This is a genomic window from Pseudomonas sp. S3(2024), from assembly GCF_036861315.1.
GTDB classification, from domain to species: domain Bacteria; phylum Pseudomonadota; class Gammaproteobacteria; order Pseudomonadales; family Pseudomonadaceae; genus Aquipseudomonas; species Aquipseudomonas putida_A.
This window is the reverse complement of the sequence record NZ_JAZAQQ010000001.1, coordinates 282,333-340,003: the sequence shown is the minus strand read 5'-3', so window position 1 is coordinate 340,003 and position 57,671 is coordinate 282,333. Positions and strand designations below refer to the sequence as shown.

Here is a 57,671-nt window from a genome sequence, read left to right as displayed (position 1 = left end):
CCGCAGTGGTTTCGCGCGCGCGCTCCAGCATCTTTTCCGAGACATCCAGCCCCAGCACATTGGCGGCGCCGTGCTCACTGGCCCAGCGGCTGAACCAGCCATAGCCGCAGCCGAGGTCGACCACGTTCAAGTCGTGCATCGATGGCAGCAACGCCTTGAGCGCCGGCCACTCCGGCGCGGCATCGAGGCCACCGATGGAGCGGTTCATCTGGCTGTAGCCCTGGAAAAACTCCGGGTCGTCGTAAATATTTTGCGTCATGGGGGAAGTGCTCTTTTGAGTTCGGTCATCAGCGGCACAGAGGCCGCGCCATGGAGTCCCTCGAAAGTCAAAACGCGTATTCGTCGATGGCCGCGCAGGGGGAGGGTTGTGGATGATGGGTGATGGGGAAATCCTGGCGGAGAGCCGGGTTTGCATTCAACCTTGCTGCAAGACCTTCAACGCTGCCGAAGCCAGAAACCCCGAACGACTTTTCTCTTCCGGGTGATGAAGCACATATTCATCAATGCGGTTGAGCAGATGGCCGGGCAGCGTGATGTTGAGTTTCTGCGCCTTGCCCAGGTATTTGGTAACGTCGATATCAACCACAGCCCAGGCACAACCGGCATATTGCGGGTTCACTACGTGCACGCCAAGCTTGCTGGCTGGCGGGATCGGCGAACCGTCCTCTGCCAGAATTTCGAAATGACCCTCAATGGCTTCGCGAGCCATCGCGACGGCATCATCCAGATCATCGCCGGCAGAAAAACAGCCGGGAATATCCGGCACTTCCACTCCCCAGGCGTGTTCTTCATCACCTATTGAAATTGCGATCGGGTAAAGCATGTTCGTGGTCCTCCTGGGCGCTGTTGGCGGAGTAAGTCAGAGCAGCGCCTGTTTCATAATGCTGATGGCCGTTTTCTTTAGCAGGTCTTTCTTCGGGTGCGGCACCGTCACCAGTCCAGGCTTGACGGGATGTTTAAAGTGATGATGACTGCCTTTGGCCCGCACCAGATACCAGCCGTCTGCGACGAGTTGACCGATTAAAAAGCGGCTATTCACAACACCTCCTTGTGGTGTGCTTGGTGGGTACTATAACTACTGATTTTTTTTTATCAACACCATAACCACCGAGCGGTCATCGACTTTTAATTGGCTCGCTGGCAAGGTCCAGTCTAGGCTGGGGCTTCGCGTTGGGATGATGGGTGTGTTGCAGGCCTTTACGGGGCAATGCGGACAAATCCCGGACACAAAAAAACCGGCCCTGTAGGCCGGTTTTTCTGTTCCTGCATCCCCCGTCATAATACGACGTGAGACCTGAGTGAGTGGAGCGGGTAGAGGGAATCGAACCCTTATTGGGCATTTGAGGCCTAAAGCGTGTATCCGTGTAGTAGTCTTCTTCCGCTAAGACCCGGTTTTACGGGTGAATAGCTCCGTTCTTGATTGTGCACCATGGTGCACCCTGATATCCATGCCCCCACAGACAGGTGACCAATCACCTATCGTTCAATCCTGAGGCCTTCAGAGCAGCGCATGGCAACGTAGACAAGGTAGTCCGGTCGCGAGTCCAGCGGAGTTCGGGCGGAAGGTGTATTAGTCGGCAAGGTGGCCAGCATGTTCACTTCCACCGACACCGGTGTCGGTCAGCAGATCCGTCGCTTCGACTCGACGACCTTCACATCGCACCATGATCATCGTGCCGATCGGCTACGGCAATGGTGCGCTGTTCGACATCTCGAAAATGGATGGTAGAACTCCTTACGGGGACAGTATGCAAATGGTCAGTAGCCTTGAGTCATCATTCCTCATTAAGTGGGCGCATCCCTGTACAGCTAGCTCATTCGTACAGCAGAAGCATGCATTATCCCCCCATTAGCATTTACTTTCGCGTCATCCATGGGCTGGTCAAGGGCCATCGGGTGCTGACGCTCTGCATAACACAAAAAGTATCTATTTTTTGAGGAAATGGTGCATTCTGGGCAGCCATTTTGACGAACAGCTTTTGTGACCTAAATTTGATTAACTGCCGTTGAAGTGATGCTGCTAATTGCTAAAATTCTAGCCTAAATTTTGTCAAAGGATGAGCCATGGAAGATGAGAAGGTCACTGTGTTCAAGGTGAATGTTGGAGTCGGGCTTATGGGTATGACCTCTGTCAGCACATCAATAGATGAAAATTCAAAGAAAACATTGATAGAGCGCCATGGCTCTATGGTTAGTAATCTTATCCCCTCCGTGATCGTCATTTGTGAAGATGATTTAGCCAAAACTATTCTCGGGATGGTCGCCCATGAGGCGAATGGGTCGTACAAAGTCATCACAGCGGGTGCATGGGATAACATGCCAACGCTCATGTATGGTATCTATGTATATCGCGAGCAGCTAAAGGCGTCTGGGGATAATAGATTCCTTGAGGTAGTGTGCGTGACTGATGGCGATATTCATAACGACAAGCTTAACAAAGTGCTCGAAAAGGTACATAGCGGCATCAATGTACCCGAAGATATGAAACAAGCTTTGGCTTTAGCTAAGTGCAGTCTACATGATTTTCATTTGCAAAATTTGAAGCGTATTGGCGGCCTTCCTGAATATCATCATCAGTTATGGCTCAATGATGTCTCTGAAGAAGTTGTTAATGACTATCACCGAGAAAAAGTTCAAATGCTTGAATCTGCTCTTGAGCGGGCAGAAGAGAGGATTAGGCCTAGTATCGAGATGGAGTTGATTTGCCTTTATAAAGACATGGAGGAGGTTAACCGAATAGCAAATGCCTCAAGGTCAATACCCTACCATACTATGAAAGATGGCAAAGGTAGAGTTGATTGTCATGAGTTCTATAATCTGCTGAGGGAGAAACTTTCTGATGGGGATACCTTGATGAATTACTCTTTGCATCACTTGGAGTTTTCAGTCCTGTCCATCATCAGGCAATACAATCATGAATCTTGGCAGGCCTATATTTCCCCTGTCAAGGATGCGATGGAGAAGGCGTTCGCTCATCACGTGAAGATGTTCACACCTGATCGGTTCAATCTCACTGAAATTGGCAGAGGAGAGTGAATGCTCTAACTGGCTATCCACGCTGCCCTGTTTTTCTCGTTGCAGAGGTATCTGGGAGAGATCAACGTCCCAATACCGCCTTTCTCGCGTTCAACCAGATCAGTCGACCTTAGTACCCGCGGCGTGGGGTAAATGATTCGACCATTGTGAGTACGAAGGTGGCACATTGAGTTCCCGTTCGAGGGGAGGACGGCCTAAAGGGCTTTCGGGTGTTGCTAATGGAGCACGCTATCCTTGGCGACGACCCTGTGGGCGTCGCGGCCACCTGCAAGAGATGGAACAAACTGTCAGGGAATGCTCTGATCTATCACAATTAATCGTTGATGATGATATCCAATCGGACGAACATGGGCAGCTCAAGCTCAAGCTCAAGCTCAAGCTCAAGCTCAACGGCGACTGTGAGGTAAACAAGGATGGTGGACTTTAACAAACTCAGGTCGCAGTCCCAGCGGCCAGCGCCAATAGATCCCCTGGAAATCTTCAGGCGCATGCCTAAGCCTCAGGGCATCAATGATCTTTACACCAGTCAAGCTGAGGTGCTGGAGGCCTGGTTCAAGCGTAAGGACGAGCGTGACACGGTGGTCAAGCTCCATACCGGGGGAGGAAAGACTCTAGTAGGTCTGCTGATTGCTCAGTCGACCTTGAATGATCTGAAAGAGCCTGTGCTGTATCTGGCTCCGACCACGCAGTTGGTCAAGCAGACCCTGGAGAAAGCAAAATCACTTGGGATTCTCGCTGTCCCATATACCCGAGGGCAGCCGCTGCACGATGACTTTGTAAATGGCAAAGCGGTGATGGTCGCGTCCTACAAAGCCTTATTCAACGGCCATAGCAAGTTTGGGGTTCGTGGGGGGCGGATGCCCATTAAAGTGGGTGCAGTAATCCTAGATGACGCCCATGTAGCATTCTCTGTTGTGCGCGAGTCGTTCACTCTTGAGGTCTCCTCTGAGGCTGACAAGGAAACGTACAACGCGCTGTGCACCTTATTCCGTAATGCCTTTCGAGAAATTGATCGACTGGGAACCTTTGACGATACCGTTTCGGGGCTCAACAACGGTGTCGTGGAAGTACCTTATTGGGCCTGGAATGAGCAGTTGGACACTGTAAGGGGAATGTTGCGTGGCAACGGCGAGGACGTTCCGTTTGCTTGGCCATTACTGCGGGACAATCTGCACCTGTGCCATGCGCTGATCAGTAGCAAAGCATTCACTGTTACGACTGTCCTGCCCCAGGTGAACAATTTCCCCACATTCGCTGATGCTCCCCGGCGAATCTATATGTCGGCGACCATCGCTGACGATAGCGAGATTGTCCGTACGTTCGACGCCGATCCTCAGCATGTGAACAACGCGTTGGCCTCCAGATCTCTCGCAGGGATCAGTGAGCGGATGATCCTGATTCCAAGCTTGATGCAGTTCGATTTCGATGCGCAAAGCGTCGCTAAATCCATTCTCAAGCAAGTCGCTGCGATGAACCTTGGGGCTGTGGTATTGGTGCATGCCAATTATGCTGCAAAGGCCTGGGATGGCACTGCTCAATTCGCCGAAGGCTCAGACCAAGTTGAAAATGCAATTGAGGCACTGCAATCTCGCAGAACGAGTGGGCCAGTCGTATTTGCCAACCGTTACGATGGAATCGATTTACCAGGCGATTCATGCAGAATCCTGGTGATGGAAGGGCTTCCCTCCGGGACGTCTGATTATGAGCTCCTGCGTGCTGCCACCTTATACGGTGGGGCTACCATCAGCCGCATGCTAGCGCAGCGCATAGAGCAGGGTATCGGACGCGGAGCGCGTGGATCGGGTGACCATTGCGTAGTGCTGCTTCTTGGTTCTGATTTAGCGGGTTGGATTGCCAAGGACGCGAATTTTAAGCTGCTCACGAGTGCGACCCGAGCACAGCTCGAAATGGGATCGACGGTCAGCAAAGAAGTCAGTGACGTTAACGATTTGGGGAATACAATCGGGCTCAGCATCAACCGGAACACTGAATGGGTTGAATACCATGCCGCCACGCTCGCGGAAAACGTGGGGCCGGAAGCGCCAGATCCGAAGCGGTTCGATACGGCGTCGACGGAGCGCAAAGCTTTCAACCTCTGGGCGGATGGTTGTTATGACAAAGCCATCGCTCGCTTGGATCAGGTAGCAGGTGCTCAGGACGCGGTTGATGACCAAACACGCGGTTGGCTGTACCAGTTGGCAGGCCGTATAGCGAACAACTGGGGACAAGCCGAGCGTAGTGACGAGCTCCAACGATCGGCATTTTCGGCGAACCGTAACCTTTTACGTCCGCGCACCTCATCACCCTACCGACCCCTCCCTACTCCCGGTGCGCAGGGCGCAGCGATTGCATCTCAGCTGCGTGGATATCGGATGAGACGTGGTTTGCTTCAACGCTTCGAGCAGGTGGTATCCAGGTTGAACAGCAACGCTTCTGCCAACCAGTTTGAGCAGGCGCTTGCAGACCTCGGTGGCTTGATAGGTCTTTCTACCGAACGCCATGACGTCGGTGGGGAGGGGCCTGATGTTCTTTGGCTTCTACCCAACAAGGCTGCTCTGATCTTGGAGGCAAAAAGTCGCAAGTTGGACAGAAACCCTTTAACCAAGGAGGAGCATGGTCAGCTCCTGGTCGCAGAACAGTGGTTCGTTCAAAACTACCCCGGATACTCAAGTCTGCGTGTAGTTGTGCACCCTACGAACAAGGCAACCGCAGCAGCGTCAGCATACGAGAGCTATGCCCTCACACTTGATCGGCTGAATCAGCTGGTTGCAAATTCCCGGGTCTTGCTGAGAGAGCTCTGCGAGTCTCAGTTGACCGACATTGAGCTTGAAGCGCATTGCCAGCATTTAATCGAGCACTCGCTGATACGTGCGGACAGATTGGCCAACTACTTAGTGCCTTTTGTGGAAGGGTAGTGGATATCCACGCAAGGTACGTCTGGAGTCCCTGGACGGCGGGCGCATGGTGCGTCAGCCGGTCGCCCAAGTCGAAGGTTCAGTAGGCTGGTGGCCCTGACCAGCAACCGCATTATTAATCAAGACGTCGATCCGCTTGCGAGTCTCCGAGGGGGAATCAGTACAGTTCCCCCCCAGCCCCGCAAGCTGGTCATATCTAGCGGGGCAGAGCTTGGTAAACGGGGAATCGGATGTCGCGTCGGCGTTAATATGCAGCGACCAAAAGGCACCAAGGGCACCTTTTGATTTTGAGAACTGGTGGGCACTTATTAGTGTCACTCAATCCATCATCAAGATGACTTCTAGTCATTCATCTTCAACAGCCGTGTCTCAATGGCGGCTCTTGCATTTTCCAGAAGCGCACGATGGTGGCCATACAAGTCTGCCGCGTCCTCGTCATGGAGATAGTCTTTAGCTCGCTGTTTGGAGCGCTCCGTGGTAGAGAGCTCAAACACATCGATGGTCTTCTTGCCTTTAGGCGAGCCGTTACGCTCTTGAATTAAAACCTTAACATCTTCCGATGTATATGTGATGTGCTCATCGGCGTCATCAAAGTAAGGATGTACGAATGAAAATTTCGATCGTCGATAGCTGCTTCCCTTGACCAGTATTGGGTCAAAAGTTTTCTTAAGATCGGTGTTGCACGTATAGCATGATAAAACTAAATTGGTAGGCCAAAACATCCACTCCGCATACGATTCCTTAGGAGCTATATGGTCTCTGTGAGGCCGTTTTTCGAACAGTCGGCAGCCACAGTAAGCGCAGCGCCTCTTCTGCTCGATAAGCATGAGTCTCGTCATTTCTTGTTTGAAATTTTTAGTCGCCTGTTTTCCATGGCCCCAGGGGTCTTTGGCCTTGGTTGTAATTGCATAACGTTTTAATTCTTTGACCAGCTTCCATCCATAGGAGGGGACTGTGAATTTTTTCAATTTATACGCTCCATGTAAGATTGGACTTCCTTAACTACTAGGGCCAGAGGTTCAATGTCATTGTAGTTAATGCGAGAGATCTTGGTCATGAAGCCGTTGAGAAAATCTTTATCTTTGCCCCCGTCTTGGATGTGCTTAAGTACGGCGCTCAGCTCTCTGGTCAGGTGGTAATTTGACGCAGACGGGATTTGCAGAACGTTATACAAGACAGATTCGGAACCCCAACCCTCAAATACGCCATCTTGAACCTCGACGACTATCTGATCCGATTTGCGTCCCAGCGTGACAATACTGGCAAGTCCATGCGCTACGCTTGACAGCATATGGGGCGAGTGGGTGGCGATGATAACGTGGCTCCGAGGGGCTCCTGCTAGAGACTTTTGTAACAATTCCACGTAACGCTGTTGCCAAACTACATTGAGGCTCACCTCAGGTTCATCAATCACGACTAGGCTTCCAGGGGTCGCGTAGGCAATGACTTTCGCGCCGACTGACAGCAAATTTTGCTGCCCTGAACTTAACTCCTCAAAGCCCAACCACGAACTGGCCTCAAATAAAAGGCTTGGCCACACAGAAATGCCAGCGCGACTTGCAGCTGAAAAGCCAATCACAAGTCTACTCAGATTAGATTTGTCCTGCTCTGGAAGTGTAGCCAGTCTCAATACGGCTCTCTCGACTTTAGAGCTGAGTTGAGTATGAATATGATTGTCCAGTAGAGTGAATAGCTCCCCAATATGGCCTGCCATGGCTGACAGCTCCTCATGGCTGATCATGTCAGCCCTTCTTGAGCCCAAGCGACGCTCTAGCCGCTCTTGTACATATGCGACCTTGTCAGGGTGTTTGTGGAACTTCCGTATTTCCTGAAGCTTACGTCTGTTGAACCCAAATGCGATCTCCCTGCCATTGCCGAAGACCATATCAATCCATGACCCAAATGCTTCCAGACGCGTGCTATCGGCAAGCATTCGTATAACCGATTCAGCCACCGCTCTATCGGTCGATCCCGTCGTGGTCAGATTGCTCGCTTGTCTGACTCCTAGGTAATGATAGAATTGATCTTCGTCGATGCTATCTTGACGATAAGGGAACTTGTCGATCACTAGGTTGGAAATGGCTAGGATTCTTGATGGGAAATGTGGTGTAGATAGTTTTTTTTCTTTGGAGTGTTGGGGCGGCGTCTCATCTGAGACACCATTTGCCCTCGCCACTATTTCAAGGCATGGCAGGTTGTGTAAGCCTGATAGTTGGCGATGATATTTTTCTTCAATTGAATTTTGTGAATGTCGCTCATTAAAAGCTTCTACTAGACTAGCCAGCATACGGCTTTTGCCAGTGCCATTAGCTCCAACGATAAAGGTGATGTGCGTTTTCTTTGGGTTGGCGTTCTCGCCAATAAACTTAACATATCCGTCAGAGCCGTCTCCGAAGTCAAAACGAGCGCTTTCTAGCAAATATGATGGTGTTTTCACTTGCAGACATCCTTGTATATAAGTAGTGGAAAATGCTACCTGTGTTTCACGACCTAGCGCTACTGCGGCGTCTGCCAGTCAAGTGAGCTTTGGGGGCATTCAAAACATGATGCATGGGTTACGGACTTAAAGGTAACCGATGTTGCAGTTGATACTATTTTCTCATGACCCCAGAGGGAGGATATGTGCCCGCAGCCGTTCGAAATTGAGCGCCATATCCGCCTCCTAGTAGATCCTTTAAACCAGCCTCAAAGGTGGCTCAGGTGGTGTAAGCATGTAGCGGCTTTCAACCATCTCACGGGTAAGCCCACAGGCCTTGAGAGCCTTTCTCCAGCTAGCGTGATCCAGCAAATCCAGTGCGCGCTGCACCAGTCGAGGTGATTCCATCTCGATCTGATCATCGAGATCTTCCCGCCGTGTGAAGCCCTTGCGATTCAGATAGGTGAAGCCTGACTTGGCCTGTTCTTGGCTGATGAGATCCAGGGCCTGAGCCCGATAGATCAGCGCCTTGAAACTAACCTTCCACCTCAGTTTGAGCTCACCCAAGGCTTGCCAGTTGAGATACCTGCCTCGCATTGCAGGGAATTCTCCTGCAAAGCTTGCCCTGGGCATCAAAAGGGCACTTGCGAATTGGTTGGCCTGATCTTCCGTGTGCCGGCAGCCCGTTTCCACACCTTGGTGCATCACCAGGTGACCGAGCTCATGAGCGATGTCGAAACGTTGTCTGCACGCGTTCTGCTTCGCGGTATTGCGAACAATCAGTGGGCGCTTGTTGTGTAGGGAAAACGCGTCGATGCGGTCATCCGCTTCAGCGATATTGACGACCAGCACTCCAATCTTCTCGACCAGTCTGGTGACATTCGAGAGAGGCCCAAGCCCCAACGATTGCTCTCTACGAAAACGCTCTGCAATCTGTTCGATAGTATCGACGCTTGTCACTGGTTCATCGTGTGTCCGAAAGCTGATATCCGGGAGCGCGACTTCTTTGTCGAGCTCATCGATCAGCAGTTCGAAAAGCTCAACCTGAGCTGCAATCGATTTCTTCAACGTCACTGTTGAGGCGCGCACGCTTCGGAAATGGCATTGCTCAAGTTCAACGGAGCTGCGTCTAGGCGCAAAGAAAAACTCCTGAGTGACGCCCAGAGCCGTGCTCAGCATTTCCAACTGTACGGCGGAGGGAAATCCATTCACCTCCAGTTTGTGAGCATACTGCCGGGTAACCCCAAGCAGGTCACCGATGTCTGCAAGCGACCAACCGGACGCGCAGCGCGCAAGACGCAGCTTGTCCGGAGAGAATTCGTCGCCTAATGCCAGTTGCTGTGTTCTATCGTCCATCTACGCTGCCAAGTTCGTCGGGTTTTTTCGTGTCGGCGTCTTTGTTTCTGCGAACCACCAAAGGTTCCTCGATCTCGACTTGAGCAGGGAGATCGCTGGTTCTGACCGGCACGCTGGCCTTGTATTCATGTGCCCAGTGGCAAAGGATATTTTGGTTGATATCGAAGCCCACGATCGTGGCTTTGAGCTCAGGGAATTCGAGGTCGTTGTTCCCATCGACAAACAGTCTCCAGGTGGAAACCTCGGGGGTGGCCTCGAAGAGACTCAGTTGGTGCAGCTCGACCAGATTGGCCTTGAGCCGATGCAGCTTCTTAGGAGCATCAGGGTCGTCGGTGACGATCTGTAGCAAAACACCGTTGATGCTGATCGTGAAGTCCATGGTGCCGTTTCGCAGCTCAAGCCATGGCAGGGTCACATCGGCACCCAACGCCTTACAGAGCCCTTGAAGACGCCCATAGAGCAGGGTCGCGCGGGTGTATGCGGTATCGTTTGGTGTGGATGCATCAGCCAGCGCCTGATACGCAACTGAGATCACTTCCTGGCAGACCAGATCCAGGTATTCGGGGAGCAACTCGGGTGCGAAATGACTTGGGTGCTGGGTTTCGTGCATCGATACGACCTCGAAAACTGTGCAAATAAGAGATACTGTCAACCAGTATTTTTGTGCAGAAATATTGGTTTGTCAACTGGATGATCTGCAGGCTCTTCGCACCCGAAAGCGTCTCAGCCAGCGGATACCGAGCCAAAGCGTTTATTGATCGGTCGCGTCTATGCGAGCTCTGTGAGCAGCCGGCACAACGCATGGTTGGAGTAATGCTCAGCAGTTCCTGACATCACTCAACCAGCGGCACAATCCGCTGCAAAGTCCCAGGACTCGCAAGCCTCGGAAAGCCCTCGATCTCATACGCGCAGTGCTCAATCACGCGAACTCCTTGCGCCTGCAGGTTCCTGACGAAGGCAGCCCCCGACCTTTCCCCACCAGCACCGCCTTGAGCGGAGGTGAACACCAGTACCGGAGGGAGTTCGACCCCCAGTGCTTCGTTCGGGCTCAGTGCAAATCCTGCATCCCAAGAGTACCCCGCGAACTCGTCCGCTTTAATCATCCGATACGTCTGTGACTGAGACACGAAAAGCTCATTCGACTTGACGTTCACAATGCGAATCAGGGCGTCATCTTTACGTCGAAGACCACGTGGTGAGAGCCGAATTATGTCGCCCTTTTTAGGCACCTTCGTATCTGCTGGAACTGAGCTGTATCGCCGATTGAGCAACTGGTTAAGATCAGGGCAATCACAGATCACCGCGATGCGCTGAACGTCCTCTGCATCGATCCGTGCCTCGATCTCGGAGAGGTTCCGAAGGCATTGATGGATCGGCAAAGCACCTTGCTGGTGAATGCGGACATCCACGGTGGGGAAGTAGCGAGACATCTGGTCAACAGCTGCATTGGCCGGCAGGGTGGCATCGACCAGTGCAACCAAATTCACCACATTCTCCAGCTCTGCCAGCAGCTGAAAAATCTCGAACAAGGGCAACTGATTGAACTTATTTACGACGATTGCCTGGGCATGCGCGCCATCTGTAATTTGGTAGAACGGGACAGGGGCATGACCTAACTCATTTTCATAGGCCGCGCACCTGGCCTTCGCGATCGTCACCGAGGTCGGAACGGTATTCGTCAAGAGCTCCAAAACCGCACAGTACTGCCGGGTGAATTCGACGGCTGCTTTGACATCGTCATATCGAACGAGCAGCACGCGTGAATTCAGTGCCAAAGTCACTTCGTCGAGCATGTCGAAAGCGAACATGTCCGGGGTGAATGCGCTCAAGCGGCTGAAGGCGTGTTCAATCTCACGCTCGCTATAGACTGGGTGAAAGGGCGTGCAGATCCTAGTCAGATGATGGCGTACCGCGCTCTGCAGGATATGGTTCGACTGGAGCTGAACGTGGCCTTCCGTCGCCACAATCCAGCTGTGGCCCACACACTCGCGAATCGCCTCAAGCACATCGTCCGAGCCAGCGATGACGCTGTCGGCTAAACCGCCACCGCCATCTGCCTCAGCCACATCTGCCACACACCCATAAACAGAAGCGACCTCAACAAGGGTGTTCCCCGCCGTTGACTGGGCTTCCAGATGCCTTAGCAGTGCCCAAGCTTTCCTCAATCCAGGCGTCTGATCGAAGCCTGGATGATTCAGAACTGAGTCGTCATTGGTCTCAAGAAACGGCAGTGCCAGTGGGGGATGAATAAGGAGGAAGCAGCCGTTTACTGGCAGACAAATCACCATCTGCTCCGCACTGGCTTGATCGAATCCCTGAACCATGAGTCCAGACACCGATTCCTGGAAGTCCATGTACTCCTGCCATGCGAACTGCAACTGGGCCGTCTGAGCATCGCCAAGATGCTTCCCAAGAATGAACCGACTCTCATGGTCAAGCAGCTGCCGCACACTGCGCTGCTCCAGCAAAGCAGCTTGTTCCAAAACGCTCGCGAGTCCGGAGGGGGGTGAGTATTGAGGGAGCGCTTTCTGTGTACTAACGAAGCCCGCCAGTGCCCTGCATTCGTCATATTCCACGCAAAGAGCGGGGTACAGGTGGGTAATGACCAGCCCCCTCCCGCACTTGCTAATGGACGCGCGATAGGTCATGCCTGGGAATATGTGTTTCGACCCTAGCTCCGGATCCAGCCGCGCCTTGAAGGATGTCCCGGTGGCCAGCGATAGGAGATGGAATCGCCGCTCGCCACACAGCGTGAGAGTGAATTTCCGGACGAAGTAGTACTTTGCCATTGGCCTGATGCACCGTTGGGTAGAAAGACAGGGAAATGAAGCTGGACGGAATCTGCTGTAGAGCCGCGAAGCGGGGCCTGCCAAGGGCCCAGTCAGAACGTGAGGATCTTTCCTGACCGAATGATCTCTTCCCGGAAAGCCGCACGCTGCAAACCACGCTCGGCATCTCGCAGCTGGGTTCTGAGCAGCTGGATCTCGGTTCGTAAGCTGGCCAGCGATTTGTCGTACTGCGAATGGGCCTTGGTGGAGGGTTGAGATCGCACATGCTCCAGCAGCAGCTCAGCAATCTGGTGCAGCTCGTGCCCGCCGCGCCCTTCATAGAAGACTTGCCTGGTAAGCCCCACCGTCCCAGCCAGCCATGCAAGATTTATCTTGCCGGCCCGCATCGGCACGCTTTTACCTGACTCGATGATCTCCAGGGCTACCTGGCGCAGCCTCTTCGCCGACTCCAGTTCCGGTTTCATGGCGCGTAGCACCTCATGCGGCGAACCGCCTCCAGAAGCACTCCGGGCTGACCTAGCCCCAACTCCCAACCCAACTTCAGCCTCAGCCTCAGCCTCAGCACTGGAGATACGATCATTGAGTTCGCGCACGGGCATTCTTCCATTCGACATAGGGGGCAGTGAGTGTTGAGTCGGCTATCGGTTTCGGGATGCCGCTGACATCTGAGAGGTCGGTCAGGGTGTCGTTTATGATCCGAATGGCCCGCTTGTGATCGAGGATCCTGTCGACCAACTGGCAGGTCACTTCAAACTCGCGCTGGTACTCAGGTACTCTGCTGGGCTTGGTAGTAGCGTCCTGAGACCGGGCAGCCTGCACGGGGCGTTTCGACAAATCGTCCACGATGTTGCGAAGCTTGACGTTCTCCTCTTCCAGCTGTGAATTCCGGATCATGACCGGATGCAGTGGATCTATGTCCGTGTTGTATGGGGTGGGTGGGGTACTTCCATCGCCAAGGAGCCCTGGGTAGGCGTCGAGGCACTTCCTGTATGACTTTCCGCGCTTTAAGAGCAGGCTGCGGTCGACGCCGCAGATACGAGCGACTTCATCAGCCAGCTGACTGATGTTTTTGAAGGGCTCAGCCTGTTGTTGAAGCACCTGCAAAGCGGCATGGATTCGAGCGATCGTTGCCTTGAGTTGTCCTGCACCTCTTCGCTCTTGAGGCGTTGGGGTAGACGGAGCATTGGTGGGTTTTCTTTTCATGTTCAGTTCTGCGCAGTCCCACGAGCTCGTCTGGCCAATTCACCTACCTTGGACACACGAGCTCGCCTGGTCATCTCAACTCGCCCCTGCCATCGAGGCTTGATGATTGAGAAGGAGGGTAGAGGGCTTGCTCAGCGCATACGCGGAGATTTCTTCGAATGAAAGGCCTGTACCGCCCATGATCGACAAGATCTGCCCAATGTAGATTTCCCTTTCCTCGAACGGTTGGTTGGCAACCTGGAGGAATTCCGGATTACGTGCCAACTCATCAAGAATCAGGGGGTAATGTTCTGATGCGAAAGCTGGGAACTGGGAGGCGTCTATCAGCATCGAAATTACGCGCTGTTTGGGATCTGCCATATCAACACTATGACGAACAGCGTTCGCAAGGTCGCGATGACGAGCGATGTACCCGTTCGGAAATTTTTCTTCTCGCCAATTTTTCTCCAAGATCTGGATGACTTGGCGATAACCAGCCAGCTCTAGGGTGCAAAGCGAAAGTTCCTCGTAAATTATCTCTGTGCTGGACGATTTTGGTTGGTGTTTAAGGGTTTGCTGAAGTTTTGGTCTGAGTTGCTCCACACGACAGGCAAGATCACGGACTTTTGCATTCAGGGCAGGTAGATGATCGATCCCGAATACTGCGTAAGGGCAAATACCACAGGTGCGAGCCTTTCGCGTGAAAGTCATCAGCTTTTTCGGGCAGTCACCATCAAGAGCACAAATGCAACAGTCTAAGAACTTTACGCGCTGGGTTTTAGTGCTGGCAATCAAGTCCAGGCCTGTCTCGTCGGCGTCCAAGATATCGGGGATCACGGAGACGAGATGCTGGTCGCGCACGGTCTCTTTGCGGTTCTGTTCCCAGCCTTTAACCAGCGCCGAATTAGGCGATGATGGGCTGGGAGGACTTCCAGTCAGAGCTGCAAACGCATGCTCGGAGACCGCTCTGTTGGCGGAATCAATCAGGGCCAGAGCTTCTTGATGAGTCGGCACTACATAATGCGCGCTTGTATACTTCTGAGCATGACCGACTTGCCCTCCGATAATGGCGTAATCAAGGCTCGCATAGATACGGCGATGGGTAATCCATGTGGCCCGCAGAGCATGTGGGGTATGTACTGCCGACCAATCTCCAGCGGCAGTGCGTTCCACGAACTCATGACGACGCTCTGGAGGTACGAATTCGTTGTATATCTCCTGAAATCCGCGAAGAACCAATGTCCATTTTAGGGTGTAAGAAGTGTCAGAAAACGGAGCGCCGCTATTGAGCCAAGGGCTACGGAAAAGAGGGTGGATCTTACTGTATTTTTTAGTGCTCTTAGGGTCATTTTGATAATGCACGCCTGTGTATTTTTTTCCGTACTCCCTGGTTTGGAAATGGCGTTCCTGGATCAGCACATCCATGATTTTATAAGGGAGTGTGATGGGGCGGCTTTTTCCGCTTTTGTCCGTATTGACATAGAGGATGCAGCTGCTCAGGCTTCCCCTCATAGAGTGGTCGTAATATTTATCAAAGCTGCGGATATCCAACCATTGGCAATTTTGCAGGCGCAGCCCTGAGAAAAGAGCCGTTGTGAGCATCCTCACCTGTGACAGCCATGGAACGTATATTTCGCTGCTAGATGATTTGTATTTTTCACTTTTCCACGAGTAAGCATTGATGATTTTTTTGAGCGGTACCTCCAATTCATGCGAGGTGTCATTCGGGTTCCACAACTTGATGGAATAAGAGATTCCGTATTTTTCGAGGTCGATCCAGCTGCTGTTTTTTAGATCCAAAGTGTCTTGGAAGCTATAGATACCTTTGAGGCATTTGTTTTGAAGCTCGACCCCGATAGCGTCGAGTGCGAGCATATAGGCTTCCACCATCAACATTGAGTCGATGGGGAGGGGGATTTTGTCACTTTTACCTGCCGAGCCACTTCCTGTGGAGTCCAAATCTGGATGGATCGGATTTTTATAGAGGCTACTGACTAGAGGTTCACCATTAGGCATTACTACGTTGCCGTTCGCTATCGCGACTTCGAAATATCGCCATATCGAAAAAATGAACCTAGCTTTGGTTTTGATGCTGCGCTTCAGGTCGTAAAACTGCATCAGTGTGAGCGGCAAATCGATTTTTGAATTGTCCTTTGGATTGCTTAGGTTGCTATTTTTGGACGTACGATGCCAAAAAATGGAGCGGTGAAAATTCTCAATGTTGGTCGGGATCTCGATGCCGCTGTTGGGGTGTTTGCTAAGCCAAGCAGGCAGATACCTACCTAGGTAATCCATCAGAATATGTATGTATCCAACTTCTTGCTTTCTGCTGTTAATGCTTATGAGTTCTTCGATGTGTTCAAGGTGCAGCTCGCCAGCCTTAATCCAACAGGACAAGTTCTTTTCAATGTCTAGGTTGTCCTGGGTATTGTAGTAGCCATTCACCCAGTCATAGTTATAAATAGTTGGTCGGCGACGACCAGGCAAAAGAGCATACTCCTCGGGGGGGAGTAAGTCTTGTGCCTCCTTTTTGGTTTCCTCGGCTCGCGTCTTTTTTTCTTCGGTTCGTTGTTTGTCCTTGTGTTTTCGGCCATCTATTCCCGAGGCGTAGCGGGCTCTTCTGGATTGGAGATTCTCATTTTTTGAGTAGTTGTTACCCATCGAGCCCCAGTGTTTGACGAACTGCGCATAAGATTTCCTGTTCTCGGTGCTCGAAATTTCGAACGTGGTGGCACTTAGGTGAGCATGATAGCCTTCAAGAAGCCGTGCTTGATCCGGGCTTACAATTTCCGGATGCTCTCTGGCAAATAGATGCAGCCATGTTAGGTAGGAAAAATCAGTGCATTTGCTACCCTTCTTAGATTTGCTTTTTATTTCACGTTGCTTGTCGACTACTACAGGCGCTGCTTCCCACAACTCTTCAAATACAATGTCTTCGGGCCGCTGCCAGTTGACTCGGTATTGAAAATTTCGAGTGCAGCGATGCAGATGTGATGTTTTGACTCCCGCGAGCTTGTGGATAAAGCCCTGCGATCCATCAATCAGCTCCGGATACTTAGCCCATACGCCACTGATGTTGAAGTCATGAGGGAGCGTGGCATTCCCCTTAGTCCACAAGAGAACAAACATTGTCCGAATGGGGATGCGAATGCCGCTAACATCTTTAGGATGCGGGGCAGCCTCGCCAGTAAGTGCCGTATACAAAGGTAGGGCAAGATCGAGCTGTTTGTCGGGAACCAGGCAGAGATTGTAGAGTGTCGTGAGCTCCGGGTAGGTCAACGCACGACCCTTGCGAATCCTCAGGAAGATGGATAACGCCAGCCGGTGCCTGGCTTGCCTATCCGTCAGGAGCTCAGGATTGGCTTTCCCAGACGCGCTCTCGGCATCCATGGCTTTCTGAGCCAGTTCTTGCAAGATGGCCGCAGCATTTTGTAGGACATCATTGCCGTGCAGGGTAAGGCTGTCGGTGGTGTTGATCACGCTCCTGGGCCCCGCTCAAGCAATTCTTCGCTCAAACGCCCGTAGGCCAAGCCACGGTAGTGGTCAATGCTTTCACCCTTGCCTTGGTGGTACACGAGCTCGTTGGCAGCATCGACGTCCACAAGGGTGTTGATGCCCAGATCTGCGGCGTAGACCTCGGTACTCCGGAGATCTGCGTGCCCCATCAGCAACTGAATTTCAGGTAGGTCGAGGCCCGGCTTGGGTCGGCCCGGCACCATTACGTAGTTGCGCGCCCAAACCCCGAAGAGGTGTCGGAAGTCGTGGGACGAGTAGTTTCCCTGGGGGGCGACGAACTTCAGTTTTTTCTGAGTGGCTTGAATGCGGCGGTTGATCGCCTTGTTGACGCTGTTTGAATTGAGTTCGCAGAGAGGTACACCGTAGGTGTATTCATCAAGCGACAGCAGCAGCCAGCGGCTGTCGGAGCAGGGGCGCACAGCCATGTAATCAGCCAGCTTCTGCCAGAAAATGGATTTGAATGGCTCGAACATCGTCACGACCGCAGTCTTGCGACCTTTGAACCCAAAGCGTTCCTTGTTCGTGGTGTCACGAAGGCCATCAGGATCTTCGACGCGAATGATCCTCTTGTGAACGTCAACGTCCTCCAGGCGAACCCCAACCGCTTCCGAGAGTCTCAGGCTGCCAAGTCCCAAGCTCCAGATCAAACCGTCCAATGGCGTTGGGGCGTTCTCAAGCATGGGTAGGATATGTGGAAGGTCAATGTGCTTGGCCTTCCGGTCTTTCTTGACCTTAGGGGCGCGCAGGCCGCCTCGGGCTTTCTTCGCGCCGGCACCAAGAGTGGGTTTGACCTGCAGCGTATAGGCATGGATTCGAGCTAATTCCTGAGGGCTGCGCAGCCTGGGGTTGAGTTCCGGCAACGCATTGGTTTGAGTCTGGGGAGGCAGGCCGGTTAGCACGGAGGTCAGTTGTGCCTGCTCGAACGAGATCGCGCTGCAGGCGGTCAGCAGAACATTGGCTGCTGCGATGTACGCTCCGGCTGACTTCGCGGAGATTGTTTTTCGGCCAGTTCGAATGAAGGCTTGGCGCACGATTGGGTCTTTGGCTTCTGCTCCCTCGATCAGATAAGACGAGAAAAGATGCATGGTTTTCGACGCAGTCTCAGGGTCGAGTCGGCCAGAGAGGGCGCCGGTTTCATAGAGGAACTCGGTGAAAACCCGCCCACCTCGTTCGATCGCAATAACCGAGTTGCGCGAGTAGCTGATGCCGATCTCGCCCCAGAGGTACTCGGTGAACTCGTTGTAGAAATCCAATGGTGCACCTGTGGCTGTCTCGTAGAGCCTGGGTGGTTCGCACTTGACTCGCGTGAGGCTATTCATCGCCTCGATGCTATTACCGGCGGGTGGCTGCTTTTGCGAGGCCATGGTGGGTGGATTCGAACCCTGGCCAACCAAGGCAATCTTCGATTTATGCATATATTGACAACGCCTTTGATTCGTGATGTAATCTAGGAAGCAGAATGGTATTTACTGTAAAGCACAATTTGAAATGACAAAAAGTTCTTAACTTTAAGATTTTTATGTCTTTATTTGTGTTTTTGTCGCCGTATTGTGCTAAATCAGGACGACCTTGAACCCATCTCGTATTCCCGCAAGGCCGCGTTGTTCAAGGCCTTGCCGTATCTCTACCCCCCCATAGCACGCCAAACCCAGATCGTTGAGCAACCAGTGCGCTCCCGCCCTCAATTTCATGATTTTTTGTCCACTTTAGCTACGCGCTATGGATGAATTGGCTGCTGCCAACCCGACGAACAGCCTTATCGGGAGAGATGTCAAGATGGTCGGCCTCAGCGTTTTGCGGTAATTTTTGCTGGCATGAGGCCATAACCACAGCAGGACGCACCTTTGCGGCTAGGGCTTTAGATCCCTGGTCGCTATCGTTCCTGCACACTTATTTCGTGTCAGGAACGACCATGTCAGGGGGGGCGAAACCGAAAAAATTGCGAGGCTCGCGGAGCTCGTTTCCAACGAGATCTTCAGCTTCTTCCGCTGGAAGAAAGAGGGGACGGCGAACCTCAACTTCGGCTGTGTGAAGAAGGAAACACACGCGCACTTGAAGAAGTCTGAGCACACGCATCCGACTGACGTGGTGTTCAAGTACGCAGACCCTTATCTGAACAAAGCCGTCTACCTTCATACCGATTTGAAGAGCTACGCGGTGGGCTCAATCACGCTGGACTCGATCAAGAAGGCCTTGGAGTCCTTGGGCAAGGCCATCGGCTGCGCCCGTGCATCGACGTGGTGGGAGACGCGTTAACACTTGGCTATCTTCACGCTCGTTTCGGACAGGGTCAGGAGCAAGTGCTGCTGATGGTAGTGATCGAGCCCACCATGGGAGAGTCAGTCCTGTGATGATTTGAACAAGCACCGACATGCATCAAGATGCACGGCGCATTTCTTTTCGTTAACTGGGGCGGGGCTGGCAGCCGCCTCAGCATTAACTACTCGCTGAGAGACAGAGAACCAGGTTGGATGGCGTTGTGATATGGCTGAGGAGGCAGCGACGGCTCGTTCGCACGGCCATTCTAACTAAATGGGTGGTTACCTGTGATGGCGATGGGAGTTAGCCGCTCCAACCTATTCAGGCCTCAGCGGTTTGTTGATATTGCTGAACGGCGCTTAGTCGATCTCCTTGGAAGTTATTTCCTTTTGAGATGGTTGCTGGCTGTCCGCCTAGCGACGCCCAGCCGCCCCGCAACTTCAACTTGAGTCAGGCCCTGATCCATTAGCGCTCTGGAACTTGACATTGAACAGCTAAGTCACAGGAACGCGGACAGACTTCACATCGGTTTTTGCCATCCGGACTTTACGTAACGGAACCTCGGTTCCTGAACCTTGGGGCCACCGTGATCTTCGCCCTCGATCCTGAAAGACTTGGCCATGAGATCTCGTAATCCCCCCAGGCGCTCCATTGAGGTGAGCTCCTTGGTTATGTCCTTCACGACGGTTGTGAAGGCTTTGGTCGATTCTGATTTCATGAACTCAGGTGTCGAGAGAGCGAAATCGCGGTCAGGTAGTGAAACCCCGAATAGGCTGGTGACTGAGCTTGCCGTTTTAATGAGGAAGCTGCCCTCAATGCCCTGAGGAGACCGTACACCATAGCTACGCCTAAGGTCGCCGCAAATCTTGTCGACGTCATCCATCAGCTTCGTAATGCGCTTGTTGCCGCTCGCAATGCCCTGCTCGTCGAACGCAATGCGAATGGCTTTGAGCGTTTCACGCATGGTGACGAAATGACCTTCGTTGCGGAGCTGCCTGGCAGCCTCAATGGCATTGGAGACGCTACCAGTAGATTGAGTTAACCACGCCGAGAACAAGGGCAGATCCAGTGCAACAGTTTGGGTTGCTCCGTGTGATTGGATTTCCGAAATGCTTGTTCTTGTCTTGTCCGCGAGGTTGGCCAGGAGTCGGGCGGTGAAATCATGGCCAAAGGCGCCGACTTTTTTCATCCAGTGCACCTGATAAGCGTGCCGGATGGGGTGGATGAATGAGTCAGCTTTCAAGTGTTTGGCGGCAGTCGAGTAATAAATGGATTTATAGGCAAGCCAATTTAGGGAGGCTACGAACATCTCCAACTGCCTTGTGGGGCCACCATAGTCGCCCCGGCTGCTTTCTGAGAACTCTGACTTGCTGAACACGTGACCATCCGAGCTTACAAGCTTGACGTCCTTCGACCAGCGCCCGCGCGTTTCGCCTGCATCACTCAACTCTGCGAAGATAGCTGCACTTAAAGCACTGTACTTGCTGTATTCCTCAGAGCCACGGTAGCCCAACATCCTCATGGTCAGGTAATACACGCTGGAGGCTTGATCCCAGGTGCACACCATGTTCATTTTTAATTGCTCCAATAGGGCGCTGAAGTCCTCATCCACAAATTCTCCCCCCCGAATTTCGGGACGGATTGATGCCGCTTCCTTTTGCGCGACCGCATCCACCTCCTCAAGACCAAATTCAGAAGGCGCCAAGAACCGAAGGTAAGGAAATTGCTGCTTCCGACTGTCTCTATGCTCAGGCTTGTAGTTGTCTATGCAGAGAAGATCATCGTAGAAGAGATTGCCTTGCAGAAATTTCTCCAAAGCACACAGATCCCCGTTTATCGTGTCGCTCGTCTTGACTGCTACCGCCCCGGTGGCGCGCTGGACGGCTGTGACTGTGGCATTGTCGATCAGTGCATACGTCATGGGTCGATAGTCTTGTCTTGAGATGGCCAGAAGGACATTCGTTGAGGTGGAGGAGTAATTACGTTGCCAAGGCCTTAACTGCTTTCTTTACGGAAAACTCCTGCTCGCTCCCATCACTGAACTTCACGACGAACCCCTGCGTGGTGCCACCATTTGGGCCGCTCCCACGCGCGATATTGCGCGCGTAAAACGCAACTGGATTTCCTGACGTTGGCCAGTTGGTGGCCTGGCAATACCGGAGGTACAGCTCTTCGAGCAAATCGAATTCAGTGGAGCCTTTGATATCTCCACCGCTGACGAGGTTTCTGTCACGCATGGCGTAAAAAAAGCGCTCCGCCTCAATTTGGGATGAAAAACGCTGACCTTTGATTACCAGTGGGTTTGGCATTTTCGTTCCTCTCTGCAGGGGGGCTGGCAGACTCGTCAATTGGTGGAAGGCCTGAATCCCGATAAGCCTCCCAGCATCTTTCTCGCCCGTCCACCATCACATCTCAGCGACCGCCCATTGCATCACATCTTTCTCAAAGCTGGTGAGCTGGAGGCGCTCCACCCGAGGGGCAAGCAACCGCAGTTTTGCCAGCAAGTCGTTCAGGTGCTCTGATGGCAAGATCAGGTGCTTGATCTTGGTCGAGATCTGGGTAGGAATTCCGTATTCGTCGAGTGCGGTGAGCAGGGGATCAAGGAACATATTTTCCAGTTGCTCAGCGAAGAAGCTGAAGTCTCCAGGTTCGTACCCCTCTTGCCCCAGTACGTCGACCTGGATTTTGTGAATGGCCATGATGTCCCGAGGCAACCTGAAGCACACCATGTTTCTAATGAATTTCAGGCGCAGGTTAATAGCTTCGCTCGCTGATACATTCACCCACCGATTATCCACCGCTTCGCTCAGGTAGGCCGGCAAGTTTTTCTGATTTCGGAGCTCGTTGATGTGCCAGGCTAACTGAGAGCTGGACGCGATCTGGTACTCCATCAGGTTCTCACCTTCCAGGCTATAGACCAGCTCACACAAGTAGTTCAGCTGGTCAGGCTCAGGGATGCCTTTCCAGCTTAACAATTCGTGGTTGTCTGGAAGCTCACCTATGATCGTTTTCGCGACCTTGACCTGCCGCTCGATAGGAATATGGCGGTTTTCGATTAAGGTGGCGGGTGACAGCACCTCGTTGGCATACGCTTCCTGGAGCCGGCCTCGCGAGATGTCCGTGAGGTATTCGTTTTCTAGTTGCATCAACAGGCCGATAGGTGAAGTCTCATCCTGATGGCCGATGGGGTACTCGACGGTCAATCCCTGCTCAACGGGCGGTGCTTCGAGCATGAACACCTTGCCGATGAAGTATTTGTTCATTCGGCCAGCACGCCCGGAAATGTTCTTGTAGGTGAAATAGTCGAACGTGGACGTTTTGAGGCGCCGGTCATAAATAATGACGTTTTCAGCCGACGTATTGACGCCCTCGATCATCGTGGATGTGCAAATGATTCGCTTGATAACGCCCTCGTTGAATAGCTTGACGATGTACTGCTGCAGCGCGCGAGGCACCCCGCCATGGTGTATCCCGATGCCCAGGGCTATCGCCCTGGCAGCGTTCCATTCCGGGTGGTAATGCTTGGAGATCCAGGCAGCGATTTCTTGCGTCTCCGGCACCGGGGCCAACCCGGCATCTTGGATCAAATACTCAGCGACTCTGTTTGCGCTTGCCGGCGCCTGACAGTAGATCAGGGTAGGGGAATCCAGCGTCCTGACCAGCTCCAGGAGCTTTTGTGTGCGCTGTTCAGAGCGCATGCCCAGATTGAAATTCTGGATATCGACCGCGACGGTGCTGTAGTCGGACGGGATGAAATGGTACTCGTACCCGTCCAACCCAGAGATCTTCTGAATGTGCGGCCCTAGCATGTAAAACTGTGCTCCGGTCTTTGCGAGCTTGTGGAACGCCAAGCTCAGATCGACGGCGCGTGTGCTTCCATCCTTATCACTCGCCAAATCGATTTTGTAAAATTCGTCCAGGATGAAGAACCCCACATCATCCAGGTCAGGGCGCTGGATGACCCGCTCCTGCGTCAGCAGGTACACGTTAGTGGCGTCTGGCACAGCTTCCTGGCTAGGATGCGTGATTAGGTTGAAGTCCCGGAAGCGCTTGACCAAGCGGCGTCGGGTTTCGTCGATTAACGCAATGGTGGGAACGATCACCACCACCTTTTTGAACCGTCGCTGGGCAAGTACCGCGTCGATGACCAGGCTCTTGCCGACACTGGTGGAGGCGCTCAAGACGACGTTTTGACCCTGCATGATCAAGCTGAAAACGTGTGCCTGAAGGTGATGAAACACCATGCCAGGCTCTACACCTTCAACCCTGTGAGCCTCGTAAGCCAAGCGGTCAGACAGGGCCATGTTGCTCAGGTGGGGCGTGATGTAAGGAAAGAGCCCAACAGCTCGCACCATGTTGAGCAGGAGCGATTGCTCGACTGCGTCAAAGAGTGCGAATTTATCGAGCGCTCGGATCACCAGGTCGCGTCCTTCCCAATCGGAGTTGCTTCGGTTGACGATGGTATTGATGGCGAGCAGCACATCGACTGTTGAGGCTCCCTCATCATTGAGGTTGGCCAGACTGTTCTTGATCGTTTCGTAGTTCATTACCGCATCGTTCCTTGAGATCGCCGAAGCTGGCTTGGCCAGCTCGGAATACCTTCACCCTGTAGTGTTTTCAGCTGTGCAAATTGACCACACGCCCGAGGTCATACCTGCAAGTCTTCCAGTGTTTTGCAGCGAGCATTGAAGGCATTGGTCAGCTTCTCGATGCTCTCCATTGGCACAAGGAACACCATGACCTTCACTTGCTTGATGTTCTCTGGCAACTGGGTGGTGAAGGTGCTGAAGTGGGCTTCAATCTCTTTTCTGAGGTGGTTCACGTAATCAGCTAGCCAGCCTGATGAGAGTGCGTGACTGTCGTAGGTCAACAGGATAGGAAAGCAGAGGACGTTCAGCATGTCATCGACTGGCGAGTTTCGATGCAGTGCCTGGTTGAAGGCGTCCGCTTTCGGTTGATGGTGAAGAGGCTCGCGCAGGTTGATGATGATTTCGCGTTCTGACGACAGTACCGTTTCCGAAATGGTGGCGTCCAAGACGCCGCAGATCTGGGCCAACGTCGCGTCCATGTTGCCTGCTTCAATCAGGCGCGCGAGCCCTAGCCATAGCTGATCGTCCTGGCCAGGTATCTGGACGATGTGGGCGTTGCCAAATTCGGAGAGCTTGCCACCGGATTTATAGAAAACCTTGCATGCCACGGGCTCGCTGTTTTGGCGGCTGCGCAGGATGGCGTGGAGGATCAGTTCAGCGATCAACCTATCGCGAGGCAGCTCGCTGTCGCTGAAGGTATTGATGGAACGAGCGAGCATGGCCTCGGCATTGTGCGCGAGGATATTCACGATCTCGCTCGCCTTGAGTGAGAATTCCGGGAGCCATTCGACCAGGTGTTTAGCAAAACCATCGTGCCGCCATGCCTTCAGCGCGTAGCGAACGTCGAAGCCGGAAAATGTGTGCAGCAGGCCTTCATCGGTGCTTGCGTGAAACTCGACCAGGAAGGGATCTGGACGTTTTTTGTAGGGTTTGGCTGTAGCCGTTGACTGTTCATCTGCGGCCTCTAGTAGCTGCTTGAGGTGGGCCAGAGCCGGAGCCCGCAGAATGATCTTCGTCGATGCTGCTGTTTTCACGTTGGCCGTGGCAGCCTTGTCAGCCATCTCCAAGAAATCATCGTAAATAGCCTGCATCTGGGTATTGTTGGGGCGGTTCCCGAAATCCTCAGCAAGCTTGGAGAGGGCCTTGATGTTGACCGCTTCTAATGCTTCCACATCCCCGTAGACCTGCCAGACGCAGTTCTCTGCCCAGTAGGCAAAATTCCGATTTTGTGGGGAACTGAATGTCTTGAACTTCTTGAGCAGTGCCTTGCCTCGGGCCGTGGTGGTGTCAGGCAGATTCCGCTTATCCAGCTCGGTTTTGAAGCCGTTGAGAATCTTTGCGACGTCGCGCTGGGTCACAATTCGGAAGCGGGCAGGGCCAGAACGAACATCGCAATTCAGCGATTTATGGAGCAAGGACGAGTTGGCTTTGGTGCCATCCAGCTTGGTCACCTCTTCCATATTCCATTTGTGGTCACCCTCAGTCGTCTTGACCTGGATGTACTCGTTGACGAGCTCCCCAGCGCACTGAAATACGGCCACGATATCGTCGGCGGTCTCGCACTCTACTTGGGAGTAACTGCTATCGCGCAGCATCTTGAAAATGAAGCTGACGGCTACATGGTCTTGATACTTGAAGCCTTGCCTCGCAGCGGGCCCACCTTTGTTGGATGGGCTAATAATACGCACCATGACATCCCTGTATCGCGAGTAATTTCCAGAAATGGGCATCCGATTGATCAACCTAGGTGACAAATACGGAGCCTGCTGATAACGCAACGCTACCACTAATAGCAATTGGCCGGCTATCGGCAAAAATGAGTAAACCGACGATTGCCCGCACCGATTAAGCAGGTACCCAATACGCTTGAGAAGTTCGCTAGGTGAGTGGGGTGGTAGCCAAATTTGGTGAGTACTGGCGACCCAGTTTGGACGCAAATCGAGTCTAACGAACTCGACCTGTAAAGCCAGAAAATGACTTGTTAACCTAGAAGGTTTACAGGGCATTTTTTCGGTTTACACCGTCCCTAGGCTAGACTGTGGAAGGCCCGGATCAAGGCATCGTTAGCGGGGAATACCATTCAAACAAGGAGCGATAGACCCCAATGAGCAACTCTCGGCATTGGGCTGCTGAAGCTCGTGAACACCAAAGTGGTACGCCAATTAACCTACCAGTCTCAGAGCACTGTTAGTTGTAATCATTTCAGCTTAGAGACCAGGACTTGAACGCCCTGTCGTATCCGAATAGTGGTGTTTGCCATCAATCTCGCGTGATCGAGCCGGTTACAAACCGTCACGAAAGCGAGCGGTCGTATGTCTGGATTTAATGTTCTATATATCCACATAAGTCAATCAGCGCATGGCGGGATACGAGGGGAACCGCAAGCTCGGAGAGCTTCGTCTAAACGCCATGAGTGAGCGCATGCGACCAGGTTGACCGCGTCAACGCTCTAGGGGCGATTAAAGTGGAAATTTCATTCAAACAAAGCAGGATCGACTTTGTGTCGGCGAGCTTGTTCAAGGTGGCGTCGCATCTGGTCAGCAGCAGCCAAGCGGTCGCCACGTTCCAGGCAGTCGAGAATCGCTAAGTGCTCTTCCGCTTGGCCTTTACGGGGTGTGCGTGCGCTGGCCTGGCGGTATTCCACCAGGCGTCGTAACTGGTCGAGACGGCGGACAGTCTGCTGCAGGAAACGGTTACCCGAGCACGCCGCCAATGTCTCGTGGAACTGGGAGTTGGCCTCGAAAAGCTCCTGAGGGGTCATGGTCAGGTAGCCGCCGTTCGCGATGAATTCCTGCTGCTTCCGACATGCCGCCAACGTCTCGCGATCAATCTGAAAAGTCGGTGACAAAAGGCCGGAAGGTTCGACGGTCGCTCGGAAGGAGTAGCTTTCTTCGTAAGCCTCAACAGAGTCGATCATAGGAAGCAGACGCCACCCTTGGCCTGCACGCTGTTCAACCCATCCTTCTTGCTGCATCCGAGACAGCACGGCCCTCAGTGCTGCTCTGGACACATCGAACTGCCGCATGAATTCGATCTCGGTAAACAGTTCAGGAAGCTGCCGACTGAGGCGAAGTTCTGCAAGCGTCAGGTATAAGGGATCATCGCTCTTCTCCATGACTTCTGAGACAAGGTCGCTCAAGTCGTCACTGGCTCGTGCGAGGAAAAAACCCCTGTTGCGGTCGTAAGTCAGCATACCCTTTTCAACCAAATGGCCCAGGGCAAACTTCACAGGCGTGCGCGACACATTCAGTGTGTTCGCTAGCTGTGATTCAACCAGATGATGACCAACAGCGAAGCGTTCACGTCGTACGTGGGAAACGATGTCACGCGCGATGCGTGCTTGCAGCGGGCTTAAAGGCATTAGGTCTGAAACCACAGAGATCTGAACCGAAGAGCACCCATTCTAGCGCGTCATTTTACGCTGTGGCAGAGACCGTTTGGCCTCCGCCTCAATTATGACGTTCAGCGGGGCTTACCGAACCTGATAGAAGGGAAATGCCCCAAACAGAAGGCCGCCCACCAACAGGCCGAGGCTGGCCAAGATAGCCCATTTGAGCGCGAAGCGTTGATGATCTCCGAGATCTACTTTGGCCAAGGCAACGAGCAGATAGAGTGATGGCACCAGCGGGCTGAGTAGGTGGACGGGTTGACCCACAACCGAAGCCCGCGCGATTTCCAGTGGAGTTATCCCGTATTGGGCTGCAGTCTGTGCGATCACCGGAAGGATGCCAAAGTAGAACGCGTCGTTAGACATGAAGAATGTAAACGGCAGGCTAACGAGGGCGGTGAAGACAGCCAGGAACGGGCCGAAGCTTGGTGGGATTACATGCAGCAAGCTTTTCGCCATTGAGTCCACCATGCCGGTTCCGGAAAGGATCCCCGTGAAAATGCCCGCAGCAAAAATGACTGCTGTAACTGCCAACACATTCGTCGCATGAGCGGCAATACGTGCTTTTTGCTGCTCAATGTTCGGGTAGTTGAGCATGATGGCAATGGCGAAGCCGACCATGAACAGGATCTGGATAGGCATTGCGCCAATGATCAGGCAAGTGATGAGGCCTAGCGTCAAGATCAAATTCGGCCAAAACATTTTCGGACGACGATTTTCATCACATTGCTCTGCTGATCCATTGCCCAGCGACACAGGGCCGTGATGAAGACCGTCCATATCAAGAATGCCAATGCGCGCACGCTCTTTGCGCCCAATGACTACGGCAGTAAAGATGAGGCAGGCGCAACCTAGCAGCATGCCAGGAATCATGGGCAGGAAAATTTCCATTGCATCCACATGCAGCGCTGCTGCTGCGCGAGCAGTTGGCCCACCCCACGGCGAGATATTCATGATCCCGCTGGCAATGTTCACCAGGCATGTCATGCCCAGCACGCTCATCCCCAGTCGTTGATACAGCGGCAGGAATGCAGCGCAGGCAATCATGTAGGTAGTCGAGCTGTCACCATCCAGCGATACCAGCATTGTCAGTACCGCAGTGCCTACCGAGACCTTGAGAGGGTCGCCTTTCACCACTTTCAAGATGAAGCGGACGAGCCCGTCGAAAAGCCCAGCGTCGATCATTATGCCGAAGTAAAGAATCGAGAAGGTCAGCATCACGCCGGTTGGAGCAAGTGTTTTGACGCCGTCGAGCATCATGGCACCGAGGCCTGCGTAATGGCCTCCGATCAGCGCGAAAACGATAGGTATCAAGATCAACGCGATGAGCGCAGAAAGGCGCTTCGTCATGATCAAGTACATGAAACAGATAACCATTGAAAAGCCAAGGACTGTTAGCACGGTCGAACTCCCATTTTTCAGATCTATGTGGCTCTGGTCGGCCATATGGCCTGGATAGCGCAATAGGTCTCAGGTCGAGACCGGCTCGATCCAAATGGGAGTGGTGGGGGAGCGGGGGCAAAAGAGCTTGATCATGGCGGGCCTCGATTTTTCTTATCTTTATTTTTTCTACCGTACCTGACTGGGCGCTACGTCGAAGGAGCGAGCATGCGCAGTAGAAATCGTTGGTTGGTTACGTCCGACACTCAAACGAGATGAATCGGATGAGTCAACATTGACCTATATCATCACAAAGTGCAATATGCCTCCCACAAGAACGTTACCCGTGCAGTTTGTGAGGAATAGTCAATGCCTAAGTCAAAGGGTCAAATCGTTTCCGCCAACGGAATCGAGTACCGTGTCAGCGACATCCGTGGGGTCGTGACCGACCTGGGTGGTGATTACGCGAAGCTGCCCTACAGCTTGCGAATCCTTGCCGAGAACGTTTTGCGTGGAGAGGCTGACCCTGAAGCCGCGCTCAAAGTCATCTGCGCCCGCTCTAAAGAATTCGACATTCCTTTCCGTCCAGCTCGCGTCGTTCTGCAGGATCTGCTCGGTACGCCGGCGCTGGTCGACCTCGCGGGTCTGCGTGATGCCGTCGCTGCTCAAGGCGGCAACCCAAGGCTGGTTAACCCTGTTACACCGACCCACCTGGTAGTGGATCACTCGCTCAACGTAGAGCGTTGGGGTGACGCCAGCGCACTCGCCGATAACGAAGCCATTGAGCGTGAGCGCAACGCCGAACGTTTCCAGTTTCTGGACTGGTGCAACAAGGCGTTCAGCAATTTGTCGATCATCCCTTCGGGCAAAGGCATCCTTCATCAGATCAACTTGGAACGCTTGACTACCGTAATTGGCACTCAGCGCCGTGATGGTGAGCTGTGGGCGTTCCCGGATACGCTGGTCGGCACCGACAGCCACACCACCATGATCAATGCCATTGGCGTCTTAGGCTGGGGTGTGGGTGGTATCGAAGCAGAAGCGGCAATGCTGGGGAAATCCCTCATGCTGCGCCTGCCGGAGATCGTCGGCGTTCGTCTCGAAGGCACCTTGCCTCAGGGATATCTGGCCACTGACATAGCGCTGGCTCTGACCGAGCTGCTGCGTAAGGCTGGCGTGATCGGCTCCTTCCTGGAGTTCTTCGGCCCAGGTGTTCCACAGTTGTCTCTTGCTGACCGAGGCACCCTGTCGAACATGGCGCCTGAGTTCGGCGCTACCGCTGCCATGTTTGCCATCGACGACCGCACGCTGCATTACCTGCGCATGACCGGTCGCGGCGGTCAGATCTCAGGCCTGACCGAAGCTTATGCTCGTGCTCAAGGCCTTTGGCATGACAGCCTTGGCGAGGTTGAGTACAACCGTGTCGTTACTCTGGATCTCGGCACCGTGGCGCGTTCCATCGCCGGCCCGAAACAGCCTCACCAGCGTATTGTGCTGGGTCAGAAGGCACCCGCAACTAATCTGCCAACTGGCCTGGACAATGGTTCGGTCGTATTGGCTGCCATCACCAGCTGCACCAACACCTCCAACCCACGTGGTGTGATCGCCGCTGGTCTGGTGGCACGCAACGCCCGTAAGCGTGGTCTGAAGCGCGCTCCATGGGTAAAAACTTCGTTTGCGCCAGGTTCGATGGTGGTTGCTGATTACCTGGAGCGTTCGGGTCTGAATAATGATCTGGATGCACTGGGCTTCAACTTGGTCGGTTACGGCTGTACCACTTGTAACGGTATGTCGGGGCCATTGCTGAGCCCTGAGATCGAAGAGGAAATCCGCACCCGCAAGCTGGAAACCGTGGCTGCGACCTCGGGCAACCGTAACTTCGAAGGCCGTGTTCACCCGCTGGCTCGCGAAGTTTTCATCATGTCGCCGCCGCTGATCGTTGCTTACGCCATCGCCGGTACGTACCTGATCGACCCCGAAAAAGACGCGCTGGGGTCGGATGACGACGGTGTGCCTGTGTACCTGCACGAGCTGTGGCCAGGCGACGAGGAACTGACCTCAATCGAGGCTGAAAACCTCACCGCCGACCTGTTCGACAAGGCGTATGAAGACGTCCCTCGCGAAGCCGGCCTGATTGCCAGCGACCTGCGCGCCGGTGTCAGCGACCAGTACGCATGGCAAGAGAAAAGCACCTACATCCGTAAACCTCCGTACTGGAGCGATGCGGTGACGGCCACTGACACCACTAAAGACCTGAGCAACATGCGCGTCCTCGCCATGCTGTCGGACAACATCACCACCGACCACATTTCTCCATCGGGTGCGATCCTGCCGGAAAGCGATGCGGGCCAATACCTGCAATCGCACGGTATCGCGGTGCCTGACTTCAACTCCTATGGCACACGTCGCGGCAACCACGAGGCTGCGCAGCGCGCCACCTTCGCCAGCCCGCGTCTCAAGAACGAGCTGCTCGAAGATGGTCGTGAAGGCCCATGGACGCTGCTGCTGCCTGAGAATGAGGTCACCACGATCTTCCAGGCTGCCGAGATCTACGCAAATCGCAAGCAATCCCTGATCGTTGTCGCCGGTAAAGAGTATGGCAGCGGTTCGTCTCGTGACTGGGCGGCTAAAGGCCCACGCCTGTTGGGTGTGCGCGCGGTAGTAGCTGAGAGCTTCGAGCGTATCCACCGTACCAACCTGGCGGGTCTCGGCATTCTTCCGCTGCAGTTCGAGCAGGGTGTCTCGCGCCAAAGCCTGGGTCTGAATGGCCGCGAAACGTTCAGCGTGGAAGGCATCACCGATGACTTCCAGCCAGGCGCCAAGGTCACTCTGGTGATCGAGCGCGAAAACGGCGAAACCGAGCGCGTCACTGTTGTGAGTCGTCTGGATACCTTCGAGGACGTTCGTTACTTCCGCAGTGGTGGTCTGTTACCGCAGTTGCTGATCGAAAGCATGAAGAACGCATCCGCTAACTGATGTGCCGCTGATTTGTCGCAGGAGATATCAAATGACTCAAAGACGTATTCCAGCCGTTTACATGCGTGGCGGCTCCAGCAAGGGTGTGTTCTTTCTCGACAAGGATCTGCCGCCTGCAGGCCAAGAGCGAGATGCCATCCTGCTCCGCGTGATCGGCAGCCCGGATGTGTACGGCAAGCAGATCGACGGGATGGGTGGTGCGACCTCCAGCACCAGCAAGGTGGTGATCATCGGTAAATCCAATCGCGAAGATTGTGACGTTGATTACCTGTTCGGGGCTCCGGCCATTGAGACGCCAGTGATCGACTGGTCGGGCAACTGCGGCAACCTGAGCTCGGCTGTCGGCCCATACTCCATCTCTGAAGGTCTGGTAGATGCGCCTCGCGATGGCATCGCCGTCGTCCGTATATGGCAGGCCAATATCCAGAAACGCATCATTGCGCACGTTCCTATGCGCAACGGTGAGGTTCAGGAAGACGGTGATTTCGTGCTCGACGGTGTGGCGTTCCCCGCTGCTGAAGTCGTGCTGGAGTTTCTTAAACCAGGTGGCTCGGGGGGCAGCATCCTGCCGACGGGTAACGCCATCGACGAACTGGATATTCCAGGCATTGGCAATATGCCCGTCACGTTGTTGAACGCTGGTAACCCTACCATCTTCGTTGAAGCTGACCGAGTGGGCCTGAAGGGCACCGAAACTCAGGATCAGGTCAATGGCGATGCTGAGCTGCTGGCACGCTGCGAAACCATCCGTGCCCACTGCACCGTTGCCATGGGACTGGCCGCCACCGCCGAAGAGGCAACGCGTCTGCGTCCGCACACGCCGAAGCTGTGCTTCGTGGCCAAGCCTCAGGCCTATCAGGCTGCAGGCGGCAAGCTCGTTGAGCCTAGTGATATCGATGTGATCGCCCGGATCTTGTCGATGGGCAAACTTCACCATGCGATTACGGGTACTGGTGCAGTCGCTGTCGCCGTCGCGGCAGCTCTCGACGGCACGCTGGTGAATCGTATCGTGGGTGACATCGGGGATCGTCAAGTTCGTATGGGGCATACCGCTGGCAGCGTGGCAGTAGGCGCAAAAACTGTGCTGGAGGACGGTGCCTGGAGTGTGGATAAGGCTGTGATGAGCCGCAGTGCTCGCCGGCTGATGGAGGGCTGGGTACGGATTCCTGAAGTCCTCTGATCCAGCCCGTGCTCATGTCGGCTTCCGTCCGGCATGAGCACAACCCTGATCAATAATAAAAACAACAGAGAACCACACCATGAGTTCATCCGAATTCCCGCGTCACTCGATGCTCCGCCGTCAATTCATTCAGCTTTCTGCGCTCGCGGCAGGCGGTGTATTGGCCGGTGGCTTCATCCTCCCGGCACACGCTGCTGCTACCAGTGATGAAAGCAAGATGACCAATAACAAACGGTCGCATACCCCTCGGTTTGCTTATGTTGGATCACGCACAACCAAAGAGCGCAATGCCCGTGGCGTAGGCATTACTGTATACCGTTATGCGCCTGAAACGGGTGCGTGCACGTTGGTTCAGACGCTCAGTGATCTGGTGAATCCATCGTTTCTGACCTTCGACCACTCGCAGACTCATCTTTACTGCGTACATGGTGATCTCAGCGAGGTGAGCTCGTTCGCCATTGATGCGACGAGCGGTGAGCTGACCAAGCTCAATACGGTTGGCACTCAAGGCAAGAACCCCGTTCATCTCAGCGTCGATCCTTCCGGTAAGTTCCTGGCGGTTGCGAACTACGCCACTGGCGGTTTTGCGATCTTCCCGATTCAGGATGATGGTAGCCTCGGCGCACTGGCTCATCTGGAGTCGCTGCCTGGCGAGCCTGGGCCGCATAAAGTGGAGCAAAGCAGCTCTCATCCACACATGATTCCTTTCGATCCGTCCGGACGATTCTTGGTCATTCCCGACAAAGGATTGGATGGCGTCTTCGTCTACCGGGTGCAGCAGAACAACGCGAAATATGGCGCCACCCAGGTCAGCATGGTCAAAGCACGCGAAGGCTCGGGCCCGCGCCACGTGGTATTTACGCCGGCAGGGAAGAACGCTTACGTCGTAAACGAACTCGACAGCAGCGTCACCGGGTACGCCTACGATCCTGAGCAAGGCTCGCTAAAGCCTCAGGAAATTGTCTCCACTCTGCCGTCGAACTTCACAGGCAATAGCCGTGCAGCGGCCATCGTGATGGCGCCGTCTGGAAAATACCTCTACGTGTCGAACCGGGGCCATGACAGTGTGACGACTTTCGCGCTGGAAGAGAGTGGGGCATTTGCTGCCAAGGCTCACACTTCGTCTCAAGGGCGTAAGCCTCGCTTCATGAACCTGACTCCGGATGGCACGCGTCTGTTTGTCGCCAACGAAGAGACCGACACCATTGTCGGCTTTGATGTTGATCAGGCTTCCGGGGTGCTTACCTCGAACGGTCAGGTGATCAAGACCGGCAGCCCGGTGTGCATGATCTTCAAAACTGTCTGATTAACCGGCCCCCTGGCTTGGAGAGCTCATTTTGATCGAACTCATAAACTCACCAGGGTTCTGGCTGGCGGTGATGCAAATCATCGCCATCGATATTTTGCTGGGTGGCGACAACGCGGTGGTCATCGCGCTGGCTTGCCGCAAGCTCCCAGAAGCTCAGCGCAATCGAGCCATCATTGGCGGTGCGTTGGGAGCGATCCTTCTCCGGATCGCCATGATTTTCTTCGCTCTGCAACTGCTGGAATTGCCGTACCTCAAACTGATCGGCGCCGTGCTCCTTCTGTGGATCGGTATCAAGCTGATCGTTCCGGAAGGCGAGGATGCTCACGACAGCTTGGCTGCGAGCCCCAAGCTTCTGGGGGCAATTAAAACGATTATCGTCGCCGACGCGGTGATGAGCCTGGATAACGTCGTTGCCGTGGCGGGGGCATCCAACGGCCAACTGGAGCTCGTGATCTTCGGCATCGTCATCAGCATTCCCATCATCATTTGGGGCAGCAAGTTGGTGCTGCACTTCATGGATCGGTACCCGATAGTCATCACGCTGGGAGCCGCACTGCTGGGTTGGATCGCGGGTAGGATGGCGATCACCGACATTAGCGTGCCGGCAGTGCCGACATGGTCTCATTACGCCGCTGGAGCATTAGGTGCGCTCATGATTTTGATTATCGGAAAAATGATTATCCATTGGAAAGAGGCAGGCACTAGCCAGTCAGAAGCGGAAAGGAGCGAGCGATCGTGAAATTTGAATTTGCCAACGTGTGTAGGGATTTGGCTCCTCACGGGACATTGCGGGTGGCCATTAACCTTGGCAATCCTGTCTTGGCGAAGCGAGATGACCAAACTGGAGTTCTTTCCGGAGTGTCAGTTGCGTTGGCAAAGGCCCTTGCCGATGAGCTTGGCATCCAAATTTCAATGGCGACGTACGATGCTGCCGGCAAGGTGTTCGCTGCTTTAGAAGAACAGGCTTGGGATCTTGCATTTCTGGCAATCGAGCCAGTTCGGGCCGAGAAAATCGCGTTCTCGAACCCCTACGTTTGTATCGACGGAACCTATCTTGTGAAGACCGATAGCAAATTCCATCGAGCCTCTGCTCTGGATACAGGCGGAAACCGTATCGCCGTAGGAAAGGGGGCCGCCTACGACTTGTTCCTGTCCCGCACACTCAAGAATGCTAACCTCGTCCGAGCGGAAACCTCGTCTGAAGCTGTCCACACCTTCCTGGAGTTGGGCCTAGATGCAGCCGCTGGTGTTCGCCAACCATTGGAGCGTTTCGCCAAGTCGACCACTGGCGTGAGGGTGCTAATGGATAACTTCACACAAATCCGTCAGGCACTGGCAGTGCCTAAAGGCCGCGATATTGCGGCGGAGTATGTCCAGGACTTCGTTAACCGCCAATTGCAAAGTGGATTCGTAGCTAAGGCTCTTGGTGACAGTGGCGAGTTCGACGCCCATGTCGCCATGCCCGCTTGAATCCTCAAGAGAAAAAAAACGATCTGCACTGGCTGAATTAGGCGACTCTCTCTCTCATGAGCCTATGCCGTTCTTGGACGTCTCTGCTATGGCAGTCTGAATTGGCAATCTCCGCTACCCGAGGATGAATCTAATTGCTCAGATCAACAACTTGGCTGAACCCCGAGACTGAGTCTTCAATGGTCTATAAAGATCTTTTCCCTGTGATGGAGACAGTGCTTGCGAGCGGCGTTACGCTTCTCGGGGGGCTGCAATATCATAGAGTTGATGGCTACCGTCCCCTGACGCTCGACCTCTACTCCCCGTCGAAGAAAGGGCAGCCTCACCCAAGGCAGTTACCCCTGCTGATCTATATCCACGGAGGAGGTTGGAGGCGTGGTGACAGTCACCGATGCGGTGTTTTCACGGACTTTCCGAGATTATTGGGCGATATTGCGAGCAGAGGTTATGTCGTCGCAGCGGTGAATTACCGACTTAGCTCAGAGGCGAAATGGCCAGCGCAAATCGACGATGTTCGAACTGCTGTCAGTTTTCTGCTGAACCAAGCTGATGCATTCGGTATAGATCCGCAAAGGGTCTACGCTTGGGGGGTGTCAGCCGGAGCTCAGTTGGCTGCCTCGCTGGGCAATCCACCTGAATCGGTAAGTAGTCAAAATCAGCATTGTCCGGTCACGGCAAGCGTTCATGGCGTAGCAGCTTGGTATGGAGTTTTCGACTTCACCACTCTCGGTGATCAAGCGCTACAGCTGGGAATTGACATTCCAGATGATGCGCCGGAGTGGAGGCTTATAGGGGCAGAGCCTGGCCAGGATCGCACTGCTCGTTTTCGCTCAGCCAGTCCCGCTTTTCACCCCACATCTCGAACTTCTCCGATGCTGATTTTAGCCGGGAAAAAGGATCGGAAGGTTCCATATCTCCAAAGCGTGCAAATGAAGGACGCGCTTGATCGTGTGGGTGTGCCAAATTTTTTATATATATATGAGGAAGTAGGGCACAGCTTCATCTGCGAAGATAACCCTGCTGAGACTAATCGAGTCAATCTATTGGCAATAAATCAGACTATCGATTTTTTCGATGCTTTGGCCTTTTAGGGTCGACTGAGCAGCAGCATTGGTGCCCAACATTAACAGCCAGCGCAGGCTTCGCCTGAGCTGGTGTCATTATGTGCAATGCATGGTCAGCATGCTCAATGCTGATGGCCCAATAAAGAGCGTCAGTGCGATTGATCAATCACTACGCTATTGCTCGGCACCGGGCTTCTAGTACGCTGTGACTAAATCAGTCAGACGCTTCTGAGCCTAATGGTGTCGACGTGGGTATTTGCCATACAGGCTTTTTATCATTCTGACTGTCGAAATTACGCCGCGCCTTGCGGAAATCCTCAACGTTTTCGACAACCCACGTCCAGATGGGGGACATGCGGATCAACAGTTCCATACCCAGCGGCGTCAGCTCATACTCGACACGTGGTGGAATTTCACCAAACTCCCGCCGATTCACTAAGCCATCCCGCTCCATGGCGCGCAACGTCTTGGTCAACATCCGCTGAGTCACCCCGGTCATCTGCCGTTTTATTTCGGCATGGCGCATTGTGCCGTACACCCCTAGGGCATGCAGAATGCCTAATGACCAGCGGCTGCCTGCGTGAGCAAGCACCTCCCGTCTGACGCCATCATCGTCTTCTCTAAGCGTCCGGCAGATTGTCTCAGCTTGGCTGAGAGCCTCCTGACTGGACATTTCTTTGTCTGGTATCACAGGTGTGCCTTCTTACAAGCGTTGCCTAATCGTGCAAGCATTTGTTCATCTTACAGGCAACAGGTCTCAGGAGAAATCATGACCGAAGTGACCCAGCTTTCCCCACAATCCATTCTCGTTCTAGGCGCCGGTGAGCTTGGACTGCCGGTTTTGCGCAACCTGGCGCGGGTGGCAAAGCGTGCGCCAGGTTCCACAATCAGCGTCCTCCTCAGGGACTCGACCATCAACACTCAAATTCCTGAGAAAAAGGTTGAAATCGATGAGCTTCGGGCCCTCGGCATCCAGATGGTAGCCGCAGACCTCGTGAATGACTCGATTGATCAGCTGGCTGAGGTATTCGCACGTTTCGATACCGTAATCGGCTGTGCAGGCATGGTTGCAGGCCGGGAAACCCCAATGAAACTGGCTACTGCTGCCCTCAAGTCCGGTGTGAAGCGATACTTTCCCTGGCAGTTCGGTGTCGACTTCGAGGTGATCGGTCGGGGCAGTCCTCAGGATCTGTTCGATGCTCAGCTTGATGTTCGCGAATTGCTTCGCGCCCAGGATAAAACTGAATGGGTAATCATCTCGACTGGTATGTTCACCAGCTTTCTGTTCGAGCCTGTATTCGAGGTGGTCGATTTCGAAAACGACACAGTGAACGCACTGGGCAGTCTTGAGACCAGCGTGACGCTTACGACTCCAGACGACATCGGCGCCTTGACAGCGGAAATCGTTTTCTTCGAACCCCGCTTTCGCAATGAAATTGTTTATCTATCTGGAGACACTGTGACGTACGGAGAGGTCGCCAGTCTCCTTGAACGTGTGCTGGGTCGCCCGTTCAAACGAAACGTGTGGACTGTTCCATACTTGCTTGAGGAATTGGAGAAAGATCCGACGCATCACATCAAGAAGTATCGCGCTGTGTTTGCTCAGGGCAAAGGTGTGTCATGGCCTAAGGCAGGCACCTTCAACGAGCAGCATTCGATTCAAGTCACGACCGCCGAGGACTGGGCCCAGGCAAACCTGACAACCTCTTCAGTATAAGTGGGGTAGCTGAGCTAACATTTCCGCGCTGGAAATGTACCTGCTACAAGCTCTGCAGTCTGATAGGGCTGTCGATAACCGAAGCTACAAAACGGGGCAGGGATACCTGATTGCCCTGAGCACCATTCCCCTAGTTTTCGGTGGTAGGGGAGCGATCCCATAGAAAGCCTACCGTCGAGCGGCTCATCCCAAGCTGCCTGGCGGTTTCGGCTTTCGTCAGCCCAGCATTCTTGCTCTCAAGCACTTGCTGCAGTTTCAGAGGATCGGCTGGGCGCGCGGCGGGGCGCTTCATAATCTCTTTACCGGTCAACTGCTCTGCGATATCGCTCGGGCTGATCTTCTCTTCTATCGCCTTCAGTTGGTCTGTTGCTTCTGTCAGCACGGTCGAGGTGGGGACGTTGTCTCGTGTCGCAATGACAAGGGAGAGCAAAGCAACCGGGCTCAGGTTAAGGGCAGCGGCGAGCTCTGTGAACTTGTCGAGGGTAGGGGAGCTGAGCGCGTTCTCGATCTTTGCTGCGTAGGTGCGCGAGATGGCATGGCCCAGCCCTTCCTGGGTCAGACCCAAGCTTCCTCGGACTGTCCGTATAACTGCTGCAAGCGCCGGCCTTATCAACGCAGATCCCCTTAAAACTGAGGATGTAGCCACGGCGCGGTGTACAGTTACACAGCATATAGTGTATAAAACCGATCATGCGCGTCGCTGTGGATGCATTATGGCGCCCACGTCATGGATGGCTTGTGAGAAGTGTCATTAGCCTGGCACTCCTACAAGCCTGTGCTTCCTTGGAAGACAGCGTGGGAGCGGCGTTCAATAAAGCGCTAAATCGTCAGTTGCTTACGCTATGTCGTTGCGAACCCTATGGAGGGTGAAGGTTTGAAAGTCAGGATCTACTCAGACCTGCATCGTGAATTTCACCCTTGGAATCCCCCCGATTGTTCAGGCGTTGACCTGGTGATATTGGCTGGAGACGTCGACAAAAAGACTCGCGGTGTCCAGTGGGCCAATGAGTCGTTCGAATGCAAGGTAGCCTACGTCATGGGTAATCACGAGCTGTACGGCGGTCATCTTGATCGCACGCTGCAGAAGATGCGGGATGCCGCTGCGGCGCACGTGCATGTTCTGGAAAACCAGATCTTGGAGTTGGCTGGCGTCAGGGTGCTTGGCACGATGAGCTGGACGGATTTCACGAGCACTGGCGACCAGCTTGCCGCTAGCAACATGGCGAGAGAGTGGATGACAGATTTTAAACAGATCAGGACAGATAGTAACTACCGTCGCATCCGTCCAGATGATCTGGTCAGCCGAAATCAGCTGGCCAAGGCGTGGCTGACCGAGCAATTGAATCAACCCTATGAGGGCAAGACGGTTGTCGTGACCCATCATTGTCCGTCGTCGGTTGTGGCCGGAACTCAAAATGAAGGGCATCTCAATGCCGCTTATACCAACGAGTGGGCAAGCCTGATCGAGAAAAGTGACATATGGGTATTCGGCCACACTCACCATGCTGTCGATGTAACACTTGCCGGCTGCCGATTGATTTCAAATCCGCGAGGCTATCCAAATGAGCCTACGGCTTTCGATCCGTTTTTTGAGATTGAGATCTGATGTCGAGTTCAGTATTGAAGTATGAGTTCAGAGGCAAAGAAGGTGGCTCGGCTCCTAATCAAACCGTTCCCACCGAGGTAGTACAGGCGCGAAATCTGGATTGGGGTGTGATTGTAGATGCCTACTTGGTCGGGGCGGCCAGGGTGGGGGATCGCTTTGCGGCAAGAGTTTTTCACGATTTATCGGGCGTTAATGAAAATGCTATGACTGTAGTGACTCCTCCTCTGCAGGAGGTTGAGCGCAGGTACGGATTCAAATTAATGCGAAGTGTAAGTGGTGTGAACTACTTCGTTATTGCAAGTGAACTGAGTTCCTCAACGCGTTAAGTTCAAGATATGTGTGCGTGCTTGAGTTAGGCAAGCGCCGTTGGCATTCTAGCGATTGCACAGTGATCAGCTTTTATAGTACTTCCTTTCCTGCCTAAAAAGCGGTGGGGTAGGTGGCCTGCGTTCAAGTTAATTAAGGACGTTCCATGTCTGAACTGAAAAAAATTAAAGTAGTAGTAAAGAATTATGACGTGCAGGGATCGGGTGATCTGGATGCACTGTATGGCCGGGTTAGGCTTGAGGATGAACAAGGTCAGACGTTTTACTTCAAGCAGGTAGTAATGCCGAAATACTTGAAGCAACATGGCGCGATGGCAATGAATGTGCCACGCACATGGTTTTACAAGCATGTTTCCAAGAAATCAATTGTGGTTATCGCATTTGAGAATGCTAACGGAAAGGTTGAATATGACCTCAGTGATCTGCAGTTGATCGCTAGGTCAACGGTTATGAAAGGTATTTTAATGACGATTGCAGCGATCCCAATGGGCGTTATCGCTGCGACGGCAACTTATGGATTGGGGCTGATACTCATTCCGATGGGATTCTGGTATGGGTATCGGAATACGTTCAAGCTGCCAGCGATGCTTAGCCGGAAAAGAATTCTCAGTGACTTTTCTGCCTATGGTATCGAGGTTCGATAAGCCATTGTTCGATGTGATGAACTCTGTGAGCATGCCCAGTATTCGGAGCAGCTCTGCGTTCTAGACCGAGCAGGAATAGAACTCTGTAGCGCCTGAATCTCTCAGGCGCTATGTTTTCAAAATTAGGATTAATCGCTGAGGAGTCTTCTTAGTTCTTCGCGAAGAATGGGGCCTTATTTTCGACGAGATCGTCAGGAATGCAGGTAGTGATTGTTAGTCTGCCATTCTCAGATTTGCCGTAGTACAGCTCACTCAAAATTCCACCAAAGCGAGCAAGTGGTGCATCTTTAGTAATGATCGTATACCCTTGGGAATTCACCAGCGAAGGCGGTGAATTTCGGGGCAGGGTGCAATGGCCTCTGATCATGAATAGTTCAGTTCAGATCCTTGAAGCTTGTTTGGCTGGGGTGGGACTTGCGCAGCTTGCCGATGCGTACGTTCACGAACACATTGAGAGTGGCGTGCTTGAGGAGGTACTGAGGGAGTGGTCGGAAACCTTTCCTAGCCTGCACGTATATTATCCGAAGGTCGGCAGCAGACTGCCGCTTTCAAGGTGGTTTTGAATGCGCTCAGGAGCGATGACGCGCCGGTTTGACAGCGGAAGCGATGGGGTGGGACACCTTCAATACGTATTCGGCAAACTCATCGAGGTTGGCGAAATCTTTACCCCCATTGCGGTTCAGCAGAAACCCCTGAATGCCCACGGCCATAGGGCCGTCACGGTCACACTTTTCTGAATCGCCAATCATCAGTACATCGCTTTCTCCACACGCATCGCTTGTCTTTGCCCCCAAGAGTTCGCAGGTAGCTCGATACAGGAATGGCTGGGGTTTCAGGGCTCCAACAGCGAAGCTGAAACCATAGGCATCCATCGTTGGGTACAAGCGCCGGACAGGCGCTGCATATGGGGCTGCTAGATTGGAGGCGATGGCGATCTTGATGCCCGCAGCCTGTAATCTCTCGACTGCTCGAATCCCATCTTCGAAGGCTTCGATACTGTCCAGTTCTGCTTCAAGAGCACCTTGAATCTCGGCCATGCGATCTGCAGGGATCTTGATCCCGAATTGCTTTGCCGCATCGGTCAGGCTCAGAGCACGAGCCATGATGTGGTGAAGGTCATCTGGTCGCGGCTTGCGGCCCTGGCGGATGCCCTCCTTGAGAATTTGACGATAAGGGTGAGTGGCTTTGGGGATGCAGACAAGCGTGCCGAACGCATCGAAGAGGACAAATTTGACGGTCATCTGAGCGCCTTGATCAACGTGGGGCGACTGCCCGTGAGGTCAGAAATGATACCTTGGATTAGGATTGTATGGGCTTGGCTGAGCCGTTTCGTTGAAGCCATGCTGGGGCTGCTAGTTGTGCCCTCAGCCCTTCAGGTAGCTGCCTGGTCAAAGGCAAACTGTTGAGAGCCATGCGCCTGGCTGGCATCAGCGGAGACGTCGGCAAACTGTGGGTTGAACAGGTCAGGATCGACGTGTCGTCGAGGCGAAGGTTGACTGGGGGCAAACGCCTAAACAGGCCTCGAAAGCAGTCTTTCCTCTTAGGCACGACGGTAATAGGATACCGAGTAGTGGCCTTCAGCAGCTAAGGACAGCATCGTGATCAAGAATTTGATATTGCGCGGCGTTTCGAGCTACTCCCCAGAGCAAAACTCCCATATCGGCCCACTCACGAAAGTGAACATGTTTTATGGGCACAATGGAACGGGTAAGACCACGATCGGCAATTATCTCCAAGATCCTTCTGACCTGCTGTACCACCAGTGCAAGACCCAGCCTGTCTCGGCGGAACGTGAAGTGATGGTCTACAACCACACGTTCATGGAGACCAATTTTCACGCGAGCTCACAGCCCGGCATCTTCACGCTCAATGAAGGAAATATTGAGGCCGAGAAAAAGCTGCTCGCGGCTGAAGAAGCACTCAAAAAGCTAATGGTCGAACACCAGGCCGAGGTGGCAGCGGGCAATGGATTCGGAGAGTCCCAAAAATCCAATAAAGCGGATTTGCTTGATCAGCTATGGGCCCTCAAAAGACCGTTCGATACCGGGCCTCTGCGGTACTGCTTCACTTCTCTCAACACAAAGGAACGGCTTGGGGAAAAGCTACGCACCCTGTCTCTTGTGCCGTCGCCGGATGATTTCTCAGCTTTGGCGGCGGAGGCGGAACAGCTGCAATCAGCCAGTGATGCTGAGCTGCCTGGTATACCCATAATCCGGTTTGCGGAAGCGGACGTTGAAGCCAGCTCTCTGCTATCGGAGGCCATTGCCGGCTCCGGTGACTCCTATCTTTCCGCCTTGATCACCGACCTGGGGAACTCCGATTGGGTAAAGCGAGGGTTGCAGTACCCGCAGCGGGAAGAGTGCCCGTTTTGTCAGCAAACTCTACCTTCTGGATTTTACGAAGAAATCCAGAAGGTGTTCGACAAGACGTATGAACAGCGCATCACCCAATTGAAAGCCCTGAAAACGCGGTACGAAGGCGGGGTCACTCGCTTGAGAACCCAGCTCAAGCGTCCCGAATACGACGCGTCTGGGTATCAACTGCTGATTACGAAACTCGATGCTCTGCTTTCGCAGAACACGCAAAAGCTGGATGCCAAAGTGGCCAGTCCTTCAATGGTAGTGGCACTAGAGCCTACCGGGTTGATCATTGATGATCTCACCGACTTGATTGCAGAAGGTCAAAGGAAAATCGATGCTTTCAATCTCAAGGTGAAAGACAAGAAAAACCACTTGGAAAAAATCAAGACACGCTTCTGGATCTGCTTCAGATCCAGTTGCGATGGTGCAATCGCATCGGCCAAGAAGGTGCACGAAGAGCTTGGGTTCAAGAAGGAAGCGAAACGCAAGCTGGCGGATGAGATCCGTCTCAAATCACAAGCTCACCAAGATGTCATCGCCGAGAGTAAAGCCAAGATCACGAATATTGACCAATCCATTGGCAACATTAACTCGTCACTTACTGCATTGGGCCTGAACGGCTTTGTAGTGGTCAGGGAGGAGGGGGAGTTGCCGCGCTACCGTCTGCAGCGGCCTGATCAGCAGGCTGGGGTGTTCAAGACGCTCAGCGAGGGTGAGAAGACCCTGATTTCATTCCTGTACTTCCTTGAAGTGTGTAATGGCGAGCTCGACGATAAAGGTGGCAAGCTCAAAAGTGAGCGGATCATTGTCATTGACGATCCTATCTCAAGCCTCTCTCACAACTATATTTACGACATCGCCACAATGATCCATAGGCGAGTGCTGAGCCCCAAGGAACGCTTTAAGCAAGTATTTATCCTGACGCATAATTTGTTCTTCTTTCATGAAATGCTGAAGCACCTCAGGAAATCCGACGAATACTCGTTGTTCCGGATCACCAAGGCAGCTCACAGCATGATCACACCGATGAAGGCCAGTGACGTACAGAATGACTATCAATCATTTTGGCAGGCCATTAAGGATGCTCAAGCAGGTCGTACTTCTCCTAGCGTTATTCCAAACATGATGCGAAACATTCTGGAGTACTACTTCAACTTCGTACATCGGCAGGATGAGCTCCAGGCAGCACTTATGGCACTGTCAGACGAGGATGCAGAATTCAAAGCCCTCTATCGATACGTAAACCGCGAGTCTCATTCCGATGCAGTCAATTTGACTGATTTTGGTGAGGTTGTGCCATCGCATTACGTGGATCGATTCAGGGAGGTTTTTGTTAGGACTGGTTTTGAAGAGCACTATGAAAAGATGATGGGGGAGCATGCTTGAATCGACTGGTGATGTGAATTCCGGTCGTAATAGTGGAGGCTCAGTATTGGCGATTGCAAGCAGGTTTATTCCGTAGCCTGTTATATTGGCATTAACCAAGGAAGGAGGGGGTAAGGGTTATGTATAATTTTCTAGTGACGTCTCGTGAGGGGGCATGGGAAAGCGGCTATGAGTATGATAAGAGCCGCTTTCTGGAGTACACGAACGATGATATTGCTGCAAGTTTCAAAGAGCTCAAAGAGCCACAGCTTAAAGCACTGATGGAGCTCCCTTGCCTGTTTGCTTACGAGGGCACGCATCATGCCATGAGAGTGGGGAAGCTTGAGATAAAGCTTCGTAGCAACGGTAGAGTTTTGTTTGCTCGACCAATCATGGATGATCAAATTGCACCCATTGAGTTTGAGCAGATCAAACCTCTTCAAGCCGCTCTTGATATTCGCGATTGGGAGATCAATCGCACGCACTGGGCAGTCAAGGACGAAGACCTTTTTGCCATTCTTCATCACGCAGGTCTTTTGCCGGAAGGGACGGTTGGCTCGAAAGTCACCAAGGAAGATCTTCCTGCCGCCTCGCCACCAGAAACTCAAGCTGACAGCGTCGGTGCCTTCATTGAACATGTTTTTCGACTAAACCATGGCCGTCGCGAGGTCTTTTATCGAGGGCACTCGAACAGCAAAAAGTATCGCTTGGAGCCTTCGATTTTTCGCAGGGATCAAGATGGCAACTTCGTATACCGAGATGCTGAAGATAGGATGTATCGGGAACTTCTGGTTTCCAACTCCCTGGATTTCAGTGGCGATATCTATACCTTGGATCGCCTGGTGCGGATGCAGCATTATTCGCTGCCGACACGATTACTCGATATTACATCGAACCCATTGATCGGGTTATACTTTTGCTGTAAGAGCCACTTAGATGATGCTGGAGAGGTCATCGTGCTCTCAATGGATCCTGGTTATATAAAATACTTCGATTCTGATACGGCTAGTTGTATTGCTAACCTGTCTCGTTTGTCGAAAGGTGTTAGGGACTCAATCACATTCGATTCTGAAGACGTAGATGGTTTTAACGATCAGCGGGCATTGAAGCAGTTACTTCATTTTATCAAGGAAGAAAAGCCATTCTTTGAACCCCGCTTAGAACCTGGGCATCTTCGCTCTGTGTTGTGCGTCAAAGGAAAGCACACCAATAGCAGAATCTCATTTCAGTCGGGAGCTTTCCTTCTGTTCGGTGATGAAGCGGTGCTGGATGAGGAAGGTACTTCCGATATCACGCTTCACCGCATAGCGGTAACGAACAAGAGAAGTATTTTGAAAGAACTCGATCGGTTGAATATAAATGAAAGTACCGTGTTTCCCTATATAGAGAGCTCGGCGAAGTACATTGCTCAGAAGTTTGCCTTTCAAGCCAGTGAGTGACTGCTCGCCACCATATGCTCGGTCAGGAATATAAGGTAACTCAAGACGGTGTGATTCACCTTTGATCGCTAGTGTTTTGTCTCTTAAATACGTTCTCTTTTGGCGAGTGGCTTTGGTGTTCGGCCAAGGCGCCGCGACAAGTCATAGCAGGGCTATGGCGAGGAGTGGCAACGCTGGCCGGGCAGCAAAGGCGCCGCCAAGAGTGAACCGCTTATTTCCGAGGCCGGACACTAGGTCTCTACCTCGCGAGTTAAGGCGAAGAGCCTGTGTAGAAGGCCACGGGAAAGGCTTGGCTACCTACCGTCGCACGTAGCCAGCCTTATTTAGGTACGACGCTTCTTGGTTTTCAAGGTCGCATGAGCGCCTGTCGTAGTGAGTGAAACGTAGTGTTCGGCCATGGAACTGGAGGAGTGACCCAACTGATCGGCGATTCGCTTGGCAAGCTGTTGCGGTGGGGTGGACGCTACTAGCTGTGCCATAGCTGCCCGTCTCAAGGTGCTTGGCGTGAGTGTTGAGCGGGGGAGTTGAGCTTCTCGTTCCCACGACTGAAAAATCCGAAGCAGTTGCGATGTCGACATGGGTTGCTTTCGGTCATCACTCGGGAAGAGATAGTCATCGGTAGAGAGATTTTCCTCCCTGATGTACTTCTCGATTACTGCTGTGTTTGCAAGAGGTAGCGGTGGTTTAGCTTTCGTGATCTCAATGGATATCCCTTTGCTCGAAGACATTTGGGTTTCCAAGCTGACAACCTGGGAAACCTTGGCACCAAGGATGACGTGCCCCCGAAGCCCTGTCTCCAGCAATGTAAAAAGGCTCCGGTCGCGAAGGCTTCCTGAGTTTTCGACGATCCGCTTGATCGAATCACTGTGAGTGAAGACATCCAGTCCCAACGAAATGGCCTGGAGCTTCGATGGCTTGTGCGTTATAGGTGGACACGTGTAGCGCGGGACTTCTGACTCTGGGGCGGAGGTGTTCACAGGACAGATTTTAGTCTGGTCTAAATCAGGCATTGGGATCTTGGTCACCTCCTCGCCTCGTGAGGAAGCCCCCTTGAACGTGCTAAGCGCTTTCAACGGGAGCGTCTCGACAAAAGGGTCAAGCACACTGCGCGGTACTGACGTGTCGTTGGCCAAGGCCAATACTGAAAACATCTCAGCCGCGAGCTGGGTGTGCGTAGCACTCAGGGCAGGCGTTTCTGCATCCCGAGGCCAGATGACGGACTTTTTCATGAGATCGTGGTAATTGGCATACCCTAGTCCCTTGGACAGGGTCTCTCGGGCAAAAGAGAGCTGGACGGGTGATTGGCCTGGCCATCGTTTCTGGATGAGTTTGGCGAGTCTTTTGACGGCGGCTTGGGGGAGCAGATCTTCGGGATAGACCGGAACGCGCATGGCAATTCTCCAATGTCACGGTGTCGGCTGCCCGCTGACAATTGTCGAAGTGCGTGCAAAAGAAGGGGAGAAACACCTGAGGCGCAAAGGCTCTGCATGCCGACCGCTCGATCCAGGAAGACCGTGGTCAATACGGTAGCATCGCTCCTGGTGCTGATCAACACTCAGGGACTTGCCAGTTGGACAGGCTTGCCAGGCTTGACCATGAGGCGGATTTTTCGACTGCCCTGATGGAAGTCATCGTACAGGGAGCAACGGGGAAACTGTCTTGGGTCACGAGCTATGCTTCACAGGGCGGGTACTGCTGATATTGATCGCGGAATTATATTCCTATTGACTTCAGCATCTCTATTGCTTGAGCCGGTTCGCTTAGATGGATTGGCAGATTAAAGGTATCAGCGTCGCAGGTTGAAGACTCTTAACGAACAAGGAATGATCTATGTGGGAAAAGCATCCTGATACTTGTGCAGTGGTTGTTGATCCAGCTAATGAGAAGGTATACGAATTTCGTAAGTCAATGCTCATTAATCAGATAACTCGCGATGCTGATAAAATTGCTAAAAGTTTTGATGCGCTACACAGTGCCGACCTTGAGAAAATGAGCGCACTTTTTGCCCACTGCTCCGCTATCTGGGCTTCGGGAATGTTCAGGGCCGAACGCGACGAAGACAAGCTCCGCATGGCGTGTGCGGAGCTCCTCTCCAACGCCCTGAACTCCATGGTTGGCGCGGCCTACATGCTTCGAGGTGGCTTCGTTTTGCAGCCTGGGCCGGTCGTGCGTTCAGCCATTGAAACCATGGCTGTAGCCCTCCATCTTATGCAGTTTCCGGAAGACTTTAAGAAATATCAAGAGCACAAATTCGAGTCTCCGCGCGCCGTTTCTAGTGCCAAACGCGTCTTCCCTCCATTCGGCCATATCTACGGTTTATTGAGTCGAGAATTCACCCATATCGGAACTTTGCATAAGCAATTCACACCCATTCGTGAATATGTCGGTACTGAGGAATCGTTGCAGTTAAATATTCAACTCCTGACTGGAGGTTTATGGTTGTGCTACGTAACCTGCGAACTAGTGTTTTTGGACTGCGTAGCTCAACCAAGATATTGGCGTGAACTGCCTGAACAAGTTGAAGGTAAGACTGCTTATTCTTACGAGCCCAGCGACGAGGAGCGAACTTGGATGGCGGACTTCCTGGGCTTGGATAATCCGGTCTTCAGAGGAGATGCCTGAGACGCATCAGGTGCGCTTCTTCACATGCGCTCGGATGCCGGTGCTACCGGGGGCGGTGGATCTCGCCGCTTGGTTGCACTCTGTTAGGGGAGGCGGTCGATCGCGGCGCCGTAGTCAAAATCCACGGTTGATCCCGACACGAGGACTGCTTCGAGCTGATGCTTGGATTCGTCCTTGACGATGCGAAATTCGCTCACTTCCCCTGCCTGGCGGGTGAGTTTCCAGATCAACCTGAGCTTCTCAGTGGCCATGCGCAGCTGTATCGCGCCTTGGGAAGACTTGGCCAGGAAGGCATTGAGCTTGCTCTTCAGCTCAAACCTGGAGTCGTATTGATAAGGGCCGAGGGTGAAGGGGCCGTCTCCGATGATTCGATCAAGCTCGACTCTGGGCTTCATGTGCAGTGCCTGGATTTGGCGATGCTCCCTCGTGCGGTTCCAAACCGTGATACCCCTGGCGGTACAGTGCTTGATCCAGCGTGTCTCGGCCTCCAATGAGGCCTCTTTGGATTCGCAGGTTTCCACGACTTTGAATGCCGGGGTCATCCCGTCATCGAGTATCTGGGCGATCTTCGCTGCCGCGCGCTTGCAGTCGTGATTGGCTTTCCTAAGATGGCCTCGTTGCCGGCCTTCGAAGTCGCCTGTCTGCCCCACGTAGAAGGGCTCCTCCGTCACGGGATCAATGATCAGATAGACGACATAGTCCTTGGCAACCACGCCGTCCAAGGGCGGCTGTTGAGGCTGTTGTGGAGTGACGGTCGGCTGTTGCGCGGACGCTTGCGTGTTGAAGTGGAGAACCGGTGAGTGGTTCGAGCCTGGCGTGGGGGTGTTCTGGCGGTACCACTCTTCAGCGAGCTCAAGCGTTGCGAACGACTGGTGCTTCGCTTCCGGAAAGCGGTCAATGGACAAGCGAGCCCCACCTTCCCAGCTATTGAAAATCCCTAGTTTCCGTCCGTGGATGACAGCGTAGAATTTGGGTTTCTTGGCCATCCCGTGCAACCTCCCTGAATGGCTTAATTGGCCTGCGGGTTGATCTGCCTATCTCGTAATGCCTTCAGGCACCGAACCCATGCTCGATGCGCGCAAGAAGCGTCAAGGCGTCGTCGACGGGGACATCCCTCGGGCGTTTCGCTCCCAACGCTCGCGAGGGCTTCGATAGCCAGTCCACCGCACTCTTTTCGTCGCCGAACAACGCCATGGCTGCATCAAGCACACGCGGGTCAATCGCTTCCGACGACTCAGTGCTGTCCTTGCTTGGGTTCATCGCGTCACTGATCGCCTCTGCGAGCGTTTCCAAGGCCTCTCTGAGGCGAGCATTTTCTCGGAAATCATCAGAGCTTGCCTGGTGCTCTTCGCAATGGTGCAACAGGGCTTGCGCGTCATTATGGTTGAGGTCGAACTTGATCAGCATGTCCATTCCTTGAGTGGGCTCAATGTCCGGGTATGGCAGCGTCCGGATTGGGTATCCGACAGCGCACTAGAGGCACACATCTCCGATGTGGAGGCCAGCGTTATTCCAAAGCAATTTGGGCCCTGAGCCGTCTGGGATGGTATGCCAATCGCGGCGCTTCAGCCATCATGCCCTTCTTGATGAACAGGCTCAGGTACTGCCAGCACCATGCGAAAGGAAAATGTGAAGGACGGCGAGGCTCTCAAGATGGTGTGTTATCAATGCGTGCACGACCCCTTTCTAGGGCGGCAGATCCAGCGCACTGGGGCTTCCTCTCAGTGCAGCCTTTGCGACTCGAAACGCAAGTGCGTGCCACTCGCTGAGATCGTCTCTCGTGTCACCGAAATCCTTGGTACCTACATCACAGAAGGTGATCATGTTTGGCGTTGGAGCGGTGGTCGGATTGATCATCAAGAAGGCGAGAGCATCGAACATTGGGTGAGCGAAATCTTTGGCTGCGACAACATCGAGCCGATCGTGGCTGCAGTGTGCCGGCGCCTGACTTCATACAGTGACGACATTCAGTACACCAGGCAACGTTTCAGCTTGGATGACATCGGCCACCAATGGTGCGAGTTCCAGGAAGGCATGAAGCATGGAATCCGCTTCTTCAACGACAGCGCCAAGGCGTTTCTGGACTGGATCTTCAAAGATCTGGACAGGTACTCAGCCTCATCTGATGAGCATGCTGTGGTGCGATTGCTCACACCTGAAGGTTCTCCAGCGATCTACCGCGCTCGAACCTGCATGAGTTCAGAAAGCGTCTCCGAGATCACAGCTGATCCTGCACGTAATCTCGGTGCGCCTCCCAAGGAGCGAGCAGGTGAAGGCAGGATGAACCCGGCAGGTGTCCCTGCCTTCTACGGAGCCTTCGAGCGCAAGACCTGTGTCGCCGAGCTCCGGCCCCCGGTCGGCGGCACTGTGGTCAGTGGAGAGTTCAGGTTGGTCAGGGAGGTCAAGGTGTTGGATTTCGGACGCTTCGAAAAAGCTGACCTCGGGCCTATGCCAAGCTTCTTTGACTCCAAATACCATTCAAAGGTGGGCCGTCGAGATTTCCTGAGGTACCTGCATGACGCAATCACGGTGCCTGTGCTTCCTGGAGCAGAGCGCGACTATCTGACCACTCAAGTCATCGCTGAGTACCTCGCGACCCACTGCAAGCCCCGAATTGACGGTGTGATCTTCAAGTCGGTGCAGGAAAGCGACGGTAGCAACATCGTCTTGTTCTCGCACGTTGCCTGCGCTGCCACCGCATTGATTGGAAGGATTCAGAACGGCTTTATGATCAGAGGCCCCAAGGCATCCGAGGGGCCTTGTATCGAGTATGTCAGTGACAGCCTCGTCCACCACGGGATTCAGCAGGTGAAGTACTACACAGATGATCAGGCGCTGCCGGAGGATAAACGGCTGCCAGTGCAGCGTGCGCATCCGTTGCCCATGAGAAGCGAAGGGCTGCTGGCGAATGAGGACTTCTGAACATTTTGTCGGGCTTTTTCCATATATGGTGTCGCTGGGTGTTAATCGCTACATGTTGTGTTTTGAGTCGGGCTGCTAAGTTTACAGCTACCCCTTACTGAGCGAGGTGTCTCATGGCAGGCAAAGGCAAAAACCAACACGTGGTGAAGCGTGACGATGGCTGGGCAGTCCGGGGCGAAGGCAACTCCAAGGATACATCTCACCATCGAACTCAACAGGAAGCCGCCGATGCGGCACGGGCGATCGCGCAGAATCAAAAGAGCGAAGTGCTGATCCATGGAAGGGATAACAAGATCAGGGAGCGGGACTCGTACGGTAATGATCCGCATCCGCCTAAGGGGTGAGTTGACCTTAGGTTTTCGGTTCTTAGTTGGCAGATGCGGGGGGGCTCTCGGAGCCCTCTCTGGCCGTCCCTAAGGTGGCCAGCAGATTGGACATGGTCGTTTTAGGAATTCGTTGCATGGTGTTTGTCCTGCAGGCAGGGAATGATCTTCTGCCTGGTCTGCAGGATCTCAGTGCCGGAGCGATCGCAGGAAGGCGTCGACGGTGCGCTCCACGATCTGCTCGATCTCCTCGCGGGCGAGCGGCTCGCCGTTGGCTCTGATCTGTTTCAGGAGTACCCCGCCATCGAGCATGTCCATAAAGTAGCGGGCGTCAGTCTCAGCCACTTGAACTGACAGAATGCCTCGTCGTGCCAATTCGGCGAGATAGTCGCTGATGACAGCCATAGCTGGCCCCTGGATAATTTCGTCAAAGCGGCAGGCAAGCACGGGGAACCGCCGACCTTCCAAGAAGATCATGCGTAGGAAGTCGGCTGCCGTCGGGCCAGACCAGAAGCATGCAAACACGGTAGCGATCTGCATCAGTCCATTCTTGGGGTCAGCTAGCGCGCGCTCATCGGTCGGCACGTGCATAACCGGGAAGGCCTTCCACATACGTTCTGCCACCGCCACGAACAGTGACTCTTTGCCCTCGGGGAAACGGTTGTACAGGGTCTGGCGGGTCACGGCTGCAGCTTTGGCAATCTCCTCCATGCTGGCCCCTTCGTACCCGTGCTCGATGAACATTCTGCCCGCAGCCGCAAGAATTCTGACAGGGCGTGATGCGCTTTCGCCTGGATTGAGCAAGTCGTCGACGGGGGAGGAAGTGGCCACATTCATTTCGGATACCTGTGCAGAATAGGTTAAGTGTTACTGAAAGAGATGCGATTCGCCACCCATGTTTTGTGTTGTTATCTTTACTGGGTTGTAAAGTAAAGCTCATTTAGCAGCGGGGGGCGGTGAGTGGGATTAGCGGTTGCCGAATTATTTGGACAGGGGCGCTGGTTGATCATCTGCCACTTCGGGTTAGGTTTCGGCTTGATACTCTGGCCGGCCATGATGGTGGATGGATCGCGCTGAGGGTATCCATAACGATGAAATTTTGTTTCGGATAGGTACCGACACCTTATGGCGGAACCCTTATCATCGGATTATCAATTAATTGAGGTTTTGAAATGGATATTAAAGTTCGTACCACTGCAATCGAGGTGTGTGAAAACATATTGCGTGAAGACTTCAAATATAACGAGGAGCACGGTACCTGGCGCAGTATCAATCCAATCATCGAGGGTCTGCTGGGACGCACCACTGAGCTTGCTGATGCCTACGTCGAGCTGCATGCCGCGCTGGCTGAGCAACCCAGGGCGCTGAAGTCATTCTTCGATGTTTTCACCGCCACGGTGTACTCCTGGAATCCAGGAAAGATCAAAGAAGCTCGTGAGGATAGGGAGAGGCTCACTGAATTGAATGCGCGAATAGCAAAAGTTTCAGAGCTGCTTTCGGAGTTGCTGTCGCGGCGCACCGAGGTTAAAGAGATGTCCAGTTTTAGTAGTGATACCTACTACCACATTATGGATGTCGTTGAAGATGCTTCTGAGGATAATGGGCTTTTCAGGTCTTACCTGAAGAAGAAGTTGGATAACTTGACCTATCAATATGATCTCAAATACTGGCCGTCCATAACTAAGGTGGTGGCGCAGATTGGTGTGAATGCGGCCAATGCAGCAACAGTCTCAAGTGACTCCGCTGCAAGTGCAGCAACTGAAGCTCGCCGCCCTGGCTTGGCTGACTTCTTGAAAGCGTTTGAAGAGGAACTTAATAAGAACAGGGAGGAGAATATCGGCCTTATTCCCAACGATTTTTCGCTGACCGATAGTTCTATGGCTTCGTTGGTAAACTGCGGGCTTGGGCTAAAAATTGAAGAATTGATCGAATCCACGTTTGTAAAGCGCTACCGCCAACGTGAGCGTGAGCGTGGTTAGGAGCCCGATCTTGATCATGGTCGGATGCGCGACTGAGAGTTGAAAACGACTAAACGTTGGAATAGATGCTGGTGATCGTTTGGAGCTCTGTCGATGTCCAGGTGTTTTTTGAGGGGGAGGGCTTGCCATTCCGTTCACTCCCTTTCGAAAATTCTGGGTCGACTTTCAAGACGGCATTCAGCGGGCATTCTGGGACGCACGATGATGGGCTGGTTGGCGATCCAGGCTTGGTACGGAAATGAGCTTTTTGGGGTTTATTGGGTGACCCGAGGAGGGCTATGGTCTGTCGATGCGCCATTCTGGACGGCGCCGACGGTGCACCAAATTTTGGTGACTCTAGGGGGGCTGGGGAGCTTGAATCTAGGGACTGCTACGATGCTTCCTAAGACTTTCTGCTTGAGGGGGAATCCCCTGGAAGGCCCGGAAACACTGGCTCGAAGGTGGAGCGGGTAGAGGGAATCGAACCCTCACCGATTGCTTGGGAAGCAATAGTTGTACCATTCAACTATACCCGCTTTTCTTGCCTCGACGGTGCACTAAAGTGGCGTGTCCAATAAGAACCCTCAACTAAAGCTTGGGAAGCTTTCGTTTTGCCACTAAACTATACCCGCTCAGAGCGGCTGACTTTGTACCAGAGTCGGGCGCGGATTTGAAGTTTTTCTTTTGCTCGCAGCGCGTTACAGCATTGAAAACGGTCATTCGCGGGCAAATCTGCAGGACAATGAATGCTGGTTTTTCAGCCCCACAGACTCGCTCGCGACGACGCTTTTTCAAATGGCCAATGCATGGTGATCCTGGACGAACGCGTAGCGCGTTCGGCTCGACTGCGGTGAGGGTTTCAGGAAACCCAGCAGGGCGTTCTGGCTATCGCGGCACGCAGCCTTGTGTTCCATGTCGAGGAAGTGGCCGGTGGCCTGCAGCGTGGTGAAAGTGCTGTGCGCCACATGGTTGCCGAATATCCGGGCGTCTTCGGCGGCGGTGTATTCATCCCATTCGCCGTTGAGAAACAGCACCGGCACGTTGATCTTCTTCGCCGCATTCAGGTAGCACTGGCGATCGCTGTGCAACACGTCACTGATGTGGAAGTGCATCTGCCCGTATTCGTGCTCGGCCAGGCTGCTGACGTGGCGATAGTTGAAGCGCTTGAACAGTGACGGCAGGTGTTTGCCGATAGTGCTGTTGACCAGGTGCCCGACGCGGTCGCCGTCGCGCTGGCCGAGGTAATCGACACCGCGCTCCAGGTAATCAAGCATGTGTGCGTTGATCACCGGCGAGAACGAGCTGATCACGGCTTTCTCGATACGCCGCGGCTGTTGCGACAGGGCAACCAGGGTGGCTGCGCCGCCCCAGGAAAACGACAGCACGTGTTCGGCGCCGAAGTGGTCGATCAGCTCCAGCAGGATCTGCCCTTCGACTTCCTTGGTCAGATGTTTCTCGTGACGGTTGTGGATTTTCGACCGGCCCGCGTAGGGCTGGTCGTAGCAAACCACGTTGAATTGCGGGTGCAGGTTTTTCACAGTCTGTGCAAACGACGCAGTCGTGGCCATCGAGCCGTTGACCAGGATGATGGTCTTTTCTGCGGCGTCTGCGCGATAGAACTCCGTGTAAACCCGATACTGACCCTGTATATCCAGCACAGCGATTTCTGGCCTCATGTCATAAGACTCCTGGCAAGCAAGCGGGTATGCGCGCAAATAGAGATTGCACGAGCTTTGTGACAGGTAGGCATACGCCTGGAATTTGCTTGGCCCATGTCGATCCATGACTGCGGTCGACGGGTGTTGTTATTGGCGGGCAGTCTGCCGGCTGAGGCGCAACCCAGAGGGCTGACGACCGGCAAAAAGTTTCTTAGAGGTATGGTGTGACTAATCGGTCACAATTTGGCCGACGTCCTGATTCAAGCAGTGGGATGGGGATCGCGCAAGTGCCGTTGGTAAATTGTTCGACAACTTCTGCTGAGCGGTCGCCGGCTTAGAACAAATGGATCTCTTCGGTGCGCAAAGCGCGGTACTCGCCCGGTTTTAGCGCGTTATCCAGCGACAGCGGGCCCATGGATTCGCGGTGCAGGCGCAACACTTTGTTGTTGAAGTGACCAAACATGCGCTTCACCTGATGGTAGCGACCCTCGACGATGCTCAGGCGCGCCACTCGCGGGCCGAGCACTTCGAGTTGCGCCGGTTGCGTGGTCAGGTTTTCGAAGGCGAAGTAGATGCCCTCGGCAAACGTGAGCGCGTATTGCGGCCCGATCTCCTGTTCGGTCTCGACGTAATAGACCTTCGGCAGTTTGGTCTGCGGTTGGGTCAGGCGTCGCGACCAGCTGCCATCATTGGTGATCAGCATCAGCCCGGTGGTGTTGAAGTCCAGGCGACCGGCGATGTGCAGGTCGTCCTTGTCCGGTTCATCGATCAGATCAAGCACGGTCGGGTGCTGCGGATCGCGGGTGGCGCTGACGCACCCCGGCGGCTTGTGCAGCATGAAGTAGCGTGCCGGTTTGCCGAGTTGCAGGACTTCTTCGTCGACTTCGACGCGGCTGAATTCCAGCACTTCGCTGTGCGGGTCGCTGACGACTTTTCCGTCGATCCGCACGCGCTTTTCCACCAGCAACAGGCGAACTTGCTGACGGTTGTAGCGGGGCAGGTTGCTGAGGAAACGGTCGACGCGCATGGTCAGGAATCGGCGGATAAAGGGGCGCGTATCTTACGGGATCGGCCGCGCCGCTGCTTGCAGTTGCGCCTCGACCTGCGCGCAGCGCGGGCACAGACAGGATTGATTGCGCAGCGCTGCGGGCAAGGCTTCAAGCACTGCCGGATCGATGCTCACGGCATAGCACCAGCAGGCCTGGTCGGCAGTGCGCGGGTCAGCCAGGCTGCAGTCGTTGCGCGCGCCGCAGGCCGGGCAGAGGTCGGGTTTGATGTCGGAGTCAGGCATAGGACGAGTAAGGCATTTCCACGCAATTGCGGTTACGGCCAGTTTGTCTGGCCTGCTACATCGCATGATCGGCCCGAGACAGCAGGGTATGCAAGGTGTCATCAGCATGTACGGTGGTGGCACCGATGTATTCCTGGGCATTACGCAGGCTAACTGTGGGAGCGGGCTTGCTCGCGAAGGCGTCCTGTCAGTCAGTGATTCGTCACTGACCCACCGCTTTCGCGAGCAAGCCCGCTCCCACAGAGGATTTTCAGTGTGACTGACACCGCTGATCTGAAGCCTTTGCGCGCCCTGCACTTGCCCCGGACCTGACAGTCAAAACTGTGTCGGCTGCGCTGTCCTGCTGCGGCCGCAGGTCTTTCAGGAGGCCGTCATGGTTACGTCTAAACTGTTGCGCCGGGTGCTGCTGGGAGCGGTGCTCGGCCTGGGTCTGTCCGGGTGTTATTACTACGCCGGTCCTTACGATGCTTACCCTGCCACTTACTACTATCCAGGCTATTACTCGCCGTATTACTACGGCGGTTATTACGGTCCGCGCTACTACGGTGGCGGGCGCTATTACTACGGTGGTCACGGCTATCGCGGCGGCTACGGACGCGGTTATCACGGTGGCGG

At 53.7% G+C, this 57,671-nt stretch carries 49 protein-coding genes and 1 tRNA gene (2 of these 50 cut by a window edge); 20 read left to right on the top strand and 30 right to left on the bottom strand.

The genetic code is table 11. The annotated features are described in order from the left end of the window. From VLA07_RS01595 to VLA07_RS01585, 3 genes are all read right to left on the bottom strand, one after another. Positions 1 to 259, bottom strand: partial view of a class I SAM-dependent methyltransferase gene (locus VLA07_RS01595; protein ID WP_333988298.1) — the start only. 470 nt of this gene lie to the left of the window's left edge; 259 of the gene's 729 nt are visible here — the first part of the coding sequence; the start codon lies at positions 257 to 259; its stop codon lies off the left edge, out of view. Between the two features lie 156 nt (positions 260 to 415). After that, positions 416 to 823: a type II toxin-antitoxin system HicB family antitoxin gene (locus VLA07_RS01590; RefSeq protein WP_247267806.1), complete on the bottom strand. Its 408-nt coding sequence runs from the start codon at positions 821 to 823 to the stop codon at positions 416 to 418. Between the two features lie 36 nt (positions 824 to 859). Beyond that, the gene (locus VLA07_RS01585; RefSeq protein ID WP_333988297.1) at positions 860 to 1,039 is read right to left on the bottom strand and encodes a type II toxin-antitoxin system HicA family toxin; all 180 of its coding nucleotides are present in this window, start codon (positions 1,037 to 1,039) and stop codon (positions 860 to 862) included. A 1,025-nt stretch (positions 1,040 to 2,064) separates the two neighbouring features. Between VLA07_RS01585 and VLA07_RS01580 the strand changes: the two genes are divergently transcribed. Further along, positions 2,065 to 3,036, top strand: coding sequence for a hypothetical protein (locus tag VLA07_RS01580; RefSeq protein WP_123487384.1), 972 nt, complete (start codon positions 2,065 to 2,067; stop codon positions 3,034 to 3,036). A 313-nt stretch (positions 3,037 to 3,349) separates the two neighbouring features. On the opposite strand, the gene VLA07_RS01575 is transcribed toward VLA07_RS01580, so the two are convergent. Beyond that, positions 3,350 to 3,526, bottom strand: coding sequence for a hypothetical protein (locus VLA07_RS01575; protein ID WP_185036867.1), 177 nt, complete (start codon positions 3,524 to 3,526; stop codon positions 3,350 to 3,352). Between VLA07_RS01575 and VLA07_RS01570 the strand changes: the two genes are divergently transcribed. After that, positions 3,525 to 5,951, top strand: coding sequence for a DEAD/DEAH box helicase (locus VLA07_RS01570; RefSeq protein WP_307571616.1), 2,427 nt, complete (start codon positions 3,525 to 3,527; stop codon positions 5,949 to 5,951). The two genes, VLA07_RS01575 and VLA07_RS01570, sit on opposite strands and share 2 nt — an antisense overlap. A 341-nt stretch (positions 5,952 to 6,292) precedes the next feature. Here the strand turns inward: VLA07_RS01570 and VLA07_RS01565 are convergent, their stop codons facing one another. The 9 genes from VLA07_RS01565 to VLA07_RS01525 all read right to left on the bottom strand — a co-directional run bounded on the left by VLA07_RS01565 (position 6,293) and on the right by VLA07_RS01525 (position 18,625). Beyond that, entirely contained in the window at positions 6,293 to 6,919 is a 627-nt protein-coding gene (locus VLA07_RS01565; RefSeq protein WP_122258649.1) for a retron system putative HNH endonuclease, read from the bottom strand. Then, entirely contained in the window at positions 6,916 to 8,388 is a 1,473-nt protein-coding gene (locus VLA07_RS01560) for an AAA family ATPase (protein WP_123487381.1), read from the bottom strand. The genes VLA07_RS01565 and VLA07_RS01560 overlap by 4 nt, the downstream gene beginning before the upstream one ends. A 237-nt stretch (positions 8,389 to 8,625) precedes the next feature. Beyond that, positions 8,626 to 9,723, bottom strand: coding sequence for an ImmA/IrrE family metallo-endopeptidase (locus VLA07_RS01555; protein WP_123487380.1), 1,098 nt, complete (start codon positions 9,721 to 9,723; stop codon positions 8,626 to 8,628). Beyond that, positions 9,713 to 10,333: a hypothetical protein gene (locus VLA07_RS01550; protein ID WP_123487379.1), complete on the bottom strand. Its 621-nt coding sequence runs from the start codon at positions 10,331 to 10,333 to the stop codon at positions 9,713 to 9,715. The genes VLA07_RS01555 and VLA07_RS01550 overlap by 11 nt, the downstream gene beginning before the upstream one ends. Before the next feature lie 223 nt (positions 10,334 to 10,556). Further along, on the bottom strand, positions 10,557 to 12,512 hold the full coding sequence (locus VLA07_RS01545; protein ID WP_333988296.1) for a hypothetical protein: 1,956 nt from the start codon (positions 12,510 to 12,512) through the stop codon (positions 10,557 to 10,559). A 92-nt stretch (positions 12,513 to 12,604) separates the two neighbouring features. Further along, the gene (locus tag VLA07_RS01540) at positions 12,605 to 12,976 is read right to left on the bottom strand and encodes a hypothetical protein (protein WP_123487377.1); all 372 of its coding nucleotides are present in this window, start codon (positions 12,974 to 12,976) and stop codon (positions 12,605 to 12,607) included. A 112-nt stretch (positions 12,977 to 13,088) separates the two neighbouring features. Further along, a complete protein-coding gene (locus VLA07_RS01535; protein WP_123487376.1) occupies positions 13,089 to 13,715 on the bottom strand; it encodes a hypothetical protein in 627 nt (208 codons plus the stop codon). Between the two features lie 75 nt (positions 13,716 to 13,790). After that, positions 13,791 to 17,174, bottom strand: a complete 3,384-nt coding sequence (locus tag VLA07_RS01530; protein WP_123487375.1) for a site-specific integrase — start codon at positions 17,172 to 17,174, stop codon at positions 13,791 to 13,793. Continuing rightward, positions 17,171 to 18,625 carry a tyrosine-type recombinase/integrase gene (locus tag VLA07_RS01525; RefSeq protein ID WP_123487374.1) on the bottom strand — a complete coding sequence of 485 codons (1,455 nt, stop codon included), beginning with the start codon at positions 18,623 to 18,625 and terminating at the stop codon, positions 17,171 to 17,173. Before VLA07_RS01525 ends, VLA07_RS01530 begins: the two co-directional genes overlap by 4 nt. A 637-nt stretch (positions 18,626 to 19,262) precedes the next feature. Here VLA07_RS01525 and VLA07_RS01520 point away from each other — a divergent pair. Next, complete coding sequence (locus VLA07_RS01520) at positions 19,263 to 19,466, top strand: hypothetical protein (RefSeq protein ID WP_188056850.1); 204 nt, start codon at positions 19,263 to 19,265, stop codon at positions 19,464 to 19,466. A 523-nt stretch (positions 19,467 to 19,989) separates the two neighbouring features. Here VLA07_RS01520 and VLA07_RS01515 read toward each other — a convergent pair. The 6 genes from VLA07_RS01515 to VLA07_RS01490 form a co-directional block, all read right to left on the bottom strand. After that, positions 19,990 to 21,390 (bottom strand): hypothetical protein, encoded by a 1,401-nt coding sequence (locus tag VLA07_RS01515; protein ID WP_123487373.1) that lies wholly within the window; start codon positions 21,388 to 21,390, stop codon positions 19,990 to 19,992. Between the two features lie 58 nt (positions 21,391 to 21,448). After that, positions 21,449 to 21,778, bottom strand: coding sequence for a hypothetical protein (locus VLA07_RS01510; protein WP_123487372.1), 330 nt, complete (start codon positions 21,776 to 21,778; stop codon positions 21,449 to 21,451). A 96-nt stretch (positions 21,779 to 21,874) separates the two neighbouring features. After that, positions 21,875 to 24,016, bottom strand: a complete 2,142-nt coding sequence (locus VLA07_RS01505) for a DEAD/DEAH box helicase (protein WP_123487371.1) — start codon at positions 24,014 to 24,016, stop codon at positions 21,875 to 21,877. A gap of 101 nt (positions 24,017 to 24,117) precedes the next feature. Continuing rightward, positions 24,118 to 25,749, bottom strand: a complete 1,632-nt coding sequence (locus VLA07_RS01500) for a HamA C-terminal domain-containing protein (RefSeq protein ID WP_123487370.1) — start codon at positions 25,747 to 25,749, stop codon at positions 24,118 to 24,120. A 782-nt stretch (positions 25,750 to 26,531) separates the two neighbouring features. After that, positions 26,532 to 27,419, bottom strand: a complete 888-nt coding sequence (locus VLA07_RS01495; protein WP_026022880.1) for a GntR family transcriptional regulator — start codon at positions 27,417 to 27,419, stop codon at positions 26,532 to 26,534. A gap of 111 nt (positions 27,420 to 27,530) precedes the next feature. Then, positions 27,531 to 28,847 carry a CitMHS family transporter gene (locus tag VLA07_RS01490; protein ID WP_123487388.1) on the bottom strand — a complete coding sequence of 439 codons (1,317 nt, stop codon included), beginning with the start codon at positions 28,845 to 28,847 and terminating at the stop codon, positions 27,531 to 27,533. A 348-nt stretch (positions 28,848 to 29,195) separates the two neighbouring features. Here VLA07_RS01490 and VLA07_RS01485 point away from each other — a divergent pair, with 348 nt between their 5' ends. From VLA07_RS01485 to VLA07_RS01460, 6 genes are all read left to right on the top strand, one after another. Further along, positions 29,196 to 31,802, top strand: a complete 2,607-nt coding sequence (locus VLA07_RS01485; protein ID WP_123487369.1) for an aconitate hydratase — start codon at positions 29,196 to 29,198, stop codon at positions 31,800 to 31,802. A 31-nt stretch (positions 31,803 to 31,833) separates the two neighbouring features. Then, positions 31,834 to 32,982 carry a 2-methylaconitate cis-trans isomerase PrpF gene (prpF, locus tag VLA07_RS01480; RefSeq protein WP_333988291.1) on the top strand — a complete coding sequence of 383 codons (1,149 nt, stop codon included), beginning with the start codon at positions 31,834 to 31,836 and terminating at the stop codon, positions 32,980 to 32,982. A 79-nt stretch (positions 32,983 to 33,061) separates the two neighbouring features. Further along, positions 33,062 to 34,288, top strand: coding sequence for a lactonase family protein (locus VLA07_RS01475; protein ID WP_259698815.1), 1,227 nt, complete (start codon positions 33,062 to 33,064; stop codon positions 34,286 to 34,288). Positions 34,289 to 34,319: 31 nt separating this feature from the next. Continuing rightward, positions 34,320 to 35,030: a TerC family protein gene (locus VLA07_RS01470; protein ID WP_123487367.1), complete on the top strand. Its 711-nt coding sequence runs from the start codon at positions 34,320 to 34,322 to the stop codon at positions 35,028 to 35,030. Next, positions 35,027 to 35,761, top strand: coding sequence for a transporter substrate-binding domain-containing protein (locus tag VLA07_RS01465; protein ID WP_123487366.1), 735 nt, complete (start codon positions 35,027 to 35,029; stop codon positions 35,759 to 35,761). Before VLA07_RS01470 ends, VLA07_RS01465 begins: the two co-directional genes overlap by 4 nt. Before the next feature lie 179 nt (positions 35,762 to 35,940). Beyond that, a complete protein-coding gene (locus tag VLA07_RS01460; protein WP_123487365.1) occupies positions 35,941 to 36,852 on the top strand; it encodes an alpha/beta hydrolase in 912 nt (303 codons plus the stop codon). Between the two features lie 187 nt (positions 36,853 to 37,039). On the opposite strand, the gene VLA07_RS01455 is transcribed toward VLA07_RS01460, so the two are convergent. Further along, on the bottom strand, positions 37,040 to 37,498 hold the full coding sequence (locus VLA07_RS01455; protein ID WP_019095799.1) for a winged helix-turn-helix transcriptional regulator: 459 nt from the start codon (positions 37,496 to 37,498) through the stop codon (positions 37,040 to 37,042). A gap of 96 nt (positions 37,499 to 37,594) precedes the next feature. Between VLA07_RS01455 and VLA07_RS01450 the strand changes: the two genes are divergently transcribed. Beyond that, a complete protein-coding gene (locus VLA07_RS01450) occupies positions 37,595 to 38,542 on the top strand; it encodes an aromatic alcohol reductase (protein ID WP_123487364.1) in 948 nt (315 codons plus the stop codon). A gap of 130 nt (positions 38,543 to 38,672) precedes the next feature. On the opposite strand, the gene VLA07_RS01445 is transcribed toward VLA07_RS01450, so the two are convergent. Continuing rightward, a complete protein-coding gene (locus tag VLA07_RS01445; RefSeq protein ID WP_123487386.1) occupies positions 38,673 to 39,128 on the bottom strand; it encodes a helix-turn-helix domain-containing protein in 456 nt (151 codons plus the stop codon). A gap of 288 nt (positions 39,129 to 39,416) precedes the next feature. Between VLA07_RS01445 and VLA07_RS01440 the strand changes: the two genes are divergently transcribed. The 3 genes from VLA07_RS01440 (at position 39,417) to VLA07_RS01430 (ending at position 41,681) form a co-directional block, all read left to right on the top strand. Continuing rightward, a complete protein-coding gene (locus VLA07_RS01440) occupies positions 39,417 to 40,148 on the top strand; it encodes a metallophosphoesterase family protein (RefSeq protein WP_123487363.1) in 732 nt (243 codons plus the stop codon). A gap of 472 nt (positions 40,149 to 40,620) precedes the next feature. After that, the gene (locus tag VLA07_RS01435; RefSeq protein ID WP_123487361.1) at positions 40,621 to 41,118 is read left to right on the top strand and encodes a hypothetical protein; all 498 of its coding nucleotides are present in this window, start codon (positions 40,621 to 40,623) and stop codon (positions 41,116 to 41,118) included. 293 nt (positions 41,119 to 41,411) lie between these two features. After that, positions 41,412 to 41,681, top strand: a complete 270-nt coding sequence (locus VLA07_RS01430) for a LysR substrate-binding domain-containing protein (RefSeq protein WP_333988290.1) — start codon at positions 41,412 to 41,414, stop codon at positions 41,679 to 41,681. 6 nt (positions 41,682 to 41,687) lie between these two features. Here the strand turns inward: VLA07_RS01430 and VLA07_RS01425 are convergent, their stop codons facing one another. Continuing rightward, positions 41,688 to 42,359 carry an HAD family hydrolase gene (locus VLA07_RS01425; RefSeq protein WP_123487360.1) on the bottom strand — a complete coding sequence of 224 codons (672 nt, stop codon included), beginning with the start codon at positions 42,357 to 42,359 and terminating at the stop codon, positions 41,688 to 41,690. A 357-nt stretch (positions 42,360 to 42,716) separates the two neighbouring features. Here VLA07_RS01425 and VLA07_RS01420 point away from each other — a divergent pair, with 357 nt between their 5' ends. Both VLA07_RS01420 and VLA07_RS01415 read left to right on the top strand, forming a co-directional pair. Further along, positions 42,717 to 44,864 (top strand): AAA family ATPase, encoded by a 2,148-nt coding sequence (locus VLA07_RS01420; RefSeq protein ID WP_123487359.1) that lies wholly within the window; start codon positions 42,717 to 42,719, stop codon positions 44,862 to 44,864. A gap of 119 nt (positions 44,865 to 44,983) precedes the next feature. Next, positions 44,984 to 46,282, top strand: a complete 1,299-nt coding sequence (locus VLA07_RS01415) for an FRG domain-containing protein (RefSeq protein ID WP_123487358.1) — start codon at positions 44,984 to 44,986, stop codon at positions 46,280 to 46,282. Positions 46,283 to 46,605: 323 nt separating this feature from the next. On the opposite strand, the gene VLA07_RS01410 is transcribed toward VLA07_RS01415, so the two are convergent. Beyond that, positions 46,606 to 47,673 (bottom strand): tyrosine-type recombinase/integrase, encoded by a 1,068-nt coding sequence (locus VLA07_RS01410; RefSeq protein WP_123487357.1) that lies wholly within the window; start codon positions 47,671 to 47,673, stop codon positions 46,606 to 46,608. Between the two features lie 439 nt (positions 47,674 to 48,112). Between VLA07_RS01410 and VLA07_RS01405 the strand changes: the two genes are divergently transcribed. Then, positions 48,113 to 48,904: a hypothetical protein gene (locus tag VLA07_RS01405; RefSeq protein ID WP_123487355.1), complete on the top strand. Its 792-nt coding sequence runs from the start codon at positions 48,113 to 48,115 to the stop codon at positions 48,902 to 48,904. A gap of 83 nt (positions 48,905 to 48,987) precedes the next feature. Here the strand turns inward: VLA07_RS01405 and VLA07_RS01400 are convergent, their stop codons facing one another. Next, a complete protein-coding gene (locus tag VLA07_RS01400) occupies positions 48,988 to 49,890 on the bottom strand; it encodes a ribonuclease H1 domain-containing protein (protein ID WP_123487354.1) in 903 nt (300 codons plus the stop codon). Positions 49,891 to 49,954: 64 nt separating this feature from the next. Next, positions 49,955 to 50,311, bottom strand: coding sequence for an MbcA/ParS/Xre antitoxin family protein (locus tag VLA07_RS01395; RefSeq protein WP_123487353.1), 357 nt, complete (start codon positions 50,309 to 50,311; stop codon positions 49,955 to 49,957). 207 nt (positions 50,312 to 50,518) lie between these two features. On the opposite strand from VLA07_RS01395, the gene VLA07_RS01390 reads away from it, so the two are divergent. Both VLA07_RS01390 and VLA07_RS01385 read left to right on the top strand, forming a co-directional pair. Continuing rightward, positions 50,519 to 51,826 (top strand): RES family NAD+ phosphorylase, encoded by a 1,308-nt coding sequence (locus VLA07_RS01390; protein WP_123487352.1) that lies wholly within the window; start codon positions 50,519 to 50,521, stop codon positions 51,824 to 51,826. 113 nt (positions 51,827 to 51,939) lie between these two features. Then, positions 51,940 to 52,170, top strand: coding sequence for a DUF2188 domain-containing protein (locus VLA07_RS01385; protein ID WP_123487351.1), 231 nt, complete (start codon positions 51,940 to 51,942; stop codon positions 52,168 to 52,170). Between the two features lie 168 nt (positions 52,171 to 52,338). On the opposite strand, the gene VLA07_RS01380 is transcribed toward VLA07_RS01385, so the two are convergent. Continuing rightward, positions 52,339 to 52,986 (bottom strand): TetR/AcrR family transcriptional regulator, encoded by a 648-nt coding sequence (locus VLA07_RS01380; protein ID WP_123487350.1) that lies wholly within the window; start codon positions 52,984 to 52,986, stop codon positions 52,339 to 52,341. A 335-nt stretch (positions 52,987 to 53,321) separates the two neighbouring features. Between VLA07_RS01380 and VLA07_RS01375 the strand changes: the two genes are divergently transcribed. Continuing rightward, the gene (locus tag VLA07_RS01375; RefSeq protein ID WP_123487349.1) at positions 53,322 to 54,128 is read left to right on the top strand and encodes a hypothetical protein; all 807 of its coding nucleotides are present in this window, start codon (positions 53,322 to 53,324) and stop codon (positions 54,126 to 54,128) included. A 441-nt stretch (positions 54,129 to 54,569) separates the two neighbouring features. Here VLA07_RS01375 and VLA07_RS01370 read toward each other — a convergent pair. The 4 genes from VLA07_RS01370 to VLA07_RS01355 form a co-directional block, all read right to left on the bottom strand. Further along, positions 54,570 to 54,643, bottom strand: a tRNA-Gly gene (locus VLA07_RS01370). A gap of 255 nt (positions 54,644 to 54,898) precedes the next feature. Further along, complete coding sequence (locus VLA07_RS01365; RefSeq protein WP_333988289.1) at positions 54,899 to 55,783, bottom strand: alpha/beta fold hydrolase; 885 nt, start codon at positions 55,781 to 55,783, stop codon at positions 54,899 to 54,901. Positions 55,784 to 56,099: 316 nt separating this feature from the next. Then, the gene (locus VLA07_RS01360; protein ID WP_333988288.1) at positions 56,100 to 56,792 is read right to left on the bottom strand and encodes a pseudouridine synthase; all 693 of its coding nucleotides are present in this window, start codon (positions 56,790 to 56,792) and stop codon (positions 56,100 to 56,102) included. Positions 56,793 to 56,825: 33 nt separating this feature from the next. After that, the gene (locus tag VLA07_RS01355; protein WP_139055270.1) at positions 56,826 to 57,056 is read right to left on the bottom strand and encodes a cysteine-rich CWC family protein; all 231 of its coding nucleotides are present in this window, start codon (positions 57,054 to 57,056) and stop codon (positions 56,826 to 56,828) included. 373 nt (positions 57,057 to 57,429) lie between these two features. On the opposite strand from VLA07_RS01355, the gene VLA07_RS01350 reads away from it, so the two are divergent. After that, positions 57,430 to 57,671 carry the 5' portion of a hypothetical protein gene (locus tag VLA07_RS01350; RefSeq protein ID WP_027614448.1) on the top strand. The gene runs 22 nt beyond the window's last position, so 242 of the gene's 264 nt are visible here — the first part of the coding sequence; the start codon lies at positions 57,430 to 57,432; its stop codon lies beyond the right edge, outside the window.

What these genes read in the sequence shown, in the direction of transcription:
- VLA07_RS01360 (WP_333988288.1), bottom strand. Translation starts at nt 56,792, where the DNA reads ATGCGCGTCGACCGTTTCCTCAGCAACCTGCCCCGCTACAACCGTCAG.
- VLA07_RS01535 (WP_123487376.1), bottom strand. Translation starts at nt 13,715, where the DNA reads ATGAAAAGAAAACCCACCAATGCTCCGTCTACCCCAACGCCTCAAGAG.
- VLA07_RS01390 (WP_123487352.1), top strand. Translation starts at nt 50,519, where the DNA reads ATGCGAAAGGAAAATGTGAAGGACGGCGAGGCTCTCAAGATGGTGTGT.
- VLA07_RS01425 (WP_123487360.1), bottom strand. Translation starts at nt 42,359, where the DNA reads ATGACCGTCAAATTTGTCCTCTTCGATGCGTTCGGCACGCTTGTCTGC.
- VLA07_RS01505 (WP_123487371.1), bottom strand. Translation starts at nt 24,016, where the DNA reads ATGAACTACGAAACGATCAAGAACAGTCTGGCCAACCTCAATGATGAG.
- VLA07_RS01410 (WP_123487357.1), bottom strand. Translation starts at nt 47,673, where the DNA reads ATGCGCGTTCCGGTCTATCCCGAAGATCTGCTCCCCCAAGCCGCCGTC.
- VLA07_RS01495 (WP_026022880.1), bottom strand. Translation starts at nt 27,419, where the DNA reads ATGCCTTTAAGCCCGCTGCAAGCACGCATCGCGCGTGACATCGTTTCC.
- VLA07_RS01570 (WP_307571616.1), top strand. Translation starts at nt 3,525, where the DNA reads ATGCCTAAGCCTCAGGGCATCAATGATCTTTACACCAGTCAAGCTGAG.
- VLA07_RS01430 (WP_333988290.1), top strand. Translation starts at nt 41,412, where the DNA reads ATGATCGTATACCCTTGGGAATTCACCAGCGAAGGCGGTGAATTTCGG.
- VLA07_RS01385 (WP_123487351.1), top strand. Translation starts at nt 51,940, where the DNA reads ATGGCAGGCAAAGGCAAAAACCAACACGTGGTGAAGCGTGACGATGGC.
- VLA07_RS01525 (WP_123487374.1), bottom strand. Translation starts at nt 18,625, where the DNA reads ATGCATAAATCGAAGATTGCCTTGGTTGGCCAGGGTTCGAATCCACCC.
- VLA07_RS01415 (WP_123487358.1), top strand. Translation starts at nt 44,984, where the DNA reads ATGTATAATTTTCTAGTGACGTCTCGTGAGGGGGCATGGGAAAGCGGC.
- VLA07_RS01395 (WP_123487353.1), bottom strand. Translation starts at nt 50,311, where the DNA reads ATGCTGATCAAGTTCGACCTCAACCATAATGACGCGCAAGCCCTGTTG.
- VLA07_RS01400 (WP_123487354.1), bottom strand. Translation starts at nt 49,890, where the DNA reads ATGGCCAAGAAACCCAAATTCTACGCTGTCATCCACGGACGGAAACTA.
- VLA07_RS01475 (WP_259698815.1), top strand. Translation starts at nt 33,062, where the DNA reads ATGAGTTCATCCGAATTCCCGCGTCACTCGATGCTCCGCCGTCAATTC.
- VLA07_RS01540 (WP_123487377.1), bottom strand. Translation starts at nt 12,976, where the DNA reads ATGAAACCGGAACTGGAGTCGGCGAAGAGGCTGCGCCAGGTAGCCCTG.
- VLA07_RS01590 (WP_247267806.1), bottom strand. Translation starts at nt 823, where the DNA reads ATGCTTTACCCGATCGCAATTTCAATAGGTGATGAAGAACACGCCTGG.
- VLA07_RS01555 (WP_123487380.1), bottom strand. Translation starts at nt 9,723, where the DNA reads ATGGACGATAGAACACAGCAACTGGCATTAGGCGACGAATTCTCTCCG.
- VLA07_RS01380 (WP_123487350.1), bottom strand. Translation starts at nt 52,986, where the DNA reads ATGAATGTGGCCACTTCCTCCCCCGTCGACGACTTGCTCAATCCAGGC.
- prpF (WP_333988291.1), top strand. Translation starts at nt 31,834, where the DNA reads ATGACTCAAAGACGTATTCCAGCCGTTTACATGCGTGGCGGCTCCAGC.
- VLA07_RS01545 (WP_333988296.1), bottom strand. Translation starts at nt 12,512, where the DNA reads ATGGCAAAGTACTACTTCGTCCGGAAATTCACTCTCACGCTGTGTGGC.
- VLA07_RS01435 (WP_123487361.1), top strand. Translation starts at nt 40,621, where the DNA reads ATGTCTGAACTGAAAAAAATTAAAGTAGTAGTAAAGAATTATGACGTG.
- VLA07_RS01510 (WP_123487372.1), bottom strand. Translation starts at nt 21,778, where the DNA reads ATGCCAAACCCACTGGTAATCAAAGGTCAGCGTTTTTCATCCCAAATT.
- VLA07_RS01500 (WP_123487370.1), bottom strand. Translation starts at nt 25,749, where the DNA reads ATGGTGCGTATTATTAGCCCATCCAACAAAGGTGGGCCCGCTGCGAGG.
- VLA07_RS01455 (WP_019095799.1), bottom strand. Translation starts at nt 37,498, where the DNA reads ATGTCCAGTCAGGAGGCTCTCAGCCAAGCTGAGACAATCTGCCGGACG.
- VLA07_RS01460 (WP_123487365.1), top strand. Translation starts at nt 35,941, where the DNA reads ATGGTCTATAAAGATCTTTTCCCTGTGATGGAGACAGTGCTTGCGAGC.
- VLA07_RS01515 (WP_123487373.1), bottom strand. Translation starts at nt 21,390, where the DNA reads ATGACGTATGCACTGATCGACAATGCCACAGTCACAGCCGTCCAGCGC.
- VLA07_RS01485 (WP_123487369.1), top strand. Translation starts at nt 29,196, where the DNA reads ATGCCTAAGTCAAAGGGTCAAATCGTTTCCGCCAACGGAATCGAGTAC.
- VLA07_RS01450 (WP_123487364.1), top strand. Translation starts at nt 37,595, where the DNA reads ATGACCGAAGTGACCCAGCTTTCCCCACAATCCATTCTCGTTCTAGGC.
- VLA07_RS01575 (WP_185036867.1), bottom strand. Translation starts at nt 3,526, where the DNA reads ATGCGCCTGAAGATTTCCAGGGGATCTATTGGCGCTGGCCGCTGGGAC.
- VLA07_RS01405 (WP_123487355.1), top strand. Translation starts at nt 48,113, where the DNA reads ATGTGGGAAAAGCATCCTGATACTTGTGCAGTGGTTGTTGATCCAGCT.
- VLA07_RS01375 (WP_123487349.1), top strand. Translation starts at nt 53,322, where the DNA reads ATGGATATTAAAGTTCGTACCACTGCAATCGAGGTGTGTGAAAACATA.
- VLA07_RS01580 (WP_123487384.1), top strand. Translation starts at nt 2,065, where the DNA reads ATGGAAGATGAGAAGGTCACTGTGTTCAAGGTGAATGTTGGAGTCGGG.
- VLA07_RS01550 (WP_123487379.1), bottom strand. Translation starts at nt 10,333, where the DNA reads ATGCACGAAACCCAGCACCCAAGTCATTTCGCACCCGAGTTGCTCCCC.
- VLA07_RS01355 (WP_139055270.1), bottom strand. Translation starts at nt 57,056, where the DNA reads ATGCCTGACTCCGACATCAAACCCGACCTCTGCCCGGCCTGCGGCGCG.
- VLA07_RS01365 (WP_333988289.1), bottom strand. Translation starts at nt 55,783, where the DNA reads ATGAGGCCAGAAATCGCTGTGCTGGATATACAGGGTCAGTATCGGGTT.